This window comes from Acidovorax sp. ACV01, assembly GCF_014851495.1.
GTDB classification, from domain to species: Bacteria; Pseudomonadota; Gammaproteobacteria; order Burkholderiales; family Burkholderiaceae_C; genus Acidovorax; species Acidovorax radicis.
On sequence record NZ_JACUZT010000002.1, the window covers coordinates 225,837 to 282,426 of the forward strand.

52 protein-coding genes (2 of these 52 only partly in view) are annotated in these 56,590 nt (G+C 66.7%); 20 read left to right on the forward strand and 32 right to left on the reverse strand.

The features are described from left to right. The 5 genes from IB243_RS05590 to IB243_RS05610 all read right to left on the reverse strand — a co-directional run. A protein-coding gene (locus IB243_RS05590) for a hypothetical protein (RefSeq protein ID WP_140426222.1) crosses the window boundary here: on the reverse strand, positions 1-30 show its beginning. Its footprint begins 288 nt before the window's first position; 30 of the gene's 318 nt are visible here — the first part of the coding sequence; it begins with the start codon at positions 28-30; the stop codon falls past the left edge of the window. Between the two features lie 3 nt (positions 31-33). After that, complete coding sequence (locus tag IB243_RS05595) at positions 34-1,740, reverse strand: YgcG family protein (protein WP_192425647.1); 1,707 nt, start codon at positions 1,738-1,740, stop codon at positions 34-36. A 202-nt stretch (positions 1,741-1,942) separates the two neighbouring features. Then, positions 1,943-3,067, reverse strand: a complete 1,125-nt coding sequence (locus tag IB243_RS05600) for a helix-turn-helix transcriptional regulator (RefSeq protein WP_225584762.1) — start codon at positions 3,065-3,067, stop codon at positions 1,943-1,945. Between the two features lie 182 nt (positions 3,068-3,249). Further along, positions 3,250-4,146 (reverse strand): DUF3667 domain-containing protein, encoded by an 897-nt coding sequence (locus IB243_RS05605; RefSeq protein WP_192425651.1) that lies wholly within the window; start codon positions 4,144-4,146, stop codon positions 3,250-3,252. Positions 4,147-4,271: 125 nt separating this feature from the next. Further along, the gene (locus IB243_RS05610; RefSeq protein WP_192425653.1) at positions 4,272-5,072 is read right to left on the reverse strand and encodes an IPTL-CTERM sorting domain-containing protein; all 801 of its coding nucleotides are present in this window, start codon (positions 5,070-5,072) and stop codon (positions 4,272-4,274) included. A 381-nt stretch (positions 5,073-5,453) separates the two neighbouring features. On the opposite strand from IB243_RS05610, the gene IB243_RS05615 reads away from it, so the two are divergent. Next, complete coding sequence (locus IB243_RS05615; RefSeq protein WP_225584763.1) at positions 5,454-6,683, forward strand: helix-turn-helix transcriptional regulator; 1,230 nt, start codon at positions 5,454-5,456, stop codon at positions 6,681-6,683. A gap of 146 nt (positions 6,684-6,829) precedes the next feature. Further along, positions 6,830-7,330 carry a pantetheine-phosphate adenylyltransferase gene (gene coaD, locus IB243_RS05620; RefSeq protein ID WP_010463145.1) on the forward strand — a complete coding sequence of 167 codons (501 nt, stop codon included), beginning with the start codon at positions 6,830-6,832 and terminating at the stop codon, positions 7,328-7,330. Between the two features lie 88 nt (positions 7,331-7,418). On the opposite strand, the gene IB243_RS05625 is transcribed toward coaD, so the two are convergent. Further along, positions 7,419-8,357, reverse strand: a complete 939-nt coding sequence (locus tag IB243_RS05625) for a LysR family transcriptional regulator (protein ID WP_192425657.1) — start codon at positions 8,355-8,357, stop codon at positions 7,419-7,421. 111 nt (positions 8,358-8,468) lie between these two features. Here IB243_RS05625 and lysA point away from each other — a divergent pair, with 111 nt between their 5' ends. Both lysA and IB243_RS05635 read left to right on the forward strand, forming a co-directional pair. Then, entirely contained in the window at positions 8,469-9,713 is a 1,245-nt protein-coding gene (gene lysA / locus IB243_RS05630) for a diaminopimelate decarboxylase (RefSeq protein ID WP_192425659.1), read from the forward strand. Positions 9,714-10,203: 490 nt separating this feature from the next. Beyond that, a complete protein-coding gene (locus tag IB243_RS05635; protein WP_010463152.1) occupies positions 10,204-10,890 on the forward strand; it encodes a hypothetical protein in 687 nt (228 codons plus the stop codon). A 39-nt stretch (positions 10,891-10,929) separates the two neighbouring features. Here the strand turns inward: IB243_RS05635 and IB243_RS05640 are convergent, their stop codons facing one another. From IB243_RS05640 to IB243_RS05655, 4 genes are all read right to left on the reverse strand, one after another. Then, the gene (locus IB243_RS05640; protein ID WP_192425661.1) at positions 10,930-11,943 is read right to left on the reverse strand and encodes an NAD(P)H-dependent glycerol-3-phosphate dehydrogenase; all 1,014 of its coding nucleotides are present in this window, start codon (positions 11,941-11,943) and stop codon (positions 10,930-10,932) included. 58 nt (positions 11,944-12,001) lie between these two features. Next, positions 12,002-12,460, reverse strand: a complete 459-nt coding sequence (gene secB / locus IB243_RS05645) for a protein-export chaperone SecB (protein ID WP_010463156.1) — start codon at positions 12,458-12,460, stop codon at positions 12,002-12,004. A 105-nt stretch (positions 12,461-12,565) separates the two neighbouring features. Further along, a complete protein-coding gene (grxC, locus tag IB243_RS05650) occupies positions 12,566-12,826 on the reverse strand; it encodes a glutaredoxin 3 (protein WP_010463158.1) in 261 nt (86 codons plus the stop codon). A 68-nt stretch (positions 12,827-12,894) separates the two neighbouring features. Continuing rightward, positions 12,895-13,302, reverse strand: coding sequence for a rhodanese-like domain-containing protein (locus IB243_RS05655; RefSeq protein WP_010463160.1), 408 nt, complete (start codon positions 13,300-13,302; stop codon positions 12,895-12,897). An 87-nt stretch (positions 13,303-13,389) separates the two neighbouring features. Here IB243_RS05655 and gpmA point away from each other — a divergent pair, with 87 nt between their 5' ends. From gpmA to IB243_RS05675, 4 genes are all read left to right on the forward strand, one after another. Beyond that, positions 13,390-14,133, forward strand: a complete 744-nt coding sequence (gpmA, locus tag IB243_RS05660) for a 2,3-diphosphoglycerate-dependent phosphoglycerate mutase (protein ID WP_010463162.1) — start codon at positions 13,390-13,392, stop codon at positions 14,131-14,133. 122 nt (positions 14,134-14,255) lie between these two features. Further along, a complete protein-coding gene (locus tag IB243_RS05665; protein WP_010463164.1) occupies positions 14,256-15,692 on the forward strand; it encodes a S41 family peptidase in 1,437 nt (478 codons plus the stop codon). A gap of 82 nt (positions 15,693-15,774) precedes the next feature. Then, positions 15,775-16,524 (forward strand): HesA/MoeB/ThiF family protein, encoded by a 750-nt coding sequence (locus IB243_RS05670; protein ID WP_192425663.1) that lies wholly within the window; start codon positions 15,775-15,777, stop codon positions 16,522-16,524. 113 nt (positions 16,525-16,637) lie between these two features. After that, positions 16,638-17,066 carry a response regulator gene (locus IB243_RS05675; protein ID WP_035197925.1) on the forward strand — a complete coding sequence of 143 codons (429 nt, stop codon included), beginning with the start codon at positions 16,638-16,640 and terminating at the stop codon, positions 17,064-17,066. A 105-nt stretch (positions 17,067-17,171) separates the two neighbouring features. On the opposite strand, the gene IB243_RS05680 is transcribed toward IB243_RS05675, so the two are convergent. Next, the gene (locus IB243_RS05680) at positions 17,172-17,804 is read right to left on the reverse strand and encodes a response regulator transcription factor (protein WP_010463169.1); all 633 of its coding nucleotides are present in this window, start codon (positions 17,802-17,804) and stop codon (positions 17,172-17,174) included. 124 nt (positions 17,805-17,928) lie between these two features. Between IB243_RS05680 and IB243_RS05685 the strand changes: the two genes are divergently transcribed. The 7 genes from IB243_RS05685 (at position 17,929) to IB243_RS05715 (ending at position 23,343) form a co-directional block, all read left to right on the forward strand. Next, a complete protein-coding gene (locus IB243_RS05685; RefSeq protein WP_192425665.1) occupies positions 17,929-19,332 on the forward strand; it encodes a CHASE3 domain-containing protein in 1,404 nt (467 codons plus the stop codon). A gap of 187 nt (positions 19,333-19,519) precedes the next feature. After that, positions 19,520-19,684, forward strand: coding sequence for a DUF1328 domain-containing protein (locus IB243_RS05690; protein WP_010463174.1), 165 nt, complete (start codon positions 19,520-19,522; stop codon positions 19,682-19,684). Positions 19,685-19,738: 54 nt separating this feature from the next. Further along, positions 19,739-20,131, forward strand: a complete 393-nt coding sequence (locus IB243_RS05695; protein WP_192425667.1) for a hypothetical protein — start codon at positions 19,739-19,741, stop codon at positions 20,129-20,131. A gap of 109 nt (positions 20,132-20,240) precedes the next feature. Continuing rightward, entirely contained in the window at positions 20,241-20,558 is a 318-nt protein-coding gene (locus IB243_RS05700) for a BON domain-containing protein (RefSeq protein WP_010463178.1), read from the forward strand. 174 nt (positions 20,559-20,732) lie between these two features. After that, complete coding sequence (locus IB243_RS05705; RefSeq protein WP_192425669.1) at positions 20,733-21,914, forward strand: putative zinc-binding metallopeptidase; 1,182 nt, start codon at positions 20,733-20,735, stop codon at positions 21,912-21,914. A 320-nt stretch (positions 21,915-22,234) separates the two neighbouring features. Further along, the gene (locus IB243_RS05710; RefSeq protein WP_010463181.1) at positions 22,235-22,390 is read left to right on the forward strand and encodes an alpha-E domain-containing protein; all 156 of its coding nucleotides are present in this window, start codon (positions 22,235-22,237) and stop codon (positions 22,388-22,390) included. After that, a complete protein-coding gene (locus tag IB243_RS05715; RefSeq protein ID WP_192425671.1) occupies positions 22,384-23,343 on the forward strand; it encodes an alpha-E domain-containing protein in 960 nt (319 codons plus the stop codon). The genes IB243_RS05710 and IB243_RS05715 overlap by 7 nt, the downstream gene beginning before the upstream one ends. Here IB243_RS05715 and IB243_RS05720 read toward each other — a convergent pair. The 3 genes from IB243_RS05720 to IB243_RS05730 all read right to left on the reverse strand — a co-directional run bounded on the left by IB243_RS05720 (position 23,309) and on the right by IB243_RS05730 (position 30,603). Further along, entirely contained in the window at positions 23,309-24,277 is a 969-nt protein-coding gene (locus IB243_RS05720) for a transglutaminase family protein (protein ID WP_192425673.1), read from the reverse strand. The genes IB243_RS05715 and IB243_RS05720 overlap by 35 nt on opposite strands. Before the next feature lie 2 nt (positions 24,278-24,279). Next, the gene (locus IB243_RS05725; protein WP_225584764.1) at positions 24,280-26,907 is read right to left on the reverse strand and encodes a circularly permuted type 2 ATP-grasp protein; all 2,628 of its coding nucleotides are present in this window, start codon (positions 26,905-26,907) and stop codon (positions 24,280-24,282) included. 189 nt (positions 26,908-27,096) lie between these two features. Further along, positions 27,097-30,603: a DUF2126 domain-containing protein gene (locus IB243_RS05730; RefSeq protein WP_192425677.1), complete on the reverse strand. Its 3,507-nt coding sequence runs from the start codon at positions 30,601-30,603 to the stop codon at positions 27,097-27,099. A gap of 187 nt (positions 30,604-30,790) precedes the next feature. On the opposite strand from IB243_RS05730, the gene IB243_RS05735 reads away from it, so the two are divergent. After that, the gene (locus IB243_RS05735; protein WP_192425679.1) at positions 30,791-31,513 is read left to right on the forward strand and encodes an alpha/beta fold hydrolase; all 723 of its coding nucleotides are present in this window, start codon (positions 30,791-30,793) and stop codon (positions 31,511-31,513) included. 72 nt (positions 31,514-31,585) lie between these two features. Here IB243_RS05735 and panC read toward each other — a convergent pair whose 3' ends face one another. Beyond that, positions 31,586-32,431: a pantoate--beta-alanine ligase gene (panC, locus tag IB243_RS05740; RefSeq protein ID WP_192425681.1), complete on the reverse strand. Its 846-nt coding sequence runs from the start codon at positions 32,429-32,431 to the stop codon at positions 31,586-31,588. 41 nt (positions 32,432-32,472) lie between these two features. Next, a complete protein-coding gene (gene panB, locus IB243_RS05745) occupies positions 32,473-33,354 on the reverse strand; it encodes a 3-methyl-2-oxobutanoate hydroxymethyltransferase (RefSeq protein WP_192425683.1) in 882 nt (293 codons plus the stop codon). 164 nt (positions 33,355-33,518) lie between these two features. On the opposite strand from panB, the gene nadC reads away from it, so the two are divergent. Both nadC and nadA read left to right on the forward strand, forming a co-directional pair. Next, the gene (gene nadC, locus IB243_RS05750) at positions 33,519-34,367 is read left to right on the forward strand and encodes a carboxylating nicotinate-nucleotide diphosphorylase (RefSeq protein ID WP_192425685.1); all 849 of its coding nucleotides are present in this window, start codon (positions 33,519-33,521) and stop codon (positions 34,365-34,367) included. Then, the gene (nadA, locus tag IB243_RS05755) at positions 34,364-35,494 is read left to right on the forward strand and encodes a quinolinate synthase NadA (protein WP_192425687.1); all 1,131 of its coding nucleotides are present in this window, start codon (positions 34,364-34,366) and stop codon (positions 35,492-35,494) included. Before nadC ends, nadA begins: the two co-directional genes overlap by 4 nt. A 29-nt stretch (positions 35,495-35,523) precedes the next feature. Here the strand turns inward: nadA and IB243_RS05760 are convergent, their stop codons facing one another. The 9 genes from IB243_RS05760 to IB243_RS05800 are packed head-to-tail and all read right to left on the reverse strand — an operon-like array spanning position 35,524 to position 47,776. Then, positions 35,524-36,279, reverse strand: coding sequence for an ABC transporter ATP-binding protein (locus tag IB243_RS05760; RefSeq protein ID WP_192425689.1), 756 nt, complete (start codon positions 36,277-36,279; stop codon positions 35,524-35,526). Then, positions 36,273-37,337: an iron ABC transporter permease gene (locus IB243_RS05765; protein WP_192425691.1), complete on the reverse strand. Its 1,065-nt coding sequence runs from the start codon at positions 37,335-37,337 to the stop codon at positions 36,273-36,275. Before IB243_RS05765 ends, IB243_RS05760 begins: the two co-directional genes overlap by 7 nt. Next, complete coding sequence (locus IB243_RS05770; protein WP_192425693.1) at positions 37,334-38,569, reverse strand: ABC transporter substrate-binding protein; 1,236 nt, start codon at positions 38,567-38,569, stop codon at positions 37,334-37,336. The genes IB243_RS05765 and IB243_RS05770 overlap by 4 nt, the downstream gene beginning before the upstream one ends. A gap of 60 nt (positions 38,570-38,629) precedes the next feature. Continuing rightward, positions 38,630-39,895, reverse strand: a complete 1,266-nt coding sequence (locus IB243_RS05775) for an MFS transporter (RefSeq protein ID WP_192425695.1) — start codon at positions 39,893-39,895, stop codon at positions 38,630-38,632. Next, positions 39,895-41,814 carry an IucA/IucC family siderophore biosynthesis protein gene (locus IB243_RS05780; protein ID WP_192425697.1) on the reverse strand — a complete coding sequence of 640 codons (1,920 nt, stop codon included), beginning with the start codon at positions 41,812-41,814 and terminating at the stop codon, positions 39,895-39,897. The genes IB243_RS05775 and IB243_RS05780 overlap by 1 nt, the downstream gene beginning before the upstream one ends. Before the next feature lie 25 nt (positions 41,815-41,839). Beyond that, positions 41,840-42,979 carry an NAD/NADP octopine/nopaline dehydrogenase family protein gene (locus IB243_RS05785; RefSeq protein WP_192426319.1) on the reverse strand — a complete coding sequence of 380 codons (1,140 nt, stop codon included), beginning with the start codon at positions 42,977-42,979 and terminating at the stop codon, positions 41,840-41,842. Between the two features lie 11 nt (positions 42,980-42,990). Beyond that, positions 42,991-44,034, reverse strand: coding sequence for a PLP-dependent cysteine synthase family protein (locus tag IB243_RS05790; protein WP_192425699.1), 1,044 nt, complete (start codon positions 44,032-44,034; stop codon positions 42,991-42,993). A gap of 4 nt (positions 44,035-44,038) precedes the next feature. After that, positions 44,039-45,499: a Y4yA family PLP-dependent enzyme gene (locus IB243_RS05795; RefSeq protein WP_225584765.1), complete on the reverse strand. Its 1,461-nt coding sequence runs from the start codon at positions 45,497-45,499 to the stop codon at positions 44,039-44,041. A gap of 51 nt (positions 45,500-45,550) precedes the next feature. Continuing rightward, entirely contained in the window at positions 45,551-47,776 is a 2,226-nt protein-coding gene (locus tag IB243_RS05800) for a TonB-dependent receptor (RefSeq protein ID WP_192425701.1), read from the reverse strand. 255 nt (positions 47,777-48,031) lie between these two features. On the opposite strand from IB243_RS05800, the gene IB243_RS05805 reads away from it, so the two are divergent. Continuing rightward, positions 48,032-49,843 carry a chorismate-binding protein gene (locus tag IB243_RS05805; protein WP_192425703.1) on the forward strand — a complete coding sequence of 604 codons (1,812 nt, stop codon included), beginning with the start codon at positions 48,032-48,034 and terminating at the stop codon, positions 49,841-49,843. A gap of 147 nt (positions 49,844-49,990) precedes the next feature. Here the strand turns inward: IB243_RS05805 and IB243_RS05810 are convergent, their stop codons facing one another. From IB243_RS05810 to IB243_RS05830, 5 genes are all read right to left on the reverse strand, one after another. Beyond that, complete coding sequence (locus IB243_RS05810; RefSeq protein WP_192425705.1) at positions 49,991-50,350, reverse strand: 5-carboxymethyl-2-hydroxymuconate Delta-isomerase; 360 nt, start codon at positions 50,348-50,350, stop codon at positions 49,991-49,993. A gap of 61 nt (positions 50,351-50,411) precedes the next feature. Then, a complete protein-coding gene (locus IB243_RS05815; RefSeq protein ID WP_192425707.1) occupies positions 50,412-51,302 on the reverse strand; it encodes an alpha/beta fold hydrolase in 891 nt (296 codons plus the stop codon). After that, positions 51,290-51,682, reverse strand: a complete 393-nt coding sequence (locus IB243_RS05820) for an MAPEG family protein (protein WP_225584766.1) — start codon at positions 51,680-51,682, stop codon at positions 51,290-51,292. Before IB243_RS05820 ends, IB243_RS05815 begins: the two co-directional genes overlap by 13 nt. Positions 51,683-51,834: 152 nt before the next feature. Next, the gene (locus tag IB243_RS05825; protein ID WP_192425709.1) at positions 51,835-53,631 is read right to left on the reverse strand and encodes a hybrid sensor histidine kinase/response regulator; all 1,797 of its coding nucleotides are present in this window, start codon (positions 53,629-53,631) and stop codon (positions 51,835-51,837) included. Further along, positions 53,628-54,233, reverse strand: coding sequence for a response regulator transcription factor (locus IB243_RS05830; protein WP_192425711.1), 606 nt, complete (start codon positions 54,231-54,233; stop codon positions 53,628-53,630). The genes IB243_RS05825 and IB243_RS05830 overlap by 4 nt, the downstream gene beginning before the upstream one ends. Positions 54,234-54,488: 255 nt before the next feature. Here IB243_RS05830 and IB243_RS05835 point away from each other — a divergent pair, with 255 nt between their 5' ends. After that, complete coding sequence (locus tag IB243_RS05835; protein WP_010463232.1) at positions 54,489-55,247, forward strand: carbonic anhydrase; 759 nt, start codon at positions 54,489-54,491, stop codon at positions 55,245-55,247. Between the two features lie 67 nt (positions 55,248-55,314). Here IB243_RS05835 and bioF read toward each other — a convergent pair whose 3' ends face one another. Both bioF and bioD read right to left on the reverse strand, forming a co-directional pair. After that, positions 55,315-56,583, reverse strand: coding sequence for an 8-amino-7-oxononanoate synthase (gene bioF, locus IB243_RS05840; RefSeq protein WP_192425713.1), 1,269 nt, complete (start codon positions 56,581-56,583; stop codon positions 55,315-55,317). After that, positions 56,580-56,590: the final stretch of a dethiobiotin synthase gene (gene bioD / locus IB243_RS05845; protein ID WP_192425715.1), read on the reverse strand. The gene runs 661 nt beyond the window's last position; the window shows 11 of its 672 coding nt (coding positions 662-672); its start codon lies off the right edge, out of view; its stop codon occupies positions 56,580-56,582. Before bioD ends, bioF begins: the two co-directional genes overlap by 4 nt.

A 56,590-nucleotide genomic window follows, 5' to 3' on the forward strand; every position in this document is an offset into this window, starting at 1 on the left:
GAGCACCATGGCAAGGGTGTGTGGCCGCATGCGTCATTCCGCCACGTTGTAGCTCAGCACGTCGAGCGACTGCGTGTCCTTGGGGTTCCACGACAGGCCCGCTGCGCGCGCGATGACGGTGTAGGTCTTGCCTTGTTCCAGCTTGCCGCCGGGTTGCAGGGCGGCGGTGCGTGGGTCCAGGTAGAGCATGGTGGTCAGCCCCTCGGCGCTGCGCATCAACACGGCCTGCTTGCCGTTTTTGACCTTCGCATCGTTGACCCAGGCGGCCTTGTTGCCGGCGGGCGGATTGAGCGCCTCGACGGTGCCCGACAGGCGCACGATCTTGCGCCAGACCTTGCTGTCCTTCGGGTTGGTGACCTTGCCGTTTTCAGCGGCATCGGCTTTCTGGATGTCGCCCAGCGACTGGTAGGCGATGGTCCAGTCGGCGTGGCTGGTATCGCGGCGCAGGTGGTCGGCTGCGAGCATCAGGTTTTCGGTCCAGTTGCCGCAGGCGCTCTTTTTCTTGCATAGCGCCCAGGCCGTGTTCATCCAGCGCTTGAGCTGCTCCGTCTTGTCGTGGCTGCCCATCTCCAGCGCGACGCCCGATCCCAGCACGGCGGCGGCCTGGTTCTGCTCAGGCGCCACCACCAGCACGGCACCGTTGCCCACGTCGAGCTTGCCCACCCGCAGCTGCCGCATCATGGCGTGGGCGTATTCCTCGGCGGTCTTGCCGCCCAGGTCCTTCACCAGCAGGGTGACGATCTCCACGCCTGTCTTCTGCGCATGGTCGTACATCTGCTTTTCAAACTGCGCACGGATGGCCGGGTCCAGGATGCCGAACTCGTCGTAGATGAACTGTGTGCCCTTGGACGGGATGGCGGCCGCGTCCACCTTGGGCAGGGTTTCGGCCGCGGCGGCCAGGGCTGGGGCGGGCGTCTTGGCCGAGGGCACCGCCGGTGCTGCGGTGGGCGCCGGGGCCTTGGCCACCGTGGTAGCCGGCGCCGGGGCGGGTGATGCGGCAGCGGGTGCTGGTGCAGCGGGGGCAGCCGCTGCGGTGCGCACCGGCAATCCGCCCGAGCACTGCGGCCCGCCGCCTTGCAGCTCGCAGGCTTCCTTCCAGCCAGATTCGATGGCGGCCAGGCGTTTCTTGCGGCCCGGGTGGGTCTCGCCGTCCTTCTCGGGGATCAGCGTGGCGATGGCGCGCTGGGCGTCGGCCAGCGGTGCGCCCATCTTGTAGAGCACAAAGCCGCTGAACTTGTCGGACTCCAGCTCGATGGGCGGCTGGCTGCCGCCGGGCACGATGGTGTGGCCCGACAGGTGGTGTCCGATCTCGTGGGCCATGATGCTCACAGGCGCCCAGTTGTTGGATTTGGTGGCCTGGATCACCTCGCCCATGAAGCCGGGGTTGTAGGCAATCACGCGGCGCGGGATCTTGTCCGGTCCCGCCATGATCACCGCCGCCGCATTGGGCACCTTGCCCTCCACCACCACAAAGTTGGCCGGCAGGCCGGTGTATTTCATGATCTCGGCCACCACCTGCTTGCCGGTGGCGCCGCCCTTGGACAGGTCGGGCGGCGAGAACGCCAGCGGGCTGCCGTCGTACGAGCAGGCCTGCAGGGTGGCCGCCAGTTCGGCGGCCAGCTGGGCCTTGCTGGGCTTGGCGACAGCGGCGGTCTTTTGCGCCATGGCCAGGCCCCCAAAGGCCAGGCCCATCATTGCGGCGCAGGCGAAGGCGACGGGGCGAACATTGCTGTGTTTCATGGGGATGGGTTCCTTGGGTTGGGATCAGTGAATGCGGTGGCCGTTTGTGCTGCGTGTTGCGCGCAGCCGTCGAAACTGGCGCGCCCCAAGCCAGGGCGACCGAGCAACGGCCGCCCCGCAGTGAGGGCCGCGTCCCCTTGCCCGCACTGCGTGGCAATGCGAAAGCGGGGGGAAGGCGCCGAAGGCGACTCAGGGGGGTGTCTCATGCTGTCACGAGGGCCGCCACGCGCAGCACGCGCTGGGCCAGTTCGGCTTGGCCGCGTGTGCCGGTCTTGGCGTACAGGCTGGCCAGCTGGGAGCGCACGGTGGGCATCTTCACGTGCCGGTTGTCGGCCATTTCGCGCGGCGTCATGCCCTGCAGCAGCAGGGGCAGCAGGGCGGCTTCGGCGGGGGTCAGGCCATAGAGCGCGCTGCACACCGACACCGTGGCGCCCGCGTGGGGCGGCGCCTCGGGCACCAGGATGAACTGGGCCAGCGGCTCGGCGGCGGGCCCCGGGCCATTGCGCAGCGGCGCGGCCAGGGCCACCAGCGTTCCCGGCGCCGGGTCCTGCTGTGTCTGCAGCCGGGCCGAGACGGGCGAGCGTGTGCTCAGGCTGGCGGAGAGCAGTGGCGTCAGCCCGGGGTGGATCTGCGCCAGCTGCAGGGGCTGGCGCGCCTGCCAGCCCGTGGCGTTGCGCAGCAGGATGCGGCATTCATCCTCCACCCCCAGCCAGGCGCGGGCATGTTCGTTCAGGTAACGCACCTCGCCACGCTGGTTCGCATGCATCAGCCCCAGCGGCAACTGGTCCAGCGTGCGCTCCAGCGCACTGCTGTGGCGGCGGGCCTGCTGCAGGCGGCGCTGGGCACGCATGAGGCTGCGCACCCAGGGCCTCACGGCGCGCAGCCGGGCAAATTGTTCGGGGGTGAACTCGCTCTGGCCCAGGTCGTTGTACATCGCCAGCACGTGCATGCCCACCTCGGGCGAGGCCTCCACGATGCTGTTGACCATGGCGTCGATGCCCAGGGGTTTCAGGTAGTCGGCATAAAACGCGCCCCGGCGCAGCGCCTGGGTGCCCACCAGCTGCTGGCTCAGCGAGCCCCCGCGTGCCAGCGCCTGGGCCTGCTGGCGCTCCAGCGCCTCGCTCCAGGCATCGCTGCCCTGGATCAGGTTCGCGTAGCGCGCCAGAAAATCATCGGGCATGCCCCATTGGTAGGCGGCCAGCGGGTCGTCCGAGCCGGGCAGGGGGCAAAACAGCACCACCTTGTGGCTGCCCAGCGATTCGCCCACACGGTGCAGCAGGCGCTCCACCATGCCGGGCTCGCCCAGGGCCTCCAGGCTTTCGGCCATCAGGGTCTCGAAACCCGGTATTCCCACAGGCTGCGGGTCCCGCTCTTCACCGCTCAATGGGGGCTCCTCATCAGGTTGAATGATCTGCGCCGGATGGTAGGGTCGATGTCCCCGCCGCAACATCATTCAGGTGAAGGATGTGGCTGCGGCCCGACAGGTTTTCATGAACTTGTTCACGGTTTTCAGGCGCCCATTTGCCACAGCACGAGTTCGACCACTGCGCGGGCATAAAGCTGGGTGGCCTGCCACTTGAGCGCCGCGAACAGCGCGCCGGCCAGCAGCAGCCGCCAGCCATCGCGCCGCAGGTCCAGCACCAAAAACTGCCGCAGCGCCACCATGAGCATCAGCGTCTGCAGCGCCGTCATGTACCAGGGCGACCAGGCCTTGTGCCACTTGAGCAGGCCGGGAGACGGCGCCAGCACCAGCGGCAGCTGGTTGACCATCTGCAGCGCAATGAACACCGCCTGGCAGTACAGCGCCAGGGCCAGCAGCTCGGCCGCGTTGTAGCCCCACCGGCGGAAGACCATCCACATGCTGGCAAACGCCGCCACCGCACCCAGCGAGAACGACCACTTGGAATACCCGGCGACCAGCGCGTACATGCGCTGCGCCGCCTCGCTGGGCAGCTCGGGCCGCAAATAGTCGGTGTGGCCCAGCACGATCAGCAGGAAGCCGATGGCCAGGCACAGCAGGGTCAGCGGGTGGGGGTGGTCCTTGCGCTGGCCCAGCACGTATTCGCGTGCGGTGGTGCCGGGCTGGGGCAGCACGCGCAGTGCGTTGCGGATGGTGCTCCATTCAAACCAGCGAAAACGCTCCCAGGCCTCCTTGTGCACGGTGCTGCTGCCCATGCGCGCGGCCTTTTTCTGCCCGCACTGCGCACAAAACGGGCCGGTGAGCGGTGCACCACAGTTCAGGCAGGCCTGGGTGTTGAACAGCGCGTCGCTGACGGCGGTGGGGGTGGGCCGGGGCGGGGTGAGGGTCACAGAAGAAGGCGCGTGCCGTGCAGGGATGGGCTGCGGATCGTAGGCCGTAACGTGGCGCCCGCCATCGTTCACATGAACGATGTGGCGCGGGGGCATTGGCTGGAGGCGTGCGTTGCCAACCCTGTGCGGATCGGCTGCCAAGTCTGCGCTGCAGACGCTGGATTGCTACATTTTGTATAGCTATTAGCGCCTGATGGACAAGCGCCAGGGGCCAAAAAGGCTTAAAACTGCTTGCGGCGCAGCGCCCCCATGCCCACCGTGGCCGCCCCCAGGGCCAGCAGGATCAGCGCCCACTCGCTCAGGGTGGGAACGGGGGTGGCAGCGGGCGGGGCGCTGCAGGTGGCGTGCCAGGGCGTGCTGCCTGTGGCCGTGTCCCAGGCAGCGCTGGCCGAAGGGGTCAGCTGGTTGGGGCACAGGGCCGATGCGCTTGCCACCAGGGCTGCGGGCGGGGTGGGCACCGGGCCGGTGAGCTGGTTGTTCTCCACGCGCAGCTGCTCCAGCGTTGGGGGCAGGGCGGGCAGCGGGCCTGTGAACTGGTTGTTGTGGGCGTGGTAGCGGAAGAAGTGGGTCAGGCCCGAAGGGCTGGGCAGCGTGCCTTGCAGGTCGTTGTGGGAGACGTCGAGCGACCTCAGCTCTGGCAGCCCGGAAATGGGGGGCAGCCGCCCAGCCAGTTGGTTGTCGCTGAGGTTGATGGTGCGGATGTCTGGCAGCGCGGACCAGTCGGGCAGCAGGGCGCCCACGGGGTCCGTGAGGTTGTTGCTTTGCACGCTCAGGGCGGTCACGGTGTTTTCGCCGGCGTCGCAGGTGACACCAATCCAGGTGCATTCGGTGCCCGGTGCGCCCAGCCAGTTGTTGCTGAAGTTCCAGGCGGGGCCATTGGTGTGGTGGTAGAAATCCACCAGAAACTGCCGCTGGCCAGCCGGTATGGCGGCCTGGGCCGAGGTGGCGGTCAGCACGGCCAGGGCCATGGCCACGCTGGCGCCAGCGCGGCGAAAAAGGGGGGAGGTGCAGCAAGAATTCATGGGGAAGGGTTCGGAATAGAGGAAACGAAAATTGCTCGCCTGCCCTGCCGAGGGCCCAGGCGGCGTGGCCAGAATGTAGAAATGGGGCCCTGGCCTGCCTATCCGCCACCTGGAGGAGTCGCGTGGGTCCGCACTGCTCTGGCGCTGTGAACGGGTGGGATGTCTCTTTGGGTAACAAGTGGTCGCAAGCGTCGGCGCCGTGCGACATCATTCGCTTGAACGATGTGGCGGCAGCCGGTGGGCCGTACCATCCGCCGCTCTTCGTTGTGCGAGGCCTCAGAGCCTCGCGCACCGGTCTTCGGGGCGGCCAGGAACTCCGGGTGGTCCGGTGCCCGGCGAGATCGTGAACAGGCCCTTGAAGGGCCACTTTTGGAAAGGTTTTTGTTGCACCACGCTCTGGGTGAATTGCTGGGCTCCGTGGCCGACGATGCGCGCTGGAGCGACGCGCTGGCCCGCTACGCCGCCAGCTTTCGCGCGGACCTGCTCGGTGGCGCCTTCCTGGCCAGCGGCCTGGACCAGCTGGCGCAGTGGGGCGCTGAGTTTGCGGCGCACCCCGAGGTGGATTACTGGCTGCAGTCGCCCTCGAGCGACGGCGCGCCCGCGCTGCTGGCGATGGGCGTGACCCCCGAGGCGGCGCGGCGTTATGCCACGCACTTTCGGCTGCAGGACCCGCTGTGGGACGACGCGATGGCGCAGCGCGCGCGCCTGGGCGCAGTGGGCACCTGGGTGGCCACGGACGCGCCCGTGCACGCCACGCGTGGCTTTCGCCGCACCGAGATCTACAGCGACTTCCTGCGCGAATACGGCATCGGAACCCGCATGTTTGGCGGCAGCCAGGGCGCGTCGCACCCGGTGGGCAATCTGTTCATGTCGGTGTACCGCCAGGGGGATGACGAGGGGTTTGCGCCGGAGGAAGTCGCGCGCTTTCGCGCGGAGTTTGGCGGCGTGCAGCGCGCCGCGTTTCTGCACCGCGAGATGGTGGCCCTGCGCGCGCGCACCCAGGGCCTGGAGTCGCTCATGGAGCAGATGCCCATGGGCCTGCTGTTTTTTGACACGGCGGGCCGCCTGTTGCACGCCAATGCGCGCACCCGGCTGCTGAGCGCCCGGCCGGAAAGCGCCGCCCTGCGGGCCCTGCTGCGCGGCCCGCTGCTGGCCAGCACGGCCGATGCGGCGCTGCGCGCGCTGTTCCAGCAGTCGCTGTTGGGGCGCAGTGGCTGTGTGGAACTGCCCGGCACGGAGGGCGGGCTGCTGCTGGTGACGCTGCCCCTGAGCGACCTGGCCGCACTGGGCGTGTGCCTGCGCGCGCCGGGCGTCGCCTGGGTGGTGCTGGAGCGCAGCCTGTGCAGCGAGGCCGCCGTGGCCCTGGCCCGCCAGGCCTACCGCTTGAGCCCGTCCGAGGCCGACCTGCTGCTGGCGCTGATGCGCGGCCAGACCCCGCAGGATTTTGCGGACGCGCGCGGCTCGCGCATCTCGACCGTGCGCACGCAGATGAGCGCGCTCCTGGCCAAGACGCGCACCCAGCGCCAGCAAGACCTGGTGGCACTGGTGGCCCGGCTGATGCTGCTGGCGCCGGGCCAGGTGGCGCAGGGAGCGTTGCCGACCGGCCCCTAGCGGCGCAGGTCTGCCACGCGCCGGTGCGCTGCGGCCTCATGTTGCAGTGCACTGCATAATGCGCGCACGCGGCCCGGCTGGCCTCCACAGGGCAGGCGCCCGGGGCCGGGGCCAACGTCATTCCGCCAGACAGGAGACAACCAGCCATGGCCCAGAACGTGCTCGCCGTTTACCCCGGAACCTTTGACCCCATCACGCTGGGCCATGAAGACGTGGTGCGCAGGGCCACCCAGTTGTTCGAACGCGTGATCGTGGCCGTGGCGGCGGGGCACCACAAGAAGACCCTGTTCAACCTGGAAGAGCGGATCGACATGGTCCGCGAGGCGGTCAAGGGCTACCCCCAGGTGCAGGTCGAAGCCTTCTCGGGCCTGCTGCGCGACTTTGTCGTGGAGCGTGGCGGCAAGGCCATGGTGCGTGGCCTGCGCGCCGTGACCGACTTTGACTACGAGTTCCAGCTGGCGGGCATGAACCGCAGCCTGATGCCGCAGGTGGAAACCGTGTTCCTCACCCCCAGCGACAAATACCAGTTCATCAGCAGCACCTTTGTGCGCGAGATTGCCGTGCTGGGCGGGGAGGTGCACAAGTTCGTGTCGCCCTCGGTGCAGGAGCGGCTGGCCGAGAAGGTCCGCACCCTCACGCCGCCCTGAGTTTTTGCCTGAAAACAGGTGCTGGCGCTTATCCGTTAGGCGCTGATAGCTATTTAATTGATAGCGTTCGTGCCGCCAGGGATGGTGGCTAAGCCAGCGCCTGAAGGCGGCGCGCCACTTCCGCAGCTTCGGCCCGCAGGGCCTCCAGCATGGGCAACACCTCGGGCAGCGGTGGGCGGTACAGCGGCAGCACGGCCGCCACGCTGAACGGGATCGAGAACGCGAGCCGCCGCACCACCAGCCGGCCATTCGCCGCAGCCGTCAGGGCCGTCAGCGGGTTGACGATGGCCAGCCCCAGGCCGTGCTCCACCATCGCGCACACGGCAGCGGCGCTGTGGGTTTCCATGCGCAGCGTGCGTGGCACGGCGGCTTCGGAAAAACGCGCGTCGATCAGGCGGCGGTAGGGGTCGTCGGCCGACAGGCTCACAAAGGGCTGGCCGGCAAAGTCCGCCAGCTGCAGCACGGGTTGCCGGGCCAGGGCGTGGTCGGCGGGCAGCACGGCCACTTCGTCCAGGGTGAGCAGCACCTCGGCGCGGGTGCCGGGTGGGGCGGAGGTCTGCTCGCACAGGCCCAGGTCAAAACGCTGGGCACTCATCCATTCTTCGAGCAGCGGCGAATCCTGCGGTGTGACCGACAGGCGCGCGTGGGGCTGCACCTGCATCAGCCGCGCCGCCGCACCGGGCAGCAGTGCGTGCGCCAGCGCGGGCAAGCACAGCACTGCCAGCTGCACCGCGTCGGGACGGCCCAGCGCCACCGCGCGGCCCACCACGCGCTCCAGGCCCTGCCACGAGCGCTGCACCTCGTCCCACAGCGCGAGCGCGCGCGCGTTGGCCCGCAGGCGGCCCTGGATGCGTTCGAACAGCGCATAGCCCAGCAGCGATTCCAGCCGGGCCAGCTCGCGGCTCACCGTGGGCTGCGAGCTGTGCAGCAGGTCGGCCGCGCCGGTGGCGCTGCCGGCGGTCATCACGGCGCGAAACACTTCGATGTGTCGGTGGGTGATGCGGTGGGCCAGTGGCGTGTCGGTCATGCGCGGAGCATATCCAAAATGAATGAATGTTGGAAATAAAAGCATTCGACCAAATACCTGCCAGAGGGCATCATCCGGGCTTCCATTCAGCCTTGTGTCTTCGGAGTCTCCATGTCCAACCCCTTCTCGCCCGCCCAGTTGTGGTCTTTGGCCGACCAGTTCGGTACCCCGCTGTGGGTGTACGACGCGGCCACCATCCGCCAGCGCATTGCCCAGGTGTCCAACTTCGAGACCATCCGTTTCGCGCAGAAGGCCTGCTCCAACATCCACATCCTGAAGCTCATGCGCGAGCAGGGCGTGAAGGTGGATGCGGTCTCGCGCGGCGAGATCCTGCGCGCGCTGGCGGCGGGCTACACGGCCGGCGGAGAGTCGTCAGAGATCGTCTTCACCGCCGACCTGTTCGACGCCGCCACGCTCGACTGCGTGGTCGAACACGGCGTGCCGGTCAACGCGGGTTCCATCGACATGCTGCACCAGCTGGGCGCGCGCTCGCCCGGCCACGCCGTGTGGCTGCGCATCAACCCCGGGTTTGGCCACGGCCACAGCAACAAGACCAACACCGGCGGCGAGCACAGCAAGCACGGCATCTGGCACACCGACCTGCCTGCGGCGCTGGCCGCGATCGCGCAGCATGGTTTGAAGCTGGTGGGCCTGCACATGCACATTGGCTCGGGCGTGGACTACAGCCACCTGGCCGAAGTCTGCGGCGCCATGGTGGGCCTGGTGCGCACGGCCCATGCGGCGGGGCATGACCTGCACGCCATCTCGGCCGGTGGTGGCCTGTCCATCCCCTACCGCAGTGGCGACCCGGTGGTCGACACCCAGCACTACCACGGCCTGTGGGACGCTGCACGCCAGCAGGCCGAGGCCATCGTGGGCCACAAGCTGGGCCTGGAGATCGAACCCGGCCGCTACCTGGTGGCCGAATCCGGCGTGTTGCTGGGCCAGGTGCGCGCCACCAAGAACGCAGGCAACAACCACTTCGTGCTGGTCGATACCGGCTTCAACGAACTCATGCGCCCGTCGATGTACGGCAGCTACCACGCCATGAGCGTGCTGCGCCGCGATGGCGCCACGGAGGCAGAGCACCCCACCGTGGTGGCGGGACCCCTGTGCGAATCCGGCGACGTGTTCACGCAGGGCGATGGCGGCGTGGTGCTGCCGCGCGACCTGCCAGGCGCCCAGGTGGGTGATCTGCTGGTGATCCACGACACGGGGGCCTATGGCGCATCGATGTCCTCCAACTACAACACGCGCCCCTTGATTGCCGAGGTGTTCGTCGATGGTGGCCAGGCGCGCCTCATCCGCCGCCGCCAGACGGTGGACGAGCTGCTGGCGCTGGAACAGGGGCTTTGATCGCGCTGGGGGGCGGGTACCGCTCCGACAGCCGGTAGGCATGCACCTACGGCCATGCGCAGTGCAGGCGCACAAGGGCGGGAAAAGCGGGGCCATACAGTGAAATCACTTACCCCCTTCAACCTTTTTCAGGAGATCACTATGCCCATCATTGCTTGGCTGCTCGGCGTCCCGCTGTCCGTGGTTCTGTTGCTCATGCTGTTCGGAGTGTTCTGATCGCGCCCCGCGAGGGGTCCTAAAAAAAGCCGCAGGGCGCCCGTTTCGGGGCGCCCTGCGGCTTTTTGCTGGGCGGTGCCGGGAGTGGCCCCCGCATGCCTTTTGCCAAGGCTGTCGGGCCGTTGGTCCGCTTCCCGCATTGCCTTGGGCTGCAATGGAACGAGGAAGCCGCTAAGCTGCACTTTCTCTCTCAATGGAGCGCCGAGGGTCCGGCTGCTTGGCGCCACGCACAGGGCGCGGGTAGGTGGGGCGCATCAGAAGAACTGGAGTCCCCATGCATGCCGAAGAACAGACGATTGTCGAGCTTGCCTACCCGGGCGAGTACCTGAGCCGCCTGGGATGCCCCGAGACCAAGACCTGCAAGATCCGCCTGTCGCGCAAGGGCCAGGGGCTGCTGGCCCGCATGTATGCCCGCAAGGGCTACAGCATGCAGGCCACCTTGTCGCACGATTGCGACCTGAGCAGCCTGGTGGTGCAGATCGACGGGCAGTCGCAAGGGACGATTTCGGTGCGCATGGACGACGGGCACCTTGCGGCCGAGGAGCAGTACCCCGAGTTCATCGCCGAACTGCGCCAGCGCGGCGCGCGCATCTGCGAAATGGGCAAGCTCGCGATGGACCCGGAGGTGCGCTCCAAGCATGTGCTAGGTGCCATCTTCCACATTGCGTGGATCGTGGCCTTCCGGGCACGGCGGGCCACCGACATCGTCATCGAGGTGAATCCGCGCCACGCTCCGTTTTATCGGCGCATGCTGTGTTTTGACCAGATCGGCCCCGAGCGCATGTGCGAGCGTGTGGGTGCGCCCGCCGTGCTGCTGCACATCGGCGCCGACAAGGGGCGCCGCCTCATCGACCAGTTTGGTGGCCAGCCCAAGCTGGCCAGCGAGGAGCGCAGTTTTTACCCGTATTTTTTTCACCCCGACGATGAAGAGGGGCTGCTGCGGCGCCTGTCAGTGGGGTAACCCTCACGGTGCTGTGCGGTGGGCAGCGTTCACACCTTCTCAGAGCTCGCCCCGGGGGCCGCGCCCCATGAGCTGCGCCACGGCCTCGGCAGGTTGCAGGCGGCCGTCGAGCAGGGCCACGGCGGCCTCGGCGATGGGCATGTCCACGCCCAGGGTCTGTGCGCGCTGCACCACGGTGCGGGCGCTGTAGACGCCTTCTGCCACATGGCCCAGGGATTCCACCGCCTGCGCCAGGGTCTGGCCCTGCGCCAGCAGCATGCCCACGCGCCGGTTGCGCGACAGGTCGCCGGTGGCGGTCAGCACCAGATCGCCCAGGCCGGACAGGCCCATGAAGGTGTCGGGGCGTGCGCCCAGCGCCAAGCCCAGCCGCGTCATCTCGGCCAGCCCGCGGGTAATGAGGGCGGCGCGGGCGTTGAGCCCCAGCGCCAGCCCGTCGCACAGGCCGGTGGCGATGGCCAGCACGTTTTTCACTGCCCCGCCCACTTCCACACCCACGATGTCTTCGTTGGCGTACACGCGCACACTGGGGCTGTGGAAAGCGTTGACCAGCGCATCACGCACGGCGGCATGGGGGCTGGCGGCCACCAGGGCCGTGGGCTGCCCCAGCGCCACTTCCTGCGCAAAGCTTGGGCCGCTGAAAACACCCGCTATCAAATCAGGAGCTACTTGCGCTTGTACCTCATGCGCCAGCAGCCCAAAAGATGCTGAATCGGCACCGGGAGGCACCGCCTCGAAGCCCTTGCACAGCCAGGCCACGGGCGCCGTGCATCCCCGCAGCGCCCGCAGCATGCCGCGCAGCGCCGCCATGGGTGTGGCCACGATGACCAGGTCGGCACCCGGCAGCAGCGTGGCAAAGTCGCCGTCTGCAATGGTGAGGGAAGCGGGGAAGGCGATGCCGGGCAGGTAGCGCGGGTTCTGGCGCTCCCCACGCATGCTGCCTGCCTGGGCGGCGTCGCGCGCCCAGAGCGTGACCGCATGGCCGGCAGGGTGCTGGGCCGCGCTCATGGCAAGCGCAGAACCCCAGGCACCGGCACCCAATACTATGATTTTCATAGCTTTTGGCGCTTATCTATCAAGCGCTAGAGGCCAAAAAGCCTCTAAACGCTGATGATTACTGCGTGATGATGGGCGAAGCCTGGCCGGCGGCCTGCGCTTGTTGCTGCTCGTACATGGCCTGGAAGTTGATCTCGGCCAGGTGCACGGGCGGGAAGCCGGCGCGGTTGATCACGTCGGCCACGTTGCCGCGCAGGTAGGGGTACACGATCTGTGGGCAGGCGATGCCCATGATGGGGCCCATCTGGTCTTCCGGCACGTTGCGGATTTCAAAGATGCCGGCTTGCTTGGCTTCGACCAGGAACACGGTCTTGTCCTTGATCTTGGTCTGCACGGTGGCGGTCACGGCCACTTCATAGATGCCTTCGGCCACGGGAGTGGCTTCCACACCCAGCTGGATGTCCACGCTGGGCTGCTCTTGTTCGAGCAGGATGCCGGGGGAATTGGGTTGTTCCAGCGACAGGTCCTTCAGGTAGACGCGTTGGATCTGGAATACGGGGTTTTCTTGGTCGGCCATGGTGAAGTCTCTTATGCAAACGGGTTTCAGCAAAACGAAACCCGCCGGGGATCAGCTCCCGCAGCGGGCACATGGGGCTGCATTATGCAGCGCCCGGTGAGGGGGTCAGGCGGCGCCCAGCAGGGGCATCAGCTCGCCGCGACTGTCCAGCGCCACCAGATCATCGTGGCCACCCACGTGGGTGTCGCCGATGTAGATCTGCGGCACCGTGCGGCGGCCGGTGATCTCCATCATATGGACGCGCGCGGCGGGGTCGGTATCGATGCGGATCTCTTCGATCTGTTCCACGCCTTTGGACTTGAGGATCTGCTTGGCCCGGATGCAGTAGGGGCAGACAGCAGTGGTGTACATCTTCACGGGTTGCATGGCGGTTCTTCCTGTTGGGCAACGAGACCAGGCACAAGCCTATCGTTGATGGAATAACTGGGGGCGGTTCAGGCTTTTTCCACAGGCAGGCTGGCTTCGCGCCACGCCTTGAGTCCGCCGGCCATGGCCTGGGCGTTCTCATAGCCCAGCTTCTTGGCCATGGCCACGGCACGGTTGGCGCGGGCACCGGTGGCGCACACCAGCACCAGGGGCAGGGCCTTGTTCTTGACCACGGTGGGCAGGCGCTCTTCGAGCTGGCCCAGGGGCACGTTCTTGGCACCGTTCACATGGCCTGCGGCGAATTCCTCGGTTTCGCAGACGTCGATGACCACCGCCTTTTCGCGGTTGATGAGCTGCACGGCCCGCGCGGGAGTCAGCGAGCCGCCACTGGCGTTCTTGAGGACCGGCCACAGCAACATGCCGCCCGAAGCCAGTGCAACAAAGATCAGATACCAGTTGTCGATAATGAATTTCACGAAGATTCCTTGGGTTGGCGAACAGCGTAATTCTAGAATGCTGGGTTTTGGCCCGCATTTCTTTGACCCGCCTTTCCTGGGGAAACCATGTACAAACTCGTCCTCATCCGCCACGGTGAATCCACCTGGAACCTTGAAAACCGTTTCACCGGCTGGACCGACGTGGATCTCACGCCCACTGGCGTCTCCCAGGCCATGTCGGCCGGCAAGCTGCTCAAGGCCGAGGGCTATGAGTTCGACCTGGCGTTCACCAGCGTGCTCAAGCGCGCCGTCCACACGCTGTGGTACGCGCTCGACGAAATGGACAGCACCTGGCTGCCGGTGGTCAAGGACTGGCGCCTGAACGAACGCCACTACGGTGCCCTGCAGGGGCTGAACAAGGCCGACATGGCCAAGCAGTACGGTGACGAACAGGTGCTGGTCTGGCGCCGCAGCTACGACACCCCCCCGCCAGCCCTGGAGGCTACGGACCCCCGCAGCGAGCGCAACGACCGCCGCTACGCCGCCCTGGCCGAAGGCAGCGTGCCGTTGACGGAATGCCTGAAGGACACGGTGGCCCGCGTGCTGCCGTTCTGGAACGATGCCATGGCACCCGCCATCCGCTCAGGCAAGCGCGTGGTGGTGGCGGCGCACGGCAACTCCATCCGCGCCCTGGTGAAGTACCTGGACAACATCTCCGAATCGGACATCGTGGGCCTGAACATTCCCAACGGAATCCCACTGGTATACGAACTCGACGCCGATCTCAAGCCCATCCGCCACTACTATCTGGGCGATGCCGAGGCGGCCGCGAAGGCTGCAGCGGCGGTCGCGTCGCAAGGCAAGGCGTAAAGCCGGGGTAAAGACAGGGAAAACCTGCCGATATTCTGTCGAAAGTGAGCGCCTGTGCGGAACCGCAGCGGGTTTGGTCCTTCCAAGGTGTATATTGGTTTTGAAGCGGTAAAAGGTGTTGTATGGGCCACAAACTCAAAATTGCAGGATGGGTGTCGGTAGGTGTCGTGGCTGGGGCTCTGACGACGGTATCGTTGCAGACGGTAGCCCGCGGCGCGATGACCCCGCTGCCGCTGGAGGAAATCCAGCAGCTGTCGGCGGTGTTTGGCCTCGTGAAAACCGACTACGTCGAGCCGGTGGATGACAAGAAGCTCATCACCGACGCCATTTCCGGCATGGTGGCCAGCCTCGATCCGCACTCCCAGTATTTCGACAAGAAGTCCTTTAAGGAATTCCGCGAAGGTACCTCGGGCCGTTTTGTGGGGGTTGGCATCGAAATCACCCAGGAAGACGGCTTGATCAAGGTGGTATCGCCCATTGAGGGTTCGCCGGCCTTCCGTGCCGGCCTCAAGACCAATGACCTGATCACCAAGATCGACGAAACGGCGGTCAAGGGCCTATCGCTCAACGATGCGGTCAAGCGCATGCGCGGCGAGCCCAACACCAAGGTCACGCTCACCATCTTCCGCAAGGACGAGAGCCGGACTTTCCCCGTCACCATCACGCGCGAAGAGATCAAGACCCAGTCCGTCAAGGGCAAGGTGGTGGAGCCTGGCTACGGCTGGATCCGCCTGTCGCAGTTCCAGGAGCGCACGGTCGATGACTTCGTGCGCAAGGTGGAAGAGGTCTACAAGCAGGAACCCAACCTCAAGGGTCTGGTGCTGGACCTGCGCAACGATCCCGGCGGCCTGCTGGATGCAGCCGTGGCCATCTCGGCGGCATTCCTGCCGGAAAACGTCACGGTGGTCACGACCAATGGCCAGCTGGCAGACAGCAAGGCCACCTACAAGGCGTCGCCAGACTACTACCAGCGCCGCGGCGGTGGTGATCCGCTGCGCCGCCTGCCTGCAGCCCTCAAGTCCGTGCCGCTTGTGGTACTGGTGAACGAGGGCTCCGCATCGGCCAGTGAGATCGTGGCTGGCGCCCTGCAGGACCACAAGCGCGCCACCATCATGGGCAGCCAGACCTTTGGCAAGGGCTCGGTGCAGACCGTCCGCCCGCTGGGGCCGGATACCGGCATCAAGCTGACCACTGCGCGTTACTACACCCCCAGTGGCAAGTCGATCCAGGCCAAGGGCATCGTGCCCGATGTGATGATCGACGAGTCGGAAGAAGGCAACGTCTTTGCGGCCCTGCGCATGCGCGAGGCCGATCTTGACAAGCACCTGGGCAGCGGCCAAGGCGAGGAAAAGAAGGACGAAGCCCGTGAAAAGGCCCGCGAGAGCGCCCTCAAGCGCATGGAGGAAGAGGCCAAGAAGCCAGCCACGGAACGCAAGGCTCCGGAGTTCGGTTCGGACAAGGACTTTCAGCTTGTGCAGGCGCTGAACCAGCTCAAGGGACGGACGGTGCTGGTCAGCAAGACGTTGACAGAACGCAAGGACGAGAAGAAAGAGAATTGAGCTTTCGCTCCCTGCGCTGAAGGCCGGATTTCCAGCGAGATCCGGCCTTTTTTCTTGCCCTTAGTTTTCAGAGATTTTCGCCATGACCGATGACCAGCTCTTGCGGTACTCCCGCCACATCCTGCTCGATGAGATGGGCATCGAGGGACAGGAGCAGGTGTTGGCGTCCCATGCGGTCATCGTGGGGGCGGGTGGCCTCGGTTCGCCTGCAGCGCTGTACCTGGCGTCTGCCGGTGTCGGCCATATCACCCTGGTGGACGACGATGTGGTGGACCTCACTAACCTGCAACGGCAGATTGCCCACACCACTGCCCGGGTGGGCCGGCCCAAGGTGGAGTCGGCAGCCAGCGCCATGGAGGCCATCAACCCGGGAGTGCGTGTGACGGCGCTGCAGGCGCGTGCCGATGCCGCCGTGCTGGATGCGCTGGTGCAGGACGCCTCGGTGGTGCTCGATTGCAGCGACAACTACGCCACGCGCCAGGCCATCAATGCAGCTTGTGTGCGCCATCGCAAGCCCCTGGTTGCGGGGGCTGTCATCCGCTTTGATGCGCAGATCACGGTGGTGGATCCGCGCCACGCCGCGTCGCCCTGTTATGCCTGCATTTTTCCGCCCGAGGCGGAATTTGAAGAGGTGCGCTGTTCCACCATGGGGGTGTTCGCGCCGCTGGTGGGCGTAGTGGGGGCCATGCAGGCGGCTGAGGCCCTGAAGCTGCTCGCGGGCATCGGAACATCGCTGGCGGGGCGCTTGCTGATGCTCGATGGGCGAGCCATGGAATGGAGCACCATGAATGTAGCGCGCGCTGCGCACTGCACGGTGTGTGTTGTTCGGTAGGATTATTCCTACAACATCCACGTGTGGTGGCTGGCAGAATCCATTCAGCTGAACCTCTAAATTTGAGGCTCGACAAGCGCAAACGTGCGCTGACCGTGAAACTGGGCCCTTCTGTGAAACTCCGCACCTACATCGTTGAAGACAACGCCACCATTCGAGAGAACCTGATCGGGACGCTCGAAGAGTTGGCGTCCGTAGAAGCGGTAGGGGTTGCGGAGACGGAGGACGAGGGCAAGAACTGGCTTGCCACCCACGGCGAACAGTGGGACCTGGCGATCGTGGATCTTTTCCTGCGCCAGGGCAGCGGGCTGGGTGTGCTGGCGGCGTGCCGCTCACGCCGCCCCGGCCAGAAGATGGTGGTACTGAGCAACTACGCGACGCCCGATGTGCGCATGCGCTGCGCGCAACTCGGGGTGGATGCGGTTTTTGATAAATCCAACGAAATCGATGCGCTGGTGGATTACTGCATCCAGCATAGCAGCAGCCCTGCGGGAATGGATGCTGCCAACCAATCCTTCTCGGCGCCTGGCCACTCGCTGTGACGTTCGGCCCTGCCGCGCGGGATGCGCGGCGGGGCTTCTTGTTTTTACCGCTCCTGTTGTCTGGCTGAGCAAGCCGCCAGGACCCCGGACTGAGGCCACCCCATGTCAGTCAATCAGGCGGTTCTTGAGCGCGTAGTAAGTCAGATCGCTGTTGGACGACAGACTCATCTTTTCCATCAGCCGTGTGCGGTAGGTGCTCACCGTCTTCACGCTCAAAGACAAGGCCTTGGCGATATCGCCCGCCGTCTCCCCCTTGGCCAGCTTGAGGAACACCTGAAACTCGCGTTCAGACAGCTGCTCGTGGGGCGGTGCGTCATCCTTGCGATTGAGCTGCTGGGCCAGCAGTTCGGCCACGGCAGGCGTCAGGTAGCGCCGGCCCAGCGCAATGGTGCGGATCGCCTCCACGATTTCCGAGGGTTCGCATTCCTTGTTCAGGTAGCCGCTCGCACCCTGGCGGATCAGGTTGATCGCATAGTGCTCTTCGGGATATCCGCTCAGGATCAGGATGCCCATGTCGGGCGCCTTGGCGCGCAGCATGGCCAGGGCATCCAGACCGCTCTGGCCGGGCATCGAAAGGTCCATCAGCAGGACATCAATTTCCTTGTTGCGCACCAGGTCGATGGCTTCGCGCCCGTTGGAGGCTTCGCCCTCCACCCGCAGATCCACATGCTCCGACAGGAACTGCCGCAGCCCGGAACGAACAATCGCGTGGTCATCCACAATGCCAATCTTGATCATCGATCTTTCTTTCGCAGGGCGGTGATGCCGCTCCTGATGTTTGTTGGTTGCAAATTGTTCCGGCACTTCACCCCTGGTGGCAGGGTGGTGCCCGGGTCTACACACATTATCCAGAATACCGCGTATGAGTCTTAAAGAAAACACCCGCATCTGGCTGCCCAAAGTCCGCAGGATGGCACTGAGCCTGCCCATGGCGTTGCTGGCGGCCATGGTGCTGGTGGGTATCAATGAAACGGGCCACATGCGGTCTCAGGATGCGGTGGAGCAAATGACCCACGGCCAGAACACGCGCAAGGCCGTCAATCTGCTGCTGCAGAGCATGCTGGACGCAGAAACAGGGCAGCGTGGTTACCTGCTCACCGGCAACGAGACTTACCTGGAGCCGTACGACAAGGCCGTGGCCACCGTGCAGACCAACCTGGACGGCTTGCGTGGGCTGTTCATGGACGCCCCGGATGACATGCAGGAGTTTGCGCTGCTGTCGCGGCAGATATCCCGCAAGCTCGCGGAGATGGAGCTGAGCCTGCGCTTGCGCCGGCAGGGCAACGAAGATGCCTGGAAGTTCATCCTGCACACCGATGTGGGCAAGGAACACATGGAGGCGATCCGCAAACACGCGCTGGAATTGATTGCCCGCAGCGACCAGCACGTGAAACAAGGTCAGGAGCAGATCGAGCAGTCGCTCATGCTGTCGCGCATCGGCATCGCCACCGTCACCGTCATTGGCTTGCTGGCGTTTTACATGTACCTGCGCCAGGCGCAGGCGCTGCAGGTGGTCAACCTGCGCGAGCAGGCCCTGCTGGAGCGCGAACGAGACCGCCTCGAAGGCCTTGTGAAGGTCCGCACGGCAACTCTTTCCGAGCTGGCGAACCACCTTCAACAAGTGCGCGAAGACGAGCGCGGGCACCTGGCGCGGGAGCTGCACGATGAGCTGGGCGCGTTGCTCACAGCGGCCAAGCTCGATGTGGCGCGGCTCAAATCCAAGATCGACGCCAATGCCCCTGAAGTGGCAGAACGGCTCAAGCACCTGACCGAAACGCTCAACAGCGGGATTGCGCTCAAGCGCCGCATCATCGAGGACCTTCGTCCTTCGTCGCTGTCCAACCTGGGCCTGACGGCGGCCCTGGAGATCCTCACGCGCGAATACGCCGAGCGCGCGGGCATTGAGGTCGAGACCAGCCTGGAGGCGGTCCAGTTGCCCGATGCCTCGCAACTCACGGTGTACCGCATGGTGCAGGAGGCGCTGACCAACATCGGCAAATATGCCAAGGCCAGCAAGGTGCTGGTGTCGGTGCATGGTTACCCTACCCATGTGGCCGTCCAGGTGCGCGACGATGGCGAGGGGTTTGACCCGGCCACGGTGCGGCCTACGTCGCACGGGCTTTCTGGAATGCGCCACCGGGTGGAGTCTGCGGGCGGCAGGCTCTCCATTACCTCCCGCCCCGGCAACGGCACCCTGGTTTCCGCCGTGCTGCCGCTGCAGCGCCGCAGCGCCGAGTCGCCGCCGGTCCCCGCACTGGACGCTTGACGAGGATCGAGCCGAGGTGCAGCAGGTCCCGTCCTACAGGCGGCTCGCTGTGCCGCCGACAGGCCCGCGCGCCGGGCACCGGCATCTTTGGCCCCGCAGGTTCCTTACAGTGAATCCCAGGCGCTGAAGTTCTTGTGCCAATCCAACCGCCGGCAACCGGCCACCTCAAGAGGAGAAGGAGAAAGAAATGTTGCACTACGCAGTTGTTTTTCTGGTGATCGCGTTGATCGCTGCCCTGTTCGGCTTTGGCGGTATTGCTGCCGGTGCCGTAGGCATCGCCAAGATTCTGTTCTTCGTGTTCGTCATCATGGCGGTCGTGACCTTTGTACTGGGTCTGCTCAAAAAGGGCTGACGCCCCGGACCGCGAAATCAAGCACCCGCATTCACCCTTTCAAGGAGTTTCCGCATGAGTATCCAGACCGCTACCGATAAAGTTGCCAACAGCGCCCGCCATCTTGCCGACGACGTGCTGCAGAGCGCACAGGACGCCGTGCAATCCACCCGCACGGCCGCCAACAACTCGTTGGAAAAAGCAGAGGAAGGTGTGCGTGCGCTGCGCAGCCAGACCGACCCGGTCATTGACGATCTTGCTGCACGTGCGCAGGATCTCGCAGCACGCAGCATTGGCTACTGCGCCGAGACAAGCGCCCGGGCTCGCCGCCAGATGCAGCAAGCCGCAGACGCCACGAACAAATATGTTGCCGAGCAACCCGGCAAGTCGCTGGTGATTGCCGCCGCCTCGGGCGCGGCACTGGCCACGCTGGTGCTGTGGATGTCGCGCCGTCGGCACGCCTACTGAGCCGCACCCATCTCCCTACAGTCCGCCGGTCGCGGAGGGTGCAACAGACCGGCAGATTGCAATCTTCCAGCACCCGCGTTCCCAACCATTCTCAAAGAAGGACAACACCATGAAATACGCACGTGCACTCGCTTTTGCCGCTGTCGCTGGCATCACCATCATCACGGCCACTGGCTGCTCGGTAGCCCGTGAACAACAAACCGTTGGCTCCTATGTGGACGACGCCGGCATCACCACCGCCGTGAAGGCCAAGATGGCAGAAGACAAAAACGTATCGGCCACTTCCATCAGCGTAGAGACGCTCAACGGCACGGTACAGCTTTCGGGCTTTGCCAAGTCGCAGGCTGAAAAGAACCAGGCGGAAGCCATTGCACGCAACACCAAGAATGTGCGTGAAGTGCGCAACAGCATCGTGGTTCGACCCTGACCGGATTGCCTGACACCATGCGCCTGCGGTCTTCCAAAGCCGAAGGCGCATAGGCACTGACCGCTAAGCAGGCTCCGGGCATGTCCTGGAGCCTGCTTTTTGCATGGGTGCATCCATTGGTGCCTCCCAAGCCTTGTGCGTTGGCCACACTCCACGGGGTATAAGCTTCATACCATGCGGGTATTCAATTGCGACCATTGCGGTCATCTGGTTTTTTTCGATAGCGTGCAGTGTCTGCACTGTGGCAGCGCGCTGGCATTTTTGCCCGATGTGCTGACCATTGCGGCCCTCGCGCCTGCGCCGCAGGACGGTGCCGACCTGTGGAGGCGCAGGGGCGGGCGCGGCAGCACCGACTACAGCGGCCGCCTGTACCGCATGTGCCGCAACCATACGGAGCACCAAGCTTGCAACTTTGCGGTGCCGGCCAACGACTACGCCGAACTGTGTGTGTCCTGCCGCCAGACCCGGGTGCTGCCCGATCTTTCGGAGGCTGCCAACATGGGCCGCTGGATGCAGATCGAGGCTGCCAAGCGGCGCCTGTTTTACAGCCTGGCCCGTCTGGGCCTGGAGCCGGCACCGGGGCGCACCGGGCCGGTTTTTGAATTTCTGGCGGAATTGCCCGGCGGGCCCCCTGTCATGACGGGCCACCACGGCGGGACGATCACACTCAATGTGGCTGAAGCGGACGACGACGAGCGCGCACGCCGCCGCATCGCGCTGGGGGAACCCTACCGAACGCTGATTGGCCACCTGCGCCATGAGTCTGGCCATTTTTATTGGGACCAGCTGGTGCGCGACGGTGGGCGCCTGGAAGACTTCCGCCAGATGTTTGGCGACGAGCGCCAGGACTATGCCGCCGCGTTGGAGGCCCACTACGCCAAAGGCAACGACCTGGGCGACTGGGCTGATCACCACGTCAGCGCCTATGCCGCCGCCCACCCCTGGGAGGATTGGGCGGAGACCTGGGCCCATTACCTGCACATGATTGATCTGCTGGAGACATCGGCCAGCTATGCCACCGAGGTCACGATCCCTGGCATCTATGGCGCGCAGCGCAGCAGCGCCATCGACCCGTTTGCCAGCCCGGCACCTGATTTCCAGTCCATGGTGCAGCACCTGGTGCCGCTGACGCTGCTGCTCAACAGCCTCACACGCAGCCTGGGGCAGCCCGATGCCTATCCGTTTGCGCTGGCCGGCGAGGTGCTTGCCAAACTGAGGTTTGTACACGACGTGGTGCGAGAAGCCGCCCAGCGACCGTCCTCGGCCGTGGCTCCGTCCCCATCGGTACCCTCTGTACCCGTCGCCAAACCCATCAATAAAAAGAATAGCAAAATAACCAGCAAGGACATGCGCTAGCGCCTGATTTTTCTCAAATTCTGCCGTTATCCAAGGGTTGGAGCGACCACGGCCTGGAACTTGCTAAATGTCTGCGAGGAGATTGGCTCTCATGCAGAAGTTCAACGCGATGGTTATTCCGCTGCCCCCGCAGCGTTGGAGCGGTGTGGCAGGTTGGTCTGGTTCGCCAGGCGTGATGCCGGTGCGCCCTGCCGGGGCAGGGTTTGCGCACGGCGCGTGCGCAAACCCTTGGCGTGGTAGGCCGCCAAGACAGCTGGGGTGCCGGGCGAGCCACCCCCACCGAGGCGAATGCACACACATCACCAAGGGAGGTCGCGACCATGCTGAGCCGCACTGCTGATCACCTGTTCTGGATGGCCCGCTACACCGAGCGGGCAGAAAAGCCCTGCGCCGCCGGGCTTTCGACACAACACCGCCAGCGTGCGCAGCACGCCCGGGGTTCTCTGCCCCCGTTGAACAAGGAGGCCGTATGCTGAGCCGCACTGCCGACCACCTGTTCTGGATGGCCCGCTACACAGAGCGGGCAGAGAACACCGCCCGCATGCTGGACGTCAACTACCAAAGCGCGCTGCTGCCGCAATCCACCGAAGTGGCCATGCAGGGCTGGCAGGGGCTGTTGTCCATCAGCGAGCTGCTGCCCGCCTACACCGCCCAGCATGGAGAGGTGACCCCGGCGAAGGTGCTGCATTTCATGGTCAAGGACCCGGCCAACCCCTCGTCCATCGTGGCCTGCCTGCGGGCCGCGCGGGAGAATGCCCGGGCCGTGCGCGGTGCGCTGAATACCGAGGCGTGGGAGATCCTGAACCAGACCTGGCTCGAGGTGAACCGGCTCATTGATGGCGGTGCACTGGAGAGAGACCCGGCGCGGTTCTTTGAATGGGTGAAGTTCCGTTCGCACCTGTCGCGTGGCGTCACGGTGGGCACCATGCTGCAAGACGAAGCGCTGCACTTCATGCGGCTGGGCACCTTCCTGGAGCGGGCCGACAACACGGCGCGTCTGCTGGACGTGAAGTTTCACGCCGTGCAGAGCGACTTCATGGGCACGGCCACGGAGCAAGACCAGGATTACGACTTCTACCACTGGAGCGCGATCTTGCTGAGCGTGTCCGGCTTTGAGACCTACCGCAAGGTCTACCGCGACGTGATCACCCCCGAGCGGGTGGCTGAACTGCTGATCTTGCGCGCCGACATGCCACGCTCACTGCATGCGTGCATGAAGGAGGTGTTGGGCAACCTCGACATGCTGGGAGGCGGCCAATCTGCAGAGACAGAGCGGCATGCGGGGCGGCTGCTGGCCCACTTGAAGTTCGCGCGCATCGACGAAATTCTGACCCACGGATTGCATGCTTATCTCACGCAGTTTCTGGAGCGCGTGAATGACCTGGGCGCACGGATCAGTCAGGATTTCCTGGTGCCTTCGACGGCGTGACGGGGGCCACTTCGGGTGCCGCTGCGGGTTCGCTGACCGGCACGGGCTCCACGGTCACCCCCACCTGCAGCACATGGTGGTCGCCGCCATGGATCACGCCGCGCAGCGGCGACACATCCGAGTAGTCGCGCCCAACGGCCAGGGTCACATAGTCCTCGCCGGCAGCTCGGTCGTTCGTCGGGTCCAGGTCAAACCACTCCGTGTCCTGTGCCGTGCCCTCGCTATCCTTGGCTGCGGGAGACCACACCGAAACCCAGGCGTGCGAGGCGTCGGCCCCCACCAGCCGTGGCTGGCCCGGCGGGGGCTCGGTCAGCAAGTAGCCGCTCACATACCGTGCTGCCAGGCCCATACTGCGCAGGCAGCCGATCATCACGTGGGCAAAGTCCTGGCATACGCCCCGGCGCAGCCGCAGGGATTCGAGCGCGGGCGTGCCGGCATCCGTGGCGTGGGCCGTGTAGGCGAAGTCGGCATGGATGCGCGACATCAGGTGGCTGGCCACCGCCATCAGCGGACGCCCTGGCGCAAAACTCTCGCGGGCATAGGCCACAAAGTCGGTGTGCCGGGGGATGTAGGGCGAGGCAAAGCCAAATTCGGCGGCAGGGTGGAAGGGCATGCCACGCCGGTAGGCCAGGCGTTCACGCACCGCCTCCCAAGGTTCGCCGGGTGGTGCTGGCGGCGGCGGTGTGGTCTCCAGCAGGCTTTCGGCGCGCACGTGCAGCCGCTCGTGGGTGAAAGGCAGGCTGAAGAATGCACGGGTGTTGCCAAACACGTCCTGGGCGGTTTGGCACTGTGTTGGGGCGGGTTCCACTTGCAGCGTGTGGGTCAGCACGCGCTGCACCAACCCAGTGCGTGGCCGCAGGTGGGCCATGTGCTGGGCGTTTTGCACCGCCGGCGTGTATTGGTACACCGTTTCGTGGATGACGCGCAATCGCATGGTCAAGCTCCGATGCTGTACCGCAAGGCATCCACTGAATGGGTGAAATAGCGCGTGGCCAGCACCTCCGACAGGCCCATCACACCCCGCACACAGCTGCCCAGGTACTGCTCCAGCGCGGCATGCCGGCCCTCGGCATCCTGCGCGCACAAGGCGACCAGCGACAGGTCGGACGCTTCGGGGATGCCCGTGGCCGCGGACTCTCCGGGTGTCCCTGCGGCCGCCTCGATCTTGGCAATGCGCCCGCGCAGCGTCTGGGCCACCCAGGCCAGGGACCGGGGGTTGTCGCGGTCGATCACCAGCAGGTCGAGCAGCGCGGGCATGTCGCGCCGCTGCTGGTACTGGGCGTGGAAGGTGATGGTGCTGTCAAACAGCGCGATCATGGCCTCGAAGCCACTTTCGTCGAACACCGCTTCCGTTTGCAGGCCACTTTCGAGCGCAGCGGCCAGAAAGCCCAGGCGCTCCAGATGCCTCCCGATCGACAGCAGCCGCCAGCCATCGTCGCGGGTCATGCGGTCGGTCTGCTGGCCGGTCATGGCAGCGGTGCGGCCGCTCAGGGCTTCGAGCTGGCGCAGCGCGTCCAGCGGTGAATAGTCGCCGTCTTCCGCAACGCCCGGGCGTTGCGCAAAAAACTCGGAGTCGGCATTCACGATGAGGTTCCAGTGCTCCTGCGACAGGCGGTCACGCACGGCCGAGGCCGCCCCGAGGATGCCGCGCAGGTTGTAGCCCACGCTGGTGATCTGGGCGGCATTCGTCAGCCCCGCGATAAGCGAGCGCTCGAACACGCGACGCGCCTGTGTGGCCGGCGGCACGGTGGACAGCACCAGTCCCTGGCCCACGGCCATTGCCCCCAGCCAGGCCAGCAGCGGCTGGGACGACTGGTCCTCGCCGTTCAGGCATTGCAGCGCAATGCGCGCCAGCCGGGTCACGTTCTCGGTGCGTTCGGTGTAGCGGCCCAGCCAGAAGAGGTTTTCGGCCGCGCGGCTGGTCACCTGCCGGCTGCGGTGCACCACGGCCGGGGCGCTCTGGTTGTGGGCGAGCAGCGTGGTGGTGTCCACCTGGCCGTCGGTCAGCACCCAGACATCGGCGCTGCTGCCGCCACGCTGCATGGACGTGATCTCGCTGTCACCGGTGGCAATGCGCGCCAGCCCGCCCGGCAGCACCCGCCAGGAGCCCGGACCATCACACACGGCAAACACGCGCAGCATCACCGAACGGGGCGCAATGCTGCTGCGCGGTGGCTGCCCCGGCGGGCCGGGGTGCCACGTCGGCATCTGCGACAACGGCAGGTGGGCCTGCACGGTGTATTCGTCCCCCTGGCCCTGGATGCGCTGGGACCACTGCGCCAGGTCTTGCGGTGACTGCGCACCGCCGAGCACCGGCACCCGCTGCCCCATGGGCCAGGTGGGCCGGATCACGCTGTGGGCCAGTTGCGGCAGCACCGCCTGCATGGCCGAGCGCTCGCCACACCACCAGGTGGGCAGTGACGGCAGCGCGAGCTCTTCGCCCAGCAGGTGGCGCGAGAGCGCGGGCATGAAGCCCAGCAATGCCGACGATTCCAGGAACGCCGAGCCCGGCGCATTGGCCACCAGCACGTTGCCCGCGCGGATGGCCTGCAGCAGGCCGGGCACGCCCAGGCGCGAGTCGCTGCGCAGCTCCAGTGGGTCGAGAAACTCGTCGTCCAGGCGCTTCAGGATGCCGTGCACCGGCTGCAGGCCGTGCAGCGTCTTGAGGTACAGGCGCGCATCGCGCACGGTGAGGTCGTTGCCTTCGACCAGCGTGAGGCCCAGGTAGCGCGCCAGGTAGGCGTGCTCAAAGTAGGTTTCGTTGTACGGGCCGGGCGTGAGCAGCACGATGCGCGCATCCTGCCCCGCCGGGCTCATCTGCCGCAGCCCGTCGAGCAACGCGCGGTAGGTGGCGGCCAGGCGCTGCACGTGCATCTGGCGGAAGGCCTCGGGGAACAGGCGCGAGATGAGCAGCCGGTTCTCCAGCAGGTAGCCCAGGCCCGACGGCGCCTGCGTGCGCTGCGTGACGACCCACCAGTCGCCCTGCGCATCGCGCGCCATGTCGAACGCCGCAATGTGCAGGTGCGTGCCGCCCACGGGCTGGACCCCATGCATGGCGCGCAGATAGCCCGGGTGGCCCTGCACCAGCGCGCTGGGCAGCAAGCCTTTGTGCAGCAACTCTTGCGGGCCATACACGTCGGCCATCACGCGGTCGAGCAGGCGCACGCGCTGCAACACGCCGCGCTCGATGTGTGCCCAGTCGCCTTGCGAGAGGATCAGCGGAAACAGATCGACCGACCAGGGCCGCTGTGGGCCGTCGGCATCGGCGTACACGTTGTAGGTGATGCCGTTGTCACGCACCTGGCGCTGCAGGCTCGCCATGCGCCGGTCCAGGTCCTGGAAGCCCTCGGACCCCATTTGATCGAAAAAAGTGGCCCAGGCGCTTGTCAGTTCTTCACTGTTTGCTATTGATTTGGAAGCGTTTGCAGCCCCAGCAAGGCCGTCGGTGGGGGATGGGCGTGCGGGCGCACCGGCGCCCCGCAGCTCGTCAAAATGCCCAGCCGCAGCGGTGGGCGCCAGCGCGGCCGCCAGCTGGGCCGCGCTTTCGGGGAGATCTGTGGGCAAGAGGCGGTCGTTGGGGTTTGTCACTGCACTCGATTTTCGGGCATTTGGTCGCGAGGACTCTGCGGGTAACCCGCAGGCTCAAAAACCGGCGCGGCCCCGCGAGGGACGCCAAGCAAGGGCCGCCCCGCAGCAAGGGCGTCGTCCCCCTTCAAGGGGGAAGGCGCACCGCGCCTCAGGGGGTGGGCATTTCTACGGCCGCATCTTGCGCCGCAGATCCAGCGTGAACGGAAACTCTCGGCTGCCCGGCAGCGCAATGGTTGCAGGCGGCACCGCCAGCCTGCCCGGCGTGTGGCCCATGCGCGAGAACCGCGCGAGGCGGCGGCTTTCGGCCTCGTAGGCGTTGACCGGGAAGGTGTCGTAGTTGCGTCCGCCCGGGTGCGCCACGTGGTACTGGCAGCCGCCCAAAGAGCGGTTCATCCAGGTGTCCACGATGTCGAACGTGAGCGGCGCATGGGCGCCGATGGTGGGGTGCAGGGCCGAGGGCGGATTCCAGGCCTTGTAGCGCACACCGGCCACAAACTCGCCGGTGGTGCCCGTGCTTTGCAGCGGCAGCGGCTGGCCGTTGACGGTGACCACATGGCGGCTTTCGTTCATGCCCGTCACCCGCACCTCGATGCGCTCCAGCGACGAGTCCACATAGCGCACGGTGCCCCCGGCGGAGCCTTCCTCGCCCATCACATGCCAGGGCTCCAGCGCGTTGCGCAGGGTCAGCTCCACACCCATGGACTGTACCGTGCCGACCATGGGGAAGCGGAACTCGAACTGCGGCGCAAACCAGGCCGCATCAAACGCATAGCCCGCTGCGACCATGTCGGCCACCACATCGTGCATGTCCTGCTGGATGAAGGTGGGCAGCATCCAGCGGTCGTGCAGCTCGGTGCCCCAGCGGGCGGCGGGGGCGCGGTAGGGCGTCTTCCAGAAGCGTGCAATCAGGGCGCGCAGCAGCAGCTGCTGCACCACGCTCATGTGGGCGTGGGGCGGCATCTCGAAAGCGCGCAGCTCCAAGAGGCCCAGGCGGCCGGTGCTGCTGTCGGGCGAGAACATCTTGTCGATGGAAAACTCGCTGCGGTGGGTGTTGCCCGTCACGTCCACGAGGATGTTGCGCAGCGTGCGGTCCACCAGCCACGGCGGCATGTCCTGGCCGTACAGGGCGCGGTTGGATTCGATCTCGCGCAGCGCGATCTCCAGCTCGTACAGCTGGTCGTTGCGCGCCTCGTCCACCCGCGGCGACTGGCTGGTGGGGCCGATGAACAGGCCGCTGAACAAATAGCTCAGGCTGGGGTGGTTGTGCCAATACAGCAGCAGGCTGGCCAGCAGCTCGGGCTTGCGCAAGAACGGCGAGTCGGCCGGTGTGGCACCACCCATCACGAAGTGGTTGCCACCCCCGGTGCCGGTGTGGCGGCCATCGGTCATGAACTTCTCGGCCGACAGGCGCGTCTCCCACGCGGCCTGGTACAGAAACTCGGTGTGCTGCACCAGTTCCTTCCAGTGGCTGGCAGGGTGGATGTTCACCTCGATCACACCAGGGTCGGGCGTGACCTGCAGCACCTTCAGGCGTGCGTCGCGCGGGGGCGGGTAGCCTTCCAGCACGATCTTCAGGCCCAGCTCCTCGGCCGTGGCCTCGATGGCGGCCAGCAGGTCCAGGTAGTCGTCCAGGCGCGCCAGCGGCGGCATGAAGACATACAACACGCCATACTTTTCACCCACCGCTTCCGCCTTGGGGCCGCTGGACCGGCGCGGGTCGCGCACCTCGACGCACATCGCAGTGCGCGACAGCCCGGCGGCCGACTGGAACTTGCCTGGGGGCTGCATGCCCGCATGGGGATCGGGCTGGCCCGTTTGGCGTGCGTGGTCGCCGCCTGCGGTGCCTGCAACGCCTTGGGCCACCCGGCGTGCCTCGCTGGGGGCGGTGGCACCTGCCAGGTAGGGCAGGTCACGGTCGCCGGTGACGGGGCCTGATGGCGTGGCATAGCGTGCGCGCAGCGTGGTGGCGGCGGCCAGCGGGCCCTGGGGGGCGGTCGGGTCTGGCGGGATCAGGTGGTCGGTGTCGGCGGCCTTCACCCAGGGCAGGGCGTCCAGGGGCAGCCGGTAGCCCATGGGCGAATCGCCGGGGATGAGCAACATGCGGTCGTCGCGGAAGAACCAGGGGCCGGTGCTCCACACACTGCCCACCAGCTTGCCCGACCCCTCACCCGCCTGCAGCGGCAGCACATAGCCGATCACGCTGTCGAGCTTTTGCTCGAACACGCGGCGCAGGCGAGCGCGCTCCAGCTCGTCGTCCAGGCGCGCGTCAAACGGGTCCACGTTGACCGGCAGGCGCCGCTCGCGCCACAGGTAGTAGAAGGTGTCCTCGTAGCCGGGCTGGATATAGCGATCAGTGATGCCCAGCTTGCGCGTGAGGTGGTGCACAAAACGTTCTGCGTCCGCGCTGGTGTAGTGCGATGGGTTGCGTTCGTCAGCAAACAGCGCGGGGTTTTTCCAGGCCGGCTGGCCGTCGGCGCGCCAGCAGATCGACAACGCCCAGCGGGGTAACTGTTCGCCGGGGTACCACTTGCCCTGGCCAAAATGCAGAAAACCGCCCTGGCCATATTCGGCGCGCAGCTTGTGCACCAGCTCGGTGGCAAAGCCGCGTTTGGTGGGCCCCAGGGCGTCGGTGTTCCACTCGGCAGCGTCGCGGTCGCCCACGGCCACAAAGGTGGGCTCGCCGCCCATGGTCAGGCGCACATCGTTCGCGGTCAGGTCGGCATCCACCTGGTCGCCCAGCGCCTGCACGGCCTGCCACTGGTCTTCGGTGTAGGGCTTGGTCACGCGCGGCGATTCGAAGATGCGCGTCACGCGCATCTCGTGGTTGAACTCCACCTCGGCCTCGTCCACCCCGCCTTCAATCGGCGCGGCGCCGGAGGGCTGGGGCGTGCAGGCCAGCGGGATATGGCCCTCGCCCGCCATCAGGCCGCTGGTGGCGTCCAGGCCGATCCAGCCCGCGCCGGGCAGGTAGACCTCGCACCAGGCGTGAAGGTCGGTGAAGTCCACTTCGGTGCCACTCGGGCCATCGAGCGCCTTCACGTCGGGCGTGAGCTGGATCAGGTAGCCCGACACGAACCGCGCCGCCAGCCCCAGGTGGCGCAGCAGCTGCACCAGCAGCCAGCCCGAGTCGCGGCACGATCCACTGGCTTTGTGCAGTGTCTCCTCGGGGCCCTGCACGCCGGGCTCCATGCGGATGAGGTAGCGGATGTCCTGCGACACCTGCTGGTTGAGCTTGACCAGGAAATCGATGGTGCGCTGCTCGGTGCGGTCGATCTTGTCGAGGTAGGCCTGGACCAGCGGGGTGACCGGGTCGGCCGCCAGGTACGGCGCCAGCTCTTGTTGGATCTCTGCGCTGTAGTGGAACGGAATCTGCTCAGCCTCGGGCTCCAGGAAGAAGTCGAAGGGGTTGTACACCGCCATCTCGACCACCAGGTCCACCGTGATCTTGAAGCTGCGCGTCTTCTCGGGGAACACCAGCCGTGCCTGGTAGTTGGCAAACGGGTCTTGCTGCCAGTTGATGAAATGCTGCGCGGGCTCGACCTTGAGCGAATACGAAATGACGTTGCTGCGGCAATGCGGGGCGGGACGCAGGCGAACGGTTTGTGGCCCCAGGCCAACCAGCCGGTCGTATTGATAATGCGTGACGTGGTGGAGCGCGGCGTGGATGGGCATATGCAGGGCATGCTAGCAAGTCCCGAGCCATCGTGGTAAACAATCCCCGCGCCGGTGCCTTGTGTTCACGGCCTGTTCACAATCTGCGGTGCCGGTCTTTCCTTTCCAGTGGGCGACGCCGAACCCACCACCGTCCGCCCCCATTCCTTCACAGCACCATCTTGGTGATTCACCCTGCCGTATAGCCATGTCCCAGCCACCCCAACTCCTGCTTTTACCCGGCCTGGCGGCCGATGAACGTATGTGGCGGGGTGTCTTGCCGCGCATGCCCGAGGCCCTGCGCCCGGTGGTGGCCACGGCCCACCAGGACACCACACTGCACACCATCGAGGATTTCGCCGCCCGGTTGCTGGCGCAGCACACGGGGCCGCTGGTGCTGGCCGGTGCCTCCATGGGCGGGATGGTCGCGATGGAAGCCGCACGCCAGGCGCCCGAGCGCATTGCGGGTCTGGCGTTGCTGGGCACTACGGCGCGGCCTGAAACGCCGGACATGCGGGCGCTGCGCGAGGCTGCCATCGAACTCTTTGAACAAGGCCGCCTGCGCGAAGTGATCGAGCCCAACGTGGCCTTTGCCTTCCACCCCGACAACGCCACGCGGCCTGAGCTGGTGCAGGCCTATCTCGACTTTGTGCTGGGCGCTGGCGCCGCGCACCTGGTGCGCCAGAACCGCGCCGTCATCCACCGGCCCGATGCCCGCCTGCACCTGCCCGGCGTGGCCTGCCCCGTGCTGGTGGTGTGTGGCGAGGCCGACCAGCTCACGCCGCCCGAATGTTCTGCCGAGATCGCGGCGCTGGTTCCCCATGCCGATCACACCCTGCTGGCCCACAGCGGCCACATGCTGACCATGGAACAGCCCGAGGCCGTCAACCACCTGCTGGTGCAGTGGCTGGCCCGCAATGGGTGGATTTGAACCGGGTTTTGAATGTTTTTGGCCGCTGGCGCTTATCCAATAAGCGCTAGAAGCTATCAAATTGGTAGCAAATCAGAATTCGAAGTTGTCGATCAACCGCGTGCTGCCCAACCGCGCAGCCCCCAGCGCCACCAGCGTGCCTGCCGCATCGGCCGCCGTGGCGGGCAGCAGGTCCGCACGGCGGCGCACGGTGAGGTAGTCGGGCAACCATCCCCGGGCGCGCAGGGCCTCCAGGGCCTGCGGCTCCAGCGCGCTGCGGTCGCCGGAGGGCGTGTTCAGCCACTGCTGGGCCAGTTGCTTCAATGCCGAAGGCAGCGCCACAGCCTCTTGCCGCTCTTCCCGGCTCAGGTACCCGTTGCGCGAACTCAGCGCCAGGCCATCGGCCGCGCGGCAGGTTGCGCCCGCCACCACCTCAATGGGCAGCGCAAACTGCTGCACCATGTGGCGGATCACCATCAACTGCTGGTAGTCCTTCTTGCCGAACACGGCCGTGCCGCCGGTCTGGCCGAGCACGCAGGCAAACAGCTTCATCACCACCGTGCTCACACCCACAAAAAAGCCGGGGCGAAAGTGCCCCTCCAGCATGTCGGCCAGCTGTGGGTCGGGGTGCACCTTGAAGGTCTGGGGCTGCGGGTACAGGTCCGCCTCCCGCGGGGCAAACAGCACATCACAACCTGCGGCCTGCAGCTGCGCGCAGTCGGCCTCCCAGGTGCGGGGGTAGCTGTCGAAGTCCTCGTGCGGCAGAAACTGCAGGCGGTTCACAAAGATGCTGGCCACCGTCACGTCGCCCAGGGGCTTGGCCTGGTGCACCAGGGCGATGTGCCCTTCGTGCAGGTTGCCCATGGTGGGCACGAAGGCGGGGCGGCGGTGGGGTGCAAGGGCCTGGCGCAGGTCGGCGATGGAGTGGGCAATCAGCATGGGGCGAAAGGGAGTCAGTGGGCGAAAGCGAGGGGTGGCGGTTACCAGGCGTGTTGGGCGTTGTCGGGAAAGCTACCCTGCTTGACGGCCTGCACATACGCCTCCATGGCGCCGCGCACACTGCCAGCGTCGTGCATGAAGTTGTGGACGAACTTCGGCATTTTTCCGAGGTTCATGCCCAGCATGTCGTGCAACACCAGCACCTGGCCGGCGGTGCCGTTGCCCGCGCCGATGCCGATGGTGTGGCAGTGCAGCAGCTCGGCCGTGAGGTCGGCGGCCAGCACGGCAGGCACCATCTCCAGCACCAGCATGGTGGCGCCTGCATCCTGCAGCTCATGCGCCTCTTTGCGCAGGGTGCGGGCGTCATCGTCGGTCTTGCCCTGCACGCGGTAGCCGCCCAGGGCGTGCACTGTTTGCGGCGTGAGGCCCAGGTGGGCGCACACCGGCACGCCGCGCTGCACCAGGAACTCCACCGTGGGCGCTGTCCAGCCCCCACCTTCCAGCTTGACCATGTGCGCCCCCGCCTGCATCAGCACGCAGGCACTGCGCAGGGCCTGCTCGCGGCTTTCGGCATAGGTGCCATAGGGCAGGTCGGCCACAAGCCACGCCGTGCCCTGCACGCGGTGCAGGCCGCGTGCCACGCTGGCCGTGTGGTAGGCCATGGTGTCCAGGCCCACGCCTACCGTGCTGGGCAGCCCCTGGCACACCATGCCCAGCGAATCACCCACCAGGATGCATTCCACCCCCGCCGCATCGGCCACGGCCGCAAACGTGGCGTCGTAGGCGGTGAGCATGGTGATCTTCTCACCCGCTGCGCGCATCTGCGCCAGGCGCGGCAGGCTGACCGGGCGGCGCTGGGGCAGGGGCGATGCGGGCGGCAGGGTGCCGTAGGGCGTGGCGGAAACGGTGTTCGTGGCAGTCATGGGGCCTCCGTATGCAAAAATTGCCGCGAGTCTATGCGACCAATAATGGGTGTACTTATTGGTTTCCTGCCCGGTAGAAAGCGGCCCGTGTTGGCGCAGTGGCCTTTGCGTTCCCGGTATGCTCGCGGCCCATGACAGCAGCGTTACACCCCGCGAACACCACGATGAGAGACACCGATGTAGCCGCCCTGGCCCAGGCCGACGTGGCCCGTGCCCTGGCTGAAGATGTGGGCCCTGGCGACCTCACGGCCGGCCTGATCGACCCCACCCGCCGCGCCCGCGCCCGCATCCTGGCGCGTGAGTCCGCCGTCATCTGCGGCGCCCCCTGGGCCGAAGCTGCCTTGCGCGCATTGGATCCCACCGTTCAGATCACCTGGCATGTGGCTGAGGGCCAGCGCTGCGCCCCGGACCAAGTGGTGCTGGAGCTCACGGGCAATGCCCGCGCGCTGCTCTCCGCCGAGCGCACGGCACTCAATTTTTTGCAACTGCTGTCGGCCGTGGCCACCAAAACCCGCACCTATGTGGATGTGGTGGCCGGCACCCGTGCCCACATCGTGGACACGCGCAAGACGCTGCCCGGCCTGCGCCTGGCGCAAAAGTACGCCGTGCGCGTGGGTGGCGGCACCAACCACCGCATCGGCCTGCACGATGCCGTGCTCATCAAAGAGAACCACATCGCAGCCGCAGGCGGCGTGACGGCAGTGCTGCGTGCCGCCGACCCCGTGGCGGCGCAAGCTAAGTTCATCGAAATTGAGGTGGAAACGCTGGAGCAGTTGACCGAGGCGCTGAACGCGGGCGCGAAGATGGTGCTGCTCGACAACATGTCCCTGCCCACGCTGCGCGAGGCTGTGCGTATCAATGCTGGCCGGGCGATTTTGGAAATCTCGGGTGGCGTCACGCTCGAAGGCTTGCGCGAGTTGGCGGAGACTGGCGTCGACCGCATCTCCATCGGCACGCTGACCAAAGACGTCAAGGCGACGGACTTTTCCATGCGCCTGCAAGAGCTGTCATGACCACCGCTGTACTGAACCGCATCGACGTGGAGTACGAGCAGCCGCTCGATACCGAGGAAGGCTCGGTCTGCTCCACCAAACACGCCTGGGCGCGCGTGCCACCCGAACCCACGCAGGCCGAACGCCTCGCGCTCAAGGACAAAATCCGCCGCCTGCTGAAAGAGAAAAATGCGGTGATGGTGTCGCACTACTACGTGCACCCCGACCTGCAGGACCTGGCCGAAGAAACCGGCGGCCTCGTCAGCGATTCGCTGGAGATGGCGCGGTTTGGCCGCGACCACGCCGCGCAGACGCTGGTGGTGAGCGGCGTACGCTTCATGGGTGAGACGGCCAAAATTCTGAGCCCCGAAAAGACCGTGCTCATGCCCGACCTCGATGCGACCTGCTCGCTCGACCTGGGCTGTCCCATCGAAGAATTCAGTGCGTTCTGCGATGCCCATCCCGACCGTACGGTGGTGGTCTATGCCAACACCAGCGCGGCCGTGAAGGCGCGGGCCGACTGGCTGGTCACATCGAGCTGTGCGCTCGATATCGTCGGCGCCTTGAAGGCCGCAGGACAAAAGATCCTGTGGGCCCCTGATCGTCACCTGGGGGCCTACATCCAGCGCGAGACCGGCGCCGACATGGTGTTCTGGAACGGCGCCTGCATCGTGCACGACGAGTTCAAGGCCTTCGAGTTGGAGGCGCTCAAAAAGGAGCACCCCGGCGCCAAAGTGCTGGTGCATCCCGAGAGCCCTGCCGACGTGGTGGCACTGGCCGACGCCGTGGGCTCCACCAGCGCCATCCTCAAGGCCGCGCGAGAGATGGACGCCACCGAATTCATCGTGGCCACCGACAACGGCATGATGCACAAGCTGCGCACGCTGAATCCCGGCAAGACCTTCTACGAAGCGCCCACGGCCGGCAACAGCGCCACCTGCAAGAGCTGCGCGCACTGCCCCTGGATGGCGATGAACGGCCTGGCCGACGTGGCGCGGGTGCTGGAAACCGGCGCCAATGCGATCCATGTGGACCCGGCACTGATCCCGCGCGCGCGCCAGCCCATCGACCGCATGCTGGCCTTCACTGCCGCGCTGAAGAACGGGCAGCCAACCGCAGGCCTGGTGCCGGGCATCGGGGCCGCCTGAGCCCACGCGGAAGACTGGGGGGTGGCGGCTTATGCCACACCGTCCAAGATCACCTGGGGTGTGCCCAGCGAGCAGCTTTCGATGCGCGCCCGGATGCGGTAGACCTCGCGCAGCATGTCTGCCGTGATCACTTGGTCGCAGGGGCCGCTGCGCAGCGCCTGGCCGTTGGCGATCACCAGGGCGTGGTCGCAGTAGCGCAGCGCCTGGTTGATGTCGTGCAGTGCGATGAACACGATCAGCCCCCGTTCCCGTGCCAGCACGCGCATGAAGTCCAGCACCTGGATCTGGCGGTGCAGGTCGAGCGCGCTGGTGGGCTCGTCCATGAGCAGGATCTCGGGGTCGCGCGCCAGCGTCTGGGCAATGGACACCAATTGCCGCTGGCCGCCACTGAGCTCGCCCAGGTTGCGAAACGCCAGCTCCGCAATGCCAAGTGACGCAGCAATGGCGCCCACATGCCCCAGCTCTGCATCGGTCACGGCCCAGCCCTGGTGCTGCTGCTTGGCCGCCAGCAAAATGGATTCGTAGACCGTGAGACGGGCGTTGGCGCTGATGTCCTGCGGCATGTAGCAGATGCCTGAGTGGCCTTTGCGCGAACCCTGCAGCAGTACCTCGCCCGGGCCCTTGAGCATGCCGGCCATGCGCTTGAACAGTGTGGACTTTCCGGCCGCGTTCGGTCCGATCACCGCCACCATCTGCCCGGCGTGGAACATCGGCGTGCTGATGCGCTGCAGCGCCGTGCGGCTGCCATAGCGCGCGCCCAGGTCCTGCAGTTGCAATGTCACCATGAGCGCTCCTTGCTGCCCAGGATGAGCGAGATGAAGAAGGGCACGCCGATCAGCGAGGTCACCACGCCGATGGGAAAGATGGCTCCGGGGATCAGCGTCTTGCTGACCACCGAGCTGATCGACAGCAGTAGCGCGCCGGTCATCACCGACGCGGGAAGGAAAAACCGCTGGTCCTCGCCGATCAGCATGCGCGCGATGTGCGGGCCCACCAGACCCACAAAGCCGATGGTGCCCACAAACGCTACCGGGAACGCGGCCAGAAGGCTGATCAGCACCAGCGTTTGCAGCCGCAGGCGCGCCACGTTGATGCCGAAGCTGGCGGCCTTGTCGTCGCCCAGGCGCAGGGCCGTCAATGCCCAGCTGTTGCGTGCAAAGAGGGGCAGCGTGACAACGAGGACCAGGCAGGTCACACCCAGCTTCGGCCAGGTGGCCTTGGTCAGGCTGCCCATGGTCCAGAACACCACGGCCGCCACGGCCTGCTCGGTGGCGAAATACTGCACCAGCGCCAGCAGCGCATTGAAGGTGAACACCAGCGCAATGCCCAGCAGCACGATGGTCTCTGTGGTCACGCCGCGCTTCATGCTCAGCAGGTGGATCAACCCGGCCGACAGCATCGCCATCACAAAGGCATTCAACGGAACTACATAGCCTGCCACCGTGGGGAACAGGGCGACGCCGAAGGCCAGGCCGAGCGCGGCGCCAAAGCTGGCCGCCGCCGAGATGCCCAGCGTGAAAGGGCTGGCCAGGGGGTTGTTCAGCGTGGTCTGCATTTGCGCACCGGCCACCGACAGTGCCGCACCCACAGCCAGCGCCATGAGCGCGGTGGGCAGGCGGATGTCCCACACCACCACGCGCAGTTGCACCGGCACGCTGTCAGGCCACAGCACGGCCTGCACCACGTCCTTCACGCTGTAGCCCACCGGCCCGAGCGCCAGGTCCAGCAGCAGGCTCAAGGTCGTCAGCACGAAAAACCCCAACAGCAGCCAGCGCTTGCGGCGCACCAGGGCACGGTAGCCAGCGCCCTGGCTTGCAGGGGGTGCCATCGCTGTGGTCGTCATGGGGCAGCCTTGACGGTGGAGGGCGCTGCGGAGGCTGCGGGTGTTGCGCCGTCCAGACTCACGAAGTAGCCGGGTTCATAGGGCACGGGCAGAAAGCGTTCGTGCATCTCACGGTAGGTGGCGTCCGAGTCCAGGTCCGCGAACAAGTCCGGGTGGAACCACTTGGCCAACTGCTGGATGGCCACAAACTCGTACGGGCTGTTATAGAACTGGTGCCAGATGGCGTGGAACGCGCGGTCTTGCGCAGCACGGGTGCCGGCGTAGGCGGGGCGGCGGGTATAGGTTTCGAGCTTGCGCCGGGCCTCCGCCAGGTCGGCACCGGGGCCTACGCCAATCCAGTAGCCCGAGGGTACGTAGGCCTCCCAGTTGGCGCTGGTGACCACGACCTGGTCGGGGTTGGAGGCGATTACCTGCTCGGGGTTGAGCTGACCGAAGGTGCCGGGAATCACGCCCTTGGCAACGTTCGTGCCCCCCGCCACTTCCACGTATTTGCCGAAGTTCTCGTTGCCAAAGCTCAGGCAGCAGTCTTCGGTGTAGCCGCCGATGCGTTCGATGAACACCTTGGGGCGCGGGGGCTGCTGGGCGGCGATGGTGTCTGTCACGCGCCGGATCTGCGCCGCGCGGTAGGCGATGAACTCTTCGGCGCGCGCCTCCTTGCCAAGCAGCCGGCCGATCAGGCGCATGGTGGGCTCGGTGTTTTCCATGGGGTGGTGGCGAAAGTCCACATACACCACCGGAATCCCCAGCGCCGCCAGTTTCTCGATGTAGCGCGCGTCATCGGTGGCCCGTTGGGCCTCGATGTTCAGCAGGATCACGTCGGGCTTTTGCGCAATGGCCTGCTCGATGTCGAAGGTGCCGTCTTCAAAGCCGCCAAAGGTAGGAATGTCGGCGATGCGCGGAAATTTCTTGGCGTACGCCGAATAGGTGTCAGGGTCGGCCTGGATCAGATCCTTGCGCCAGCCCACGATGCGCTGGATCGGGTTGTCCGTATCGAGTGCGGCCACCAGGTACAACTGCCGCCCTTCGCCCAGGATCACGCGCTGCACAGGTAACCGCACCTGCACATTGCGCCCCAGCAGGTCGGTCACCGTGACGTGGTGGCTGCCGGAGGGCGGGGGGGATGCAGCGCCTTCGGGGGTTGCGGCCGGAGAAACCAGAAAAATGCCGGCGGCGGCGATGCCTGCCAGCACAAGGATAAGAAGCGCGATGCGCCAGCGGTGACCCATTGCCATGTCAAAGACTCTTTGTGAATGAAGGGGTGGGGAGGAAAAAGATGCGATGCGCAGTGGAGGTCATGGCCCGGCAAGGCCGGCTGCGCCTTGCCGGGTGCCGCGCATGCGCAGCACGGCGACGATGACCGCGAGGGCGCAGGCATAGGCCCCCGCTACGAGGAAGTAGGTGGTGTGCAGGCCCAGCAGTTGGGTCAGGCCCCCGCCCAGTGCGATGCCGGCCATGGACGAGAACTGGGCGGTGCTCTGCGCCACGCCCAGAATGCGCCCCTGGTGTTGCCCGCTCGTGGCATGCGAAATCTGGGCCATCAGCACCGGTGTGGTGGCGCCCAGCAGCACGCCCCAGGCAAAGTGCAGTGCGATAAAAAAAGCCACGCTGTGAGTAGCCCCCGCCAGCACCATCAGCAAGGCGCAGGTGGCAGCCACCCAGGCCATGCGGACCAGGGCGTCGGGGCGCTGCAGGCGCTCGAAGTAGCGCGCCCAGAGCGTGGCCGACACGATGAACCCCAGGGAGAGAAGCCCGTAACACAGGCCCACCACCCAGTTGTCCACGGCAAACACCGAGCGGACATACATCGCAAATGGGGTTTGCGTGAGCATGCGGGCCACCAGCAGGATCCCCAGCACGGCCAGCAGCCCGGCCACGGGGGACGCAAACCAGGATGGTGGTTGCAACGGCGCCGTGTTGCCTGATGGCGATGGCGGCGATGGGATCGCCGTCACGCCCAGGGCGCTGCCTGCGGCAGGACGGGGCGGCAGCAGTGCGGCTACGGCGGCGGCGCACAGTGCGCACAACAGTGCGGCGCTGAGGTTGATCCAGAAGAACGTGGCGTGGTCCAGGATGAGCCCGCCCGCCAGCGCCCCCGCCAGCGAGCCCACGTTCGTGGATACCTGCAGGTAGGCAAACAGGCGCCCCCGGACCGCAGACACCACGGCGCTCACACCGTAGGCCTGCGCCGGTGCCAGATAGCCTGCGCACGCCCCTTGCAGAAAGCGCAGTGCCAGGATCGTCCAGACATCCAGCGTAAAGGCCAGGGCCAGCTGTGTGATGGCCAGCCCCAGGAGCGCACGGACCATCATGGGCTTGTGCCCGAAGCGGTCCCCTACCTTGCCCCAGAAGGTGCTGGTGAGCGCCACGCCCAGCATGGGGCCCACATACACGGCAATGCCCGCAAACGCCAGCACGCCGGGCGATGCGTCCAGCGATTGCAGGTGCACAGGCCAGAAAGGCCCGCTCATTTCCATGGCACCCATGGAAATGAGCTGGATCACGAACAGCGCGTGAACCAGGCGGGGCAGGGCCCCGGAGGCGGCTGGCGTGGGGGCCATCACACCTTCCCGCAGGTCGGGGGCGCGCCCAGCGGGTTGGGCAGCCGGTGCTGCAGGCGGTAGTCTGCGTATTGCTGCAGGTGCATGCGCAACACCGAGCGCGTGGGCCAGGCCGCATGCAGAAACTGTTCGCGTTCCGCGTGCCAGAACTGCGGCTCGACACGCGCCTGCACCGCATCGAAGGCGCCTTCGGTTTCCTCGCGAAGAATCTCCCACAGCCAGGTGGCGGGCAACCGGTACTCGTGTGTGAGCGCCAGGGCCAGTTCATGCAGGTGGCAAACAAAACAGGCGTCCAGCACGAAGGTGCGCACGGGCTCGATGTCGTCCCGGAAGACGGTGGGCAGGATGCCCGGGTGCACATAGGGCTGCAGGGTGTGGCCGCGTGCTTCCAGCAGCGGGGCAAACGTGCGCCCGTCGCCAAAGTCCCGGATCAGCAGGCCCCGGGGGCTGCCATCCTCGGCGCACAGCACGGACGTGTTTTGCTGGTGGGCCTCCAGGCCGATGCCGTAGAGCAGGTAGATCGCCACCACAGGCCGTGTGACGGCGTGCGCGTACTGCCTGAAATACGCGCCCACTGCTTCGGGTGTGGCGCGGCCCGTGGTGCGCTCGATCAGTTCCGTCACCAGCGGCCGTGCGTCCAGCGGCGAAGCCGTGAACAAGGTGGCCACCGTGATGGGCAGCAGACCGTCGCTGCGATCCAGCGCCTGGCGGGCCCTGCGGTAGGCCACAGAGAGGTGCCTCCCCGGGCGGTCCTCCTGGCGGACTGCGTGGCGGTAGTGCAGTGCCACTTCTTCGGGAAAAATTTCAAGACGGCGGTCAAAGCCGTTTTCCTCGGCCAGGATGCGTTCGATCACTGTGCTGATGCGCGGGCCCATGTGGATCGACTTGGCCTGCAGGCTGCGTTGTTCGCTGGTGAGCCACAGCGCCAGGGGCAGCTTGATGAACGGCGTAGCCCCTGGCAGCTGCGGCACCATGGTGCGAAACGACATGGTGGGGCGGGTGTCGATGTCGATGCCGTCGGTGATGAGCACACCCTCGGCAATTTCGTCCGCGTAGGCTTCCTTCACGTAGTGCTCCAGGTGCCACGTGTGGATGGGCAGGGGCAGCCAGTCGTCAGCGTTCTGCTGCCGTCCCCGAAGGCTATCGCTCCAGCGCTGCCACACGTCCGGGAACTGCTGGAAAAACCAGGTGCGGTAGTCCAGCACATGGGGCATGCGCTCCACATAGGCCATGTCGGCCCGCAGCGCGGCGATGCGCACGGGAACGCATGCATTGAATTCCGGTGACAGCTGCGCGACTTCGGCGGGGCTCAACTGGGGCTTGCTCTTCCAGGTGGGGTAAAAAGGGTGCCCTTCGAGCGAGCCCCACTGCTCCAGCAGCACCGCAGCATCCCGCGCGGTACGGTGGTGGCGCACATAGTCCACCAGGCCCTTGGAGCCGGTGTCCAAAATGGCTTGCCGCAGTTCTTCGTTCCAGTGGCGGCGGTGGCCGCGTGCCAGTGCGTCATTGGCGACGCTGTTGGCCATGTCGTTCTTCAGCCCGGCGATGCCCTGCGCTGTGGCGGTGAAGTCAAAACTGGGCGCGAGCAGATCGATGAGCTGGCCGGGGGTGTCGATGGCCGTCTTCTTGCCGCTCGGCTCCACCAGGGTGATCGTGCCGTCGAGCAGGAAAGTGCGGGCGGGTGCGGCCCGCAGCGCGGAGAAATACACCAGGGCATGTTGTTCCCACAGCGGAAACCAGGCCGTATCGCCGTGGGGGGCAAAAACCAGCGACCCGCTGTCGAGAATGCCTTCGGCAAACAGGCAGCGCACCAGGCGCCGCAGTGCGTTGTGCTGCGCGAAAGCCTGTGCGTCTTGTGGCGGAGGGATGGAGGCCGAGTTGGGTTCTGGCCGGGCCAGGGTATGGGTAGAGAGGTGCATGGGAAAACAGGGCAGGGCACGCCTGTCAGGCGGGCCAGGTGGATGGGAAGTAGTCGAGCGCCGAGCCGCGCAGGCCCTGCATGTAGCCCACGTTCCAGTCGAAGATCTCCTGGATATGGGGCAGTGGCACGTCCAGCCGCCGTCCCATTTCCACCAGCACGGCCAGGCCGTAGGCGACATCCTCCTGGAACGCGCGGCTGTCCTTGTCGATCACATAGCCGGGCTGGCCGGCGGCCTGCACCATCGGGGCTTCGATGGCGTCGTAAGCCTGGTTGGAGCGCAGCACGGACAGCAAGGTGCGGGGGTCGCGTATCTGGTCTCCGTAGGCTTCGACGATCTCCTGGTGCAGGGGTTTGACCGACGACAGGTTGATGCCCAGGCGTTGCTCGGCGGCCTTGCACAGCCGCTGGTTTTCTTCGTCGCTGCGCGCGAGGAAATACGCGCCCAGCTCGGTGCAGTCCGTCCACCAGCAGACGGGGGCAGGAAAGGTGCGTCCGTGCCACTGGCTGTAGGGGCCTGCCAATCCATAGACCACCGAGCTGTGCATGATGGGGTTGCCCGGCGTCAGCGTGATTTCGAGGTAGTGGTCGAGCAATTCCACCGGCGCTGCGTACAGGCGCTGCAGTATCCGTTGCAGGGCAGTGCGTGCGCTGGCGCTTTCCCGGGCGTGGGTGCCCACGTGGAGCACCTGCTTGGCGCCCCCCATGCGCACCGAAACACCGGGGTGCAGGTCGTACGCGGTGTGGGGCACGTCCTTCATGCCCCAGATCACGGCGTTGGGCCGTTCTGCCAGGATTTGCTCGGCCAGCCAGTCAAAACCGCAAAAGCCCGGAATGGCCCCCACATACACGGGTTTGTCGCGCGGCAGCGCCTGCACCATGCCGCGCAGCCAGGCGGCACGCACGTGGGCCGGCACGGTGAGGATCACCAGGTCTGCGTGGGCGACCAAGGTGGCATCGTGGCCCACTGCGTCCAGCCGCGCCCGCAGCGGGGGGGAGTCCGGCACCAAGGCGGTGAGGCCGCCGGGGCTTTCCTGGTGGTGTGCGATGACGTCCGCCCGCGTGGTGAGCAGGGACACGCGAACGCCGGGCACCTGCTTGAACAGCACCGCGTTCAGGTGCCCCGTCCGCCCTCCGCCGCAGACGACGACATTCAGGTCTTGCATGGCACCCACGTTCAGGCCACCTTCAGCCGGTCGTTGGCACGCGGCAGTTCTTCCACCACGTCCTTGGCCAGCCAGCCGTCGAGCTGCGCCCAGACCGTGGGGTCGATGATGTTGCGCTCCTTGAGCCAAGCCTCGTTGAACACGGTGTGCAGGTACTTCTCGCCCCCGTCGGCCACCACCGCCACCACGTTGCCCGCGATCATGCCGCTGTGGATGAACTCCAGGGCCTTGTAGAGCACGCCGCCGGTGGAGCCGCCCACCAGAAGGCCCGTGTGCTGCGCGAAGTAGCGGGCGGTTTCAAAGGCCTGTGCATCGGTCACCTGCACGCCCAGGTCGATGCAGCTGTAGTCCAGCACCAGGCCCACGGTGTCTCCCTTGGGCGTGCCCGTGCCCGACTGGTAGTACGGCCGCCCTGGCTGCCCGAAGATGATGGAGCCCGCAGGCTCGACCGCGATGGTGCGGGTGCGGGGGTTGTGCAGCTTGAGCCCGCGTGCAATGCCCGTCATCGAGCCACCCGTGCCCACGCAGCCCACATACGCGTCCACCGGGCCTTGGACCTGGTCGATCACTTCGCGCACGAAGTCGAAGTAGCCGCCCGCGTTGGCCACGTTGTCCGACTGGTTCATGAACACCGCACCGGGGATCTTGGAGGCCACCTCGGCCGCCAGGCGTTGGCGCTCCACCACGGCCACCTCGTCCTCGCGGTAGTCGCCCTCCACGTAGCGGATCTCCGCGCCCAGCGCGCGCATCACGGCGATCTTGTCGGGCGCGGCGTGGTGGTCCACCACCGCGATGAAGCGCAGGCCGAACTCGATGGCCGCAATGGCCAGGCCAATGCCGGTGTTGCCTGACGAAGACTCCACCACCACGCCCCCGGGCTGCAGGCGGCCGGAGCGCATCGCCGCGACGATCATGTTGCGCGCCATGCGGTCCTTGATGCTCCCGCCCGGGTTGTTCTTTTCGATCTTGAGCAGCAGCCGCGTTTTCTTCGAAGGAATCGGGATGCCCAGGATGGGCGTGTTTCCGATCAGGTCCGTCACTTTGCTGAGAATCATGTCTTTACTCCGTTCGGTCGTCTGGCGAAAAGGCCATGCCACCGGCCGCAGTGCGGGTGACCACAATGCGGCGGGGCATGGGATGGCGGTGAAACTCGTTTTCCAGCAGGTCCATCTGGTAGCCCGCGGTGTTGGCATACACCAGCAGATCACCGGCCTGCGGCACACGTGCAAAACTGATCCAGCGGTGGGTCAGAACATCGTCGTCCAGGCAGCTGTGCCCGGCGATGTAGGCATGGCAAGCCTGTGGCGGCGTGGAGGGCGATCCGCTGCTATCCCCTGGCACCAGCAGGGGGTCCACCAGGAACTCGGAGCCGAACCAGGTTTCGCAGGCGCTGAAGCTGCAGCCTTCCACAAAAATCACATACCGCCCGTCGCCCAGGGGTTTCACCCGCGTGGCGCGAAAGACCGAAATGGCGGCCTGATCCACCAGGCTGCGCCCGGGTTCGATGGCCAGCGTCAGGCCTGCCGCGTGCAGGGCCTGCGCTACGGTCATGCCCTCCGTGCACGCCGAGCACAGCAGTTGCTCCATCCACATGCAGGCGTCCACGGGTCCGCCATAGGGGTAGAACGATGTGGGCACCTTGCCGCTGCGGTAGTGCGCGCCATCCTGCGCTGCTAGAAAAGCGCTGTAAGCGGCGGTGTCCACATACCGGATGGGCAGGCCACCGCCGATGTCCAGCATCCGGGCGTTCAGTCCCATCCGGCGGGCTTCGTGCACCCAGGGCAGCAGCTCGCGCACGGCTTGCACACGCGGCTCGACCGCATAGCCCGACAGATGGAAGTGAAAGCCCTCCAGAACCAGGCGTGCCTCTGGGCTGGCCAATCGGACAAGGCCCGCGCGCAGGTCGCCAGCGTCCATGCCAAAGCGGCTGGTGGCCAATGCCTGGGGCCGGTAGCGCAGCAGCACACGCGCCCGCTGGCCCGCGCCGGCAGACTGCAGGCAGTGATCCAGGTCCTGCAGCTCCTGCAGCGAGTCGATGGAAATGAGGGATGTGTTGTCCAGCAGCAGCTTGTGGAACGCCCGGGTCTTGGCCGGGCCGGTGGCGCACAGCCGCGTGGGGTCTGCGCCAGCACGCAGTGCGTCAGCCGCCTCGTAGAGGCTGGATACGTCCACGCCGATGCCGGCCTGCACGGCCGCGCGGACCAGGGCGGGCGACTTGTTGACCTTGGCCCCGTAAAAAATCTCAAAGGGCATGGGGTGGGACTGCAGCACGGCCACCAGCTTGCGCACGTTGTCCTGCAGCCGTTGCGGCCAGATGAGGTGCAGCGGCGAGCCGTACTGGGCAACCAGGCCCGGCAGCATCGCGGGTGATGAGTGCACCAGTGCTGCCACCGCTTCGTCCATCAGCGGCGGCAGGGCTGGGTACCCCTTGGCTGCAGTGGCCGCAGGCGGGGGCTGCGGCGTTGGCACCGCTGCGGGTACGGGGGGGGCATGCCGGTGCGCCGCCGTAACTTTGTTCATGCCCGCCAAGTCCGCCAACTCACCATGGTGCTGGGCTCGCATGGCGGTGCCTCAGAAATCAACGGTGGCCGACACCACCAGGGAGCGTGGCGCACCCTGCACCAGGCTGCCGTACTGCGACACGCTGGCCCAGTAGGCGCGGTCTGCCACGTTGCGCAGGTTGGCGCGGAACGTCGTGGGCTTGCCGCCGATCTGTGTGCGGTAGCGGGCGCCCAGGTCTGCGGTGGTCCACGATGGAATGCCCAGTGTGTTCGCGCGGTCCACATACTGCTTGCCGGTGTGGGTGATGCCCCCGCTCAGCGCCAGGCCGGGTACCCAGGGCAGATCCCATTCCAGTCCCAGGTTGGCCTGCACCGAGGGGACGCCGATGGCTTTCTTGCCCTGCGTGGCCGCGCTGTTGGTCTGGCTCAGCACACCCTGCAGCAGCGTCACGCCACCGGTGACGGAGACTCCAGGCACCACTCGGCCGGAGGCGTTCCACTCCACGCCCCGATTGCGCTGCTTGGCATCCACCGCAAACAGGCCGCTGGTCTGCTGGCCGCTGGGCTTGGTGATCTCGAACAGGCTCAGCGAGCTGATCATCCGGCCCCATTCGAACTTGGCGCCAATTTCCTTTTGTTTGGCCTTGTAGGGCGCAAACACCTCGCCCGCGTTGGAGGCCGTGGCTGGCGCGATGTCGCCCTTGCTCAGGCCTTCGATGTAGTTGGCGTAAAGCGCCACGTTCTGCCAGGGTTTGACGACCAGGCCCGCCAGCGGCGTCACTGCGCTCTGGTCGTACGACGAAGCGATGGCGCCCGTGGTGGTGTTGAAGTTGTCGGACTCCACACGCTGGCGGCGCACACCCAGCAGCACCTGCACCCGGTCGTCCAGCATCGACAGGGTGTCGGCCAGCGCGATGCTGGACAGCTGGGTTTCGGCCACCCGCGCGACCTGGGCCGGGGCGGCCACGTTCTGCGCCGGACTGTTCACCGGTGCATAGATGTTGGACAACACGGTGGTGCCGTTGACGGAACCACGACCCAGGCGGTCGTGGTAGGTGCTGGCCTGCAGCGTGACTGTGTGGCGGACGCCGCCGGTGGCGAACTTGGTGCGCAGCCCGGCGTCCGCCGTGCTCCGGTCCACCTCGAACTGAAAGCGCTGCGGCAACGTGCTGGTGTCGCCCCGCACATTGAGCAGGGTGGGGTTGCCAAAAAGCCGGTCTACCCGTGTGCGTCCGCCGCCTGCGTTGGCGAAGGCGGTGGTCTGGTCGTTCAGGTCGTATTCCAGGCGCAGCAGCAGGGACCGGTCGGTGGTTTCAAACCATTCCCATGGCTGGCTCACGTTGCGCCGGCCATCGGGTGCTGCGGGGACGGCCGTGGCCCCTGCGGCCAGAAACGGCCGGCGCTGTGGCGCATCGACACTTTCCTTTTGCGCGATGGCGTCCACGGTGGCGCGCAGCCGTTCTCCCTGGTAGTCGAGCGCGATCGCTCCCACGTCCGCCTTGCGCGACTGGTTGTCCAGCAGTGTGTCGCCTTGGTGGTGGCTGCCGTTGATGCGCACGCCCCACTGGCGTTCGGGGCCAAACCGGCGGCTTAGGTCGATCTGGCCGCCGCCCTGCGCGGAGGGGCCGATGTCGGCGGAGATCCGTGTCAGCGGGGCACTGGTGGCACGCTTGGGCACGATGTTGATGGTGCCGCCCACGCTGCTGGCCGGGGACATGCCAAACAGCAGCGCTGCGGGCCCTTTGACCAGCTCGATGCGCTCCGCGTAGTCGGCCAGCACGCGGTAGTTGGGGGCGATGCCATAGACGCCGTCAAAGGCGATTTCGCCCGAGTTCTGGTCGCCCACCGGGAAGCCGCGGATGAAGAACGAGTCCAGCTGGTCGCCGGAGTGGCCCGAGAGCCGGACCGACGAATCGTTCTTCACGATGTCGGCAATGGTGACGGCCTGTTGGTCCTGCACCATCTGCGAGGTGTAGCTGGTGGCGCTGAGCGGTGCGTTCAGGGTGTCGGTGTTGCCCAGCAGCCCCAGCCGGCCGCCGCGCGCCGTGTGTCCGTTGCCGATCGGGGCGGGCAGCCCTGCATCGCTGTCTGCCGTGACCTGGACCTCGGGCAGGGCACGGGGGCGGTCGGCGGCGTCCGGAGAGGCGGTCTGAGCGCCTGCCGGGGCCATGATGCCGGCCGTGACCAGACTGGCGAGCGCCAGGCGTGTGGCGGCTGCTAGGGGGTGAAGGGGGGCCGCGCGAGCGGCGTCCAACGAAGAAGAAGGCAGAGAGCCTGGCACGGTCGGTGGCAGCACAGTGGTTCCTTGAGGGGGCAGGAGGCTGGCTGGCGACGGCTGGCTGCTTGGGGCGCATGGCAATGCGCCGTTGGGTAAAAATTATAAACAAGAATTATTCTCATTTGATGGCTTTTTTTGCTTGCACTTGCAACAGGACCGCGCTGCCCACCCTCCGCTGAATCCGGGCCCTGCGGCGTTTACGATAGGCGGCTGCCCTTGTTTGCCGCAGGCGCCCGTTTCCTTCAAGGTGCTGCCGCCGCGCCTGCTATTTCCATGAATTCCTGCATCGACTTCAGTGCCGCGCTGGTCCCGTCAGCGCCCCGCCTTCGCCATGCCTTCCGCGCGCCCCGCGCCGTGCTGTCGGCCCGTGACCTGGCCGAGGTGCGCCCCGTTCTGGATGCCGTGCAGGCTGCCGCGCAGGCAGGCGCATGGTGCGTGGGCTACGTGCGCTACGAGGCGGCTCCGGCCTTCGATGCAGCCTTGCAGGTGCATGCCGCCCAGGGGCCGCTGGCCTGGTTTGCCGTCCATGACGAAGCGCTGCCGTGGCCTGGGGATGCCGCGGCCGATGTCGCCCATGTGGAGTGGACCTCGGGCCCCTCGCGCCCGGAATTCGATGCGGCCCTGGCCCGCATTCACCAGGCCATCGGCGATGGCGAGCTGTATCAGGTCAACTACACCGCGCCCCTGTCGGGCCCGTTGCTGCAGGGCAGTGCACAGGCCTTGTTCCAGGCCTTGCAGCGCTCACAGCCCGGCGGCTATGCCGCGTTCATCGACACCGGCAACGAACAGGTGCTTTCGGTGTCGCCCGAATTGTTCTTTGACTGGGAAAGCGGAGGCCATGGTGACCCGGCGGGTGGAGCCATCCTGGCGCGCCCCATGAAAGGCACCGCGCCACGTGGCGCCACGCCTGCGCAGGATGTGGCCAACGCTGCGCACCTGCGCTCGTCGCCCAAGGAGCGGGCTGAGAACGTGATGATCGTGGACCTGCTGCGCAACGACATATCCCGCATCGCGCTGCCGCACAGCGTGCGTGTGCCCGCGCTGTTTGCCACCGAGGCCCTGTCCACCGTATGGCAGATGACGTCCGATGTGGTGGCCCGCACGCGCCCGGGGACTACGCTCACCGATGTGTTTGCCGCGCTGTTTCCCTGCGGCTCCATCACCGGTGCGCCCAAGGTGCGCGCGATGCAGATGATCCATGCGGTGGAGCCCGCGCCGCGCGGCGTGTACTGCGGCGCCGTGGGCGTGGTGCGGCCCCTGGGTGCCGCCGGGGCGGATGGCCAGCACCGCGTGGCCGCCACCTTCAACGTGCCCATCCGCACCGTGGTGCTGCGCACCGAAGGCGGCCACACCCAGGCCACCTGCGGCATTGGCAGTGGCATCACCTCGGGCGCGCAAGCGGACGCTGAATGGAACGAGTGGCGCCACAAGCGCGCCTTTGTGGAGCGCGCCAGCCAGCCTTTTGACCTGCTGGAAACTTTGGCACTGGTGGACGGCCAGTGGCGCCATCTGCCCGAACACCTGGCGCGCCTGCAGGCAGCGGCGGTGCATTTTGGCTACCCCTTCGATGGCGAGAAGGTTGGGCAGTGCCTGAGGATGCTGGCCGCCGGGCACGGCACGGGCCCTTGGCGTGTGCGTTTGCTGCTCAATGCCACTGGCGAGCCCCGGGCCGAGGCCTTTGCACTGGCCCCCACGCCCGAGCCCGTGCGCCTGCAACTGGCGCGCAGCCCGCTACCGGAGGCCCACGGCGAATTCGTGCGCCACAAGACCACGCGCCGCGCCCACTACGCGGCCTTTGCGCCCACGGCTCCGGGGGTGTTCGACACCGTGTTGTGGAACGAAGCGGGCGAGATCACCGAAAGTACCTTCGGCAATATCGCCCTGCTGCTCGATGGCCGCTGGGTCACACCGCCGCTGGCCTGTGGCCTGCTGCCCGGCGTGGGCCGCGCGGTGGCGCTGCGCGAGGGGCGTGTGGAGGAGGCCGTGGTGCGGCTGCAGGACCTGCCCCGCGTGCAGGGCTGGGCGTTCATCAACAGCCTGCGTGGCTGGCTGGCGGCAGAGCTGGTGGCCGCGGGCCAGGGCTGAGGCGCCTGGGATTGGGTGCGCAGAATCTGCTTGCTATTGAAAATATAGCTATCAATTGAGTTTGGATAAGCGCCAGGGCCGGATTTTTATCAAAATCCAGGCCCTTCGCACCGGCCCAGGTTTCTGAAAACCTGTTCCAGCTTTTGCTCAGAGCCGTTCTTTGGCGTACGAGCCCCGGTCCATGTCCACCACTTCCACGCTCAGCTGCACCATCACGCCCTGGGGCTTGGGCGTGCGTTCGCGCAGCACGGCGGCGATGCGTTCGGAGAGCTCCTTCTTGGCCTCGGGCGTGCGGCCCGCGAGCAGGCGCAGTTGCGCGTGCACAAAAGCGCGGTTCGCCGGGACGGTGCCGATCTCGAAGCTGTCGGCCACGATGAAGCGGGTCTTCAGGTCGGCTTCGTCCTGCACCTGGGGGTGGTCGCACAGTGTGGCGTTCAGGGCGGTGAGGGTTTCGGCCTCGGGGTAGTGGGGCAGGTTGGCGGAGTATTCGACGGTGAGGTGGGGCATGGTGATTCCGGTCTTGGGCAGTGCACCAGTTTAAGGGCCCCGACCCCCCCCTTCTGCTGGGTCACCCGCTCTGGTCGTGCTTTTGCAAAAATTCTTCCAATGCCTGCAGCACCTGGCCAGGCGCCTCGATCTGCGGCCAGTGGCCGATGCCGGGCAGCGACACCACGTCGGCATCGGGCACCAGCGTGCGATAGCGCGCCGCCATGTGGGCGCCCGAGTTCGGGTCCGCCGCGCCGTTGATCAGCCGCACCGGCACCACGTGCTGCAGCAGCGGCCCTACCAGGCGGTCCCGCAGGGCCATGCGGTCGATGTAGAAGCGCCCGGTCTTGTGGCTGATGGCGCGGCCGTTGTGGTGGTTGACCAGCGCCCAGAAGTCTTGCAGCAGCGCAGGGGAGGGAAGGGTCTGTGGGCCAAAGAGGCGCGTGATGGTGCGCTCGAATGCTTTTTGGGGAATGCGCGGTGCGATCCAGCGCCCCAAGGGTGATGACAGCAGGTGCTGCAGCATGCGCGGCTGGTACGCCTCGGGGCAGACGCCGCCGTTGAGCAGGGTGAGCGACTGGATGCGTGGCGCCAATGGGTGGGTCTGCCGCCGCGCCAGCATCTCCTGGGCCACGCTCACCCCCAGGTCGTGGGCGACGATGTGCACCTGTTGCACACCCAGCCGGTCCAGCAGCGCCTCCAGCAGGTCTGCATGGTTTTCGATGCCGTAGGTGTGGTCCGCGGGCTTGTCGGAAAAGCCCATGCCCAGCAGGTCCGGCGCGATGAGGCGGTGGCGTGTGGCCAGGGGCGCCCACAGCGGATGCCAGTCGTACGAGCAGGTGGGGTAGCCATGGATGAGCAGCAACACGCTGCCGTGTTGGCCCGCTTGTGCCACGAACAGGCGATGGCCGCCCAGCGCGACCATGCCGCCCTGGGCCTGCCAGTGCCGCAGCGCGGGCGTCAGGCGGTCCATGCGGTGTGTGCCAGCAGCGCCGTGGCCGTGAGTTGGGTGAGCAGCGTGAAGGCGTGTGCGGCCTGCCGCCACGCCAGCCGCCGGGTCAAGGCGCCCATGCAATAGAGCAGCCGCGCCAACACAAAACCCGCGCAGGCCACCGCCAGCGCCCCGGGCGTTGAACTGTGGAGCTGCGCGTGGGCCAGCAGGAGCAGGCCGAACAGCATCGACTGTTCCAGCGTGTTGCCATGCGTGCGGATGGCCGCAGCCAGATCCTTGTGGCCTCCATCTCCCCAGGTCTGCCGGTAGCGCAGGCGCAGGCGCGACACGTGAAGGGACAGGGCCGTCAACAGCAGCGCCAGCGTGACCAAGGTGGTGGCTGCCAAGTTAAGGGTGGACATGGATGAATGGGGTGGATGTCGGTTAAGAAGCCACCAGCTTAGAAAGCCCCGGCGCCATCGCCAATAGCACCAAAGGGCAGGTGTGTGCACCCGCCACAGTGCCTTGCACGGTTGGGTGCCTGGGGTGCAGCGCGCCACCGGCGGTGGGTTGGTCAGCCCGGCGGGTGGCTTTGCAGAAAGGCCCGGAGCTTCATCGGCGCAATGGGCTTGGGCAGCAGGGGCAGGCCGGCCGCCGTGGCCCGCTGCTGCACGTCGGCCTGGTGGGCATCGGCCGTGACCAGCAGGGCCGGTGCGGTGCTGCCCAGGGCCTGGCGCAGGCGTGCGATCGCTACTACCCCGTCGTCTGCGCCGGGCAGTCGCAGATCCACCACCAGGGCGTCGATGGGGTCTGCGGCGGTGTCCGCACGGGGCATCAGCGCCAGGGCGGCCACCAGATCGCTGGCCTCGACCACGGCGCAGCCCCAGGACGCCAGCAGCCCGCAGAGCGCCTTGCGTGAATCCGCATCGTCTTCGAGCACCAGAATCCGCCGTCCCGCGAGGGGTGCGGGTGTGGTGGCCTCGGCGGGCGGTGCCTGCAGCGGGGCGGCAGGGGCGGGCTTCGCCAAGGGAAGGCGCAGGCTGAAGCAGCTGCCCTGACCGAGGGTGGATTGCACCGCGAGGTCGAGCCCCAGCAGGTCGCTCAGCCGCTTGGCGGTGGCCAGCCCCAGGCCCAGCCCCTGGCTGCGGTTGCGCTGCGGGTTGTCGATCTGGTAGTACTCGTCAAAGATGCGCGGCAACTCTGCCGCATCCATGCCCACGCCCGAGTCGTGCACGGCCAGGGTGAGGGCTCCGTCCTCCTGCGCAGCTGCAACGCGCACGAGCCCTGCGGGCGTGTAGCGGATGGCGTTGGACACCAGGTTGGACAACACACGTGCCAGCAGGGCGCGGTCGCCCCACACGGTGGCCGGGGTGGTGGCAACCTGCAAGTCCAGCCCCCGTTCCTGCGCCATAGCAGCAAAGTTGCCGGTCATTTCATCGAACAGGCCCTGCAGCGCAAAGGCCGTGGGCCGGGGCGTGAGGCTGCGTGCATCCAGCCGCGACAGTTCCAGCAGGCCCTCCACCAGCGCTCCCATGCTGCCCACACATTCGGCGATGGCGCCAGACAACTCCTGCACCCTGCCGGGTGTAGCGGCTGTGGGGGCGTGGCGCAGCGTGTGTGAGAGCAGCCCCAGGGCATTGAGGGGCTGGCGCAGGTCATGGCTGACGGTGGCCAGAAAGCGGGCCTTGGAGGCATGTGCGGCCTCGGCGTCGGCGCGTGCCTGCCGGGTGGCTTCGTTTTCGCGCTGCAAGGCATCGATCAGGGCCAGCTTCTCCTGGCGTTGTGCGCGGGCTTGCGCAAGCGTATGCGCCTGCGCCCGGCCGCTGCGCCACACGTACCAGGCCATCAGCCCCGAGGCCAGCGCCAGCGCATAGTGCAGAGGCTGGCCCACCAGCACATCGCGCAGGGCCAGCGGGCCGAACACACCGGCGGCATAGGCCGCCAGGGCGGGCAGGTGGTGGGCCAGGTGCGTGACGCTGCCCAGCACCACGGCGGCCAGGCCAATGTGCAAGGCCATCTCGGCCACCACGTTGTGGGGGGCCAGCAGCACCCAGCTGCCGGCCCCCCAGGCCAGCGCCTGGGCCAGTGCGCTGGCCACTACGCAGCGGGCCCAGAAGGCGTTGCGGCCCGGCTGCAGCGCCCCCGCACGGCGGTACGCCAGGCTCAGGCCGATGCGCAGACCGCGCACGGCCGCAAACGCGACCAGCCACCAGGCGATGGAAGTTGCAGGCACATCGCGCCAGAACAGCACGCTGAGGAAAAAAGCCTCCACCACCCCCACCAGGGCGGCCATCGGCGCGCCTCGGTACAGCGTGTCCAGCGCCTCGGCGTCCACGGCCACGGCTGCGGCTGCAGGTTCGGACCGTGTCATCGCTGCAGCAGCCCCTGTGCGCGGGCCACCACCAGCAAGTGGGTGCGGTTGCGCGCCTGCAGGGTGTCCAGCAACGCGGTGACGTGGAGCTTGACGGTGCGTTCGGCGATACCCAGTTCCTGCGCGATGCGCTTGTTGGGGTGCCCGAGGGCCACCAGCTGCAACACCTCGCGCTGCCGCGCGGTGGGGGTGGGGGCGGCGCTGGCCTGCGGAGGTGCTGGAATATCAAACACCGCGCCCCCTTCGGCAATGCGCTGCAGCGCGGCCGCCAGTGCAGGCACGGGCTGTGATTTTCCAAGAAAGCCGCTCGCCCCGGCGCCACGCGCCGCTGTAGCCAGCGCGGGGTCTTCGTCGCCCGATATCAGTACGCGGGCGACGAGCGGGAACTGCACGGCAAAAAGCCGCAAGCCCTCCAGGCCGGTGTGGGCGCCCAGGCGCTGGTCCAGCAGCACCAGGTCCAGGTCCTGCTCGCCCGCTGCCGCCTGCAGCCCAGCGTCCAGCGTGGACGCGGTCAGTACCTGCGCAGCCGGCAGCGCCTGGACGAGCGCGTACGCGAAGCCCACACAGAACAGGGGGTGGTCGTCCACCAGCAGGAGTTTCATGCCGGGGATTGTGGTGTACGCCGTGGCTTGTTTGACACGGCATCAGGGCCTTGTGCAATTTCTGTTGCCGTACGGCAAGCCGTTTGCTCAGAATCCGGGCGGCCCTGCGCGTTGTGGGGCCCGCGTTGTGTGCCGGTTTGTGTGTTGCTGCCGTGCTGCCAGAAGCCTTCCAGGGCGAAATCCGAAGGGGCTGCTGTGCTCGGAGCCAATATGCAGGCAGGCTGCAGCATTTCCTCACCTGTCTTCAATAAAACCATGAAATACCAAACATTGATTCGACACACCACCGTGGCTGCCCTGGCGCTGTGTGCGGCCACCTGGGCGGGTGCCCAAGGGGCTCACCCGCATTGGGAGTACAAGGGCAAACACGGCGCCACCCACTGGGGGGCGCTGGAGCCAGGCTTCGAGGCCTGCGCGCGCGGTGCGGCGCAGAGCCCCATCGATATTCGCAAGACCGTGAAAGAGGCGTTGCCCGCGCTGGACTTCCAGTACGCGGCCGGTGCCCCCACGCTGGTCAACAACGGGCATACCGTGCAGGTGAACATGCCCGCGGGCAGCAAGCTGGTGGTGGATGGCAAGCCGATGGACCTGCTGCAGTTCCACTTCCACACCCCCAGCGAGGAGGCCATTGGTGGCAAGCATGCGGCCATGGTGGCGCACTTTGTGCACAAGGGCGCGGACGGTGGGCTGGGCGTGGTGGCGGTGCTGCTCCAGACCGGCAAGACCAACGCGGCCTGGGCGCCCATCTTTGCGCACTTGCCGCGTGTGGGTGAGCAGGTGACGGTCGATGGCCTGAGCCTGGATGCCAGCACCCTCTTGCCTGCCAAGAAGGGCTACTACAGCTTTGCCGGCTCATTGACCACGCCGCCCTGTTCTGAGGGGGTTCAGTGGATGGTGCTCAAGGAGCCTGTGAAATTGGGCGCCCAGCAGATCAAGGCGTTTCGCCAGCTCTACAACGCCAACGCACGGCCGCTGCAGCCGCTCAACGGACGGGTGGTGAAGGAAAGCGCCTGACGGTGCTCAGCCGACCTCCTGGTTTCCAGAGGTCGGCTGAGCCTTCAGGCGATGTGCAGGCCCATAGTCAGGCTGTAGCGGCCGCAGGCGCCATGCTGGTGCCTGCGGTTTTTTGTGGGCGAGCCGCCACACAGTCGGCCGCATGGGTTGCCAGCGCGGCCAGCAACTCGTCCACATCGGCCGCCGTGTGGGCGGCCGACAGCGCAATGCGCAACCGGGCCGTGCCCACGGGCACCGTGGGCGGGCGGATGGCCGGCACCCACAGGCCTTGGCGGCGCAGGCTTTCCATCACGGCCAGGGCTGCTTCGTTGCTGCCGATCACGAGTGCCTGCACCGCCGTGTGGGACGGCAGCAGGTGCCAGCCCAGTTCCGGGGGCAGCGCGGCCAGGCCTTCGCGCAATTGGGCGATGCGCTGGCGCAGCCCCTCCCGCAGGTCGTCTGCCGCCGCGATCAGCTCCAGGCTTTTGCGCAACGCGCTCGCCAGCAGGGGTGGCGCGGCCGTGGCAAAGATGTAGGTGCGGGTTTTCTGCAGCAGCCATTCAATGAGTGCAGCATCTCCCGCTACAAAGGCGCCAGCCACGCCCGCTGCCTTGCCCAGCGTGGCCATGTAGAGCACCCGGCGCGATGCCGTGGCGCCCGTCAGGCCCGCCTGCGCGAGGCTGCCGCGCCCTTGGGGGCCCAGCACGCCAAAACCATGGGCGTCGTCCAGCAGCAGCAGTGCGTCGTGGCGCTCGCACAGTCCCAGCAGTGCCGGGATGTCGATCAGATCGCCATCCATGCTGAAGACGGCATCGCTGACCACCAGCTTGCGCCGTGCGGGGCTGGCGGCGAGCTGTGCCTCCAGCGCGGCCAGGTCGGCATGCGGGTAACGGTGGATGGTGGCGCGCGACAGGCGTGCGCCGTCGATCAGGCAGGCGTGGTTGAGCGCGTCGGAAAACAGCGCATCGCCAGCGCCCACCAACGCAGGGATGATGCCGGTGTTGGTGGCATAGCCCGCATAAAAGTACAGCGCACGGGGCAGTTGCACGAAGGCGGCCAGGTCGTGCTCGAGCGCATCGTTGGCGGCGCTGTGCCCGCTCACCAGGGGCGAGCCGCCGGAGCCCACGCCAAAGGTGTGCGTGGCGGCGCGGGCAGCCTCGGCCAGCGCGGGGTGGCTGGCCAAGCCCAGGTAGTCGTTGCTGCAAAAGGCCAGCATGGGCTGGCCGTCCACCAACAGGCGGGCACCCTTGGCGGGCACCACCACGCGGCGGCGGCGCAGCAGGTGCGCGCGCTCGATGTCGGCCAGGCGCCCCGGAATCTCGTCGAGCCAGGATGTGGGGTGGGATTCCTGCGTCATAGCCATT

Coding starts and splice junctions, on each gene's coding strand:
- IB243_RS05595 (WP_192425647.1), bottom strand. CDS start 1,740: ATGAAACACAGCAATGTTCGCCCCGTCGCCTTCGCCTGCGCCGCAATG.
- IB243_RS05735 (WP_192425679.1), top strand. CDS start 30,791: ATGTCCCAGCCACCCCAACTCCTGCTTTTACCCGGCCTGGCGGCCGAT.
- IB243_RS05605 (WP_192425651.1), bottom strand. CDS start 4,146: ATGCCCCCGCGCCACATCGTTCATGTGAACGATGGCGGGCGCCACGTT.
- IB243_RS05795 (WP_225584765.1), bottom strand. CDS start 45,499: ATGAACAAAGTTACGGCGGCGCACCGGCATGCCCCCCCCGTACCCGCA.
- IB243_RS05720 (WP_192425673.1), bottom strand. CDS start 24,277: ATGCGATTGCGCGTCATCCACGAAACGGTGTACCAATACACGCCGGCG.
- IB243_RS05640 (WP_192425661.1), bottom strand. CDS start 11,943: ATGAAAATCATAGTATTGGGTGCCGGTGCCTGGGGTTCTGCGCTTGCC.
- IB243_RS05805 (WP_192425703.1), top strand. CDS start 48,032: ATGAATTCCTGCATCGACTTCAGTGCCGCGCTGGTCCCGTCAGCGCCC.
- grxC (WP_010463158.1), bottom strand. CDS start 12,826: ATGCAACCCGTGAAGATGTACACCACTGCTGTCTGCCCCTACTGCATC.
- IB243_RS05635 (WP_010463152.1), top strand. CDS start 10,204: ATGCATGCCGAAGAACAGACGATTGTCGAGCTTGCCTACCCGGGCGAG.
- IB243_RS05790 (WP_192425699.1), bottom strand. CDS start 44,034: ATGATTCTCAGCAAAGTGACGGACCTGATCGGAAACACGCCCATCCTG.
- IB243_RS05680 (WP_010463169.1), bottom strand. CDS start 17,804: ATGATCAAGATTGGCATTGTGGATGACCACGCGATTGTTCGTTCCGGG.
- IB243_RS05760 (WP_192425689.1), bottom strand. CDS start 36,279: ATGGTGACATTGCAACTGCAGGACCTGGGCGCGCGCTATGGCAGCCGC.
- IB243_RS05610 (WP_192425653.1), bottom strand. CDS start 5,072: ATGAATTCTTGCTGCACCTCCCCCCTTTTTCGCCGCGCTGGCGCCAGC.
- lysA (WP_192425659.1), top strand. CDS start 8,469: ATGTCCAACCCCTTCTCGCCCGCCCAGTTGTGGTCTTTGGCCGACCAG.
- IB243_RS05700 (WP_010463178.1), top strand. CDS start 20,241: ATGAAATACGCACGTGCACTCGCTTTTGCCGCTGTCGCTGGCATCACC.
- panC (WP_192425681.1), bottom strand. CDS start 32,431: ATGCTGATTGCCCACTCCATCGCCGACCTGCGCCAGGCCCTTGCACCC.
- IB243_RS05625 (WP_192425657.1), bottom strand. CDS start 8,357: ATGACCGACACGCCACTGGCCCACCGCATCACCCACCGACACATCGAA.
- IB243_RS05685 (WP_192425665.1), top strand. CDS start 17,929: ATGAGTCTTAAAGAAAACACCCGCATCTGGCTGCCCAAAGTCCGCAGG.
- IB243_RS05820 (WP_225584766.1), bottom strand. CDS start 51,682: ATGTCCACCCTTAACTTGGCAGCCACCACCTTGGTCACGCTGGCGCTG.
- nadA (WP_192425687.1), top strand. CDS start 34,364: ATGACCACCGCTGTACTGAACCGCATCGACGTGGAGTACGAGCAGCCG.
- IB243_RS05810 (WP_192425705.1), bottom strand. CDS start 50,350: ATGCCCCACCTCACCGTCGAATACTCCGCCAACCTGCCCCACTACCCC.
- IB243_RS05825 (WP_192425709.1), bottom strand. CDS start 53,631: ATGACACGGTCCGAACCTGCAGCCGCAGCCGTGGCCGTGGACGCCGAG.
- coaD (WP_010463145.1), top strand. CDS start 6,830: ATGGCCCAGAACGTGCTCGCCGTTTACCCCGGAACCTTTGACCCCATC.
- panB (WP_192425683.1), bottom strand. CDS start 33,354: ATGACTGCCACGAACACCGTTTCCGCCACGCCCTACGGCACCCTGCCG.
- secB (WP_010463156.1), bottom strand. CDS start 12,460: ATGGCCGACCAAGAAAACCCCGTATTCCAGATCCAACGCGTCTACCTG.
- IB243_RS05690 (WP_010463174.1), top strand. CDS start 19,520: ATGTTGCACTACGCAGTTGTTTTTCTGGTGATCGCGTTGATCGCTGCC.
- IB243_RS05695 (WP_192425667.1), top strand. CDS start 19,739: ATGAGTATCCAGACCGCTACCGATAAAGTTGCCAACAGCGCCCGCCAT.
- IB243_RS05780 (WP_192425697.1), bottom strand. CDS start 41,814: ATGCACCTCTCTACCCATACCCTGGCCCGGCCAGAACCCAACTCGGCC.
- IB243_RS05730 (WP_192425677.1), bottom strand. CDS start 30,603: ATGCCCATCCACGCCGCGCTCCACCACGTCACGCATTATCAATACGAC.
- IB243_RS05815 (WP_192425707.1), bottom strand. CDS start 51,302: ATGGACCGCCTGACGCCCGCGCTGCGGCACTGGCAGGCCCAGGGCGGC.
- IB243_RS05775 (WP_192425695.1), bottom strand. CDS start 39,895: ATGGCCCCCACGCCAGCCGCCTCCGGGGCCCTGCCCCGCCTGGTTCAC.
- IB243_RS05770 (WP_192425693.1), bottom strand. CDS start 38,569: ATGGCAATGGGTCACCGCTGGCGCATCGCGCTTCTTATCCTTGTGCTG.
- bioF (WP_192425713.1), bottom strand. CDS start 56,583: ATGACGCAGGAATCCCACCCCACATCCTGGCTCGACGAGATTCCGGGG.
- IB243_RS05830 (WP_192425711.1), bottom strand. CDS start 54,233: ATGAAACTCCTGCTGGTGGACGACCACCCCCTGTTCTGTGTGGGCTTC.
- IB243_RS05670 (WP_192425663.1), top strand. CDS start 15,775: ATGACCGATGACCAGCTCTTGCGGTACTCCCGCCACATCCTGCTCGAT.
- IB243_RS05785 (WP_192426319.1), bottom strand. CDS start 42,979: ATGCAAGACCTGAATGTCGTCGTCTGCGGCGGAGGGCGGACGGGGCAC.
- IB243_RS05665 (WP_010463164.1), top strand. CDS start 14,256: ATGGGCCACAAACTCAAAATTGCAGGATGGGTGTCGGTAGGTGTCGTG.
- gpmA (WP_010463162.1), top strand. CDS start 13,390: ATGTACAAACTCGTCCTCATCCGCCACGGTGAATCCACCTGGAACCTT.
- IB243_RS05705 (WP_192425669.1), top strand. CDS start 20,733: ATGCGGGTATTCAATTGCGACCATTGCGGTCATCTGGTTTTTTTCGAT.
- IB243_RS05710 (WP_010463181.1), top strand. CDS start 22,235: ATGCTGAGCCGCACTGCTGATCACCTGTTCTGGATGGCCCGCTACACC.
- nadC (WP_192425685.1), top strand. CDS start 33,519: ATGAGAGACACCGATGTAGCCGCCCTGGCCCAGGCCGACGTGGCCCGT.
- IB243_RS05835 (WP_010463232.1), top strand. CDS start 54,489: ATGAAATACCAAACATTGATTCGACACACCACCGTGGCTGCCCTGGCG.
- IB243_RS05715 (WP_192425671.1), top strand. CDS start 22,384: ATGCTGAGCCGCACTGCCGACCACCTGTTCTGGATGGCCCGCTACACA.
- IB243_RS05600 (WP_225584762.1), bottom strand. CDS start 3,067: ATGGCCGAAAGCCTGGAGGCCCTGGGCGAGCCCGGCATGGTGGAGCGC.
- IB243_RS05765 (WP_192425691.1), bottom strand. CDS start 37,337: ATGACGACCACAGCGATGGCACCCCCTGCAAGCCAGGGCGCTGGCTAC.